General features: G+C 70.2%; 51 protein-coding genes, 3 tRNA genes and 5 pseudogenes. 22 read left to right on the forward strand and 37 right to left on the reverse strand.

Annotated features, from left to right (window positions below; genetic code table 11):
• The 3 genes and pseudogenes from GEV07_16655 to GEV07_16665 form a co-directional block, all read right to left on the reverse strand.
• Positions 1–137 (reverse strand): annotated as a pseudogene (locus GEV07_16655) (IS481 family transposase).
• 642 nt (positions 138–779) lie between these two features.
• Entirely contained in the window at positions 780–1,256 is a 477-nt protein-coding gene (locus GEV07_16660; GenBank protein ID MQA04280.1) for an NUDIX domain-containing protein, read from the reverse strand.
• Positions 1,257–1,259: 3 nt separating this feature from the next.
• Positions 1,260–2,003 carry an XRE family transcriptional regulator gene (locus GEV07_16665; protein MQA04281.1) on the reverse strand — a complete coding sequence of 248 codons (744 nt, stop codon included), beginning with the start codon at positions 2,001–2,003 and terminating at the stop codon, positions 1,260–1,262.
• A 376-nt stretch (positions 2,004–2,379) separates the two neighbouring features.
• On the opposite strand from GEV07_16665, the gene GEV07_16670 reads away from it, so the two are divergent.
• The 5 genes from GEV07_16670 (at position 2,380) to GEV07_16690 (ending at position 6,870) form a co-directional block, all read left to right on the forward strand.
• Positions 2,380–2,574 (forward strand): hypothetical protein, encoded by a 195-nt coding sequence (locus GEV07_16670; GenBank protein ID MQA04282.1) that lies wholly within the window; start codon positions 2,380–2,382, stop codon positions 2,572–2,574.
• On the forward strand, positions 2,571–2,816 hold the full coding sequence (locus tag GEV07_16675; protein ID MQA04283.1) for a hypothetical protein: 246 nt from the start codon (positions 2,571–2,573) through the stop codon (positions 2,814–2,816). The genes GEV07_16670 and GEV07_16675 overlap by 4 nt, the downstream gene beginning before the upstream one ends.
• 1,130 nt (positions 2,817–3,946) lie before the next feature.
• Complete coding sequence (locus GEV07_16680; protein MQA04284.1) at positions 3,947–4,291, forward strand: hypothetical protein; 345 nt, start codon at positions 3,947–3,949, stop codon at positions 4,289–4,291.
• A gap of 85 nt (positions 4,292–4,376) precedes the next feature.
• Complete coding sequence (locus tag GEV07_16685) at positions 4,377–6,374, forward strand: hypothetical protein (GenBank protein ID MQA04285.1); 1,998 nt, start codon at positions 4,377–4,379, stop codon at positions 6,372–6,374.
• A 232-nt stretch (positions 6,375–6,606) separates the two neighbouring features.
• Positions 6,607–6,870, forward strand: coding sequence for an integrase (locus tag GEV07_16690; GenBank protein MQA04286.1), 264 nt, complete (start codon positions 6,607–6,609; stop codon positions 6,868–6,870).
• Between the two features lie 8 nt (positions 6,871–6,878).
• On the opposite strand, the gene GEV07_16695 is transcribed toward GEV07_16690, so the two are convergent.
• Positions 6,879–7,208 carry a transcriptional regulator gene (locus GEV07_16695; GenBank protein MQA04287.1) on the reverse strand — a complete coding sequence of 110 codons (330 nt, stop codon included), beginning with the start codon at positions 7,206–7,208 and terminating at the stop codon, positions 6,879–6,881.
• A gap of 89 nt (positions 7,209–7,297) precedes the next feature.
• Here GEV07_16695 and GEV07_16700 point away from each other — a divergent pair.
• A pseudogene (locus GEV07_16700) lies at positions 7,298–8,481 on the forward strand (tyrosine-type recombinase/integrase).
• Between the two features lie 114 nt (positions 8,482–8,595).
• On the opposite strand, the gene GEV07_16705 reads toward GEV07_16700, so the two are convergent.
• Positions 8,596–8,671 (reverse strand) — tRNA-Ala (locus GEV07_16705).
• Positions 8,672–8,762: 91 nt separating this feature from the next.
• On the opposite strand from GEV07_16705, the pseudogene GEV07_16710 reads away from it, so the two are divergent.
• Together GEV07_16710 and GEV07_16715 are read left to right on the forward strand one after the other, a co-directional pair.
• Positions 8,763–9,934, forward strand: a pseudogene (locus tag GEV07_16710) (class I SAM-dependent methyltransferase).
• A gap of 56 nt (positions 9,935–9,990) precedes the next feature.
• Positions 9,991–11,127 carry a cytochrome P450 gene (locus GEV07_16715; protein ID MQA04288.1) on the forward strand — a complete coding sequence of 379 codons (1,137 nt, stop codon included), beginning with the start codon at positions 9,991–9,993 and terminating at the stop codon, positions 11,125–11,127.
• 3 nt (positions 11,128–11,130) lie between these two features.
• Here GEV07_16715 and GEV07_16720 read toward each other — a convergent pair whose 3' ends face one another.
• Genes GEV07_16720 through GEV07_16730 form a run of 3 tightly spaced genes read right to left on the reverse strand, consistent with a single transcriptional unit; the run spans position 11,131 to position 12,800 of the window.
• Entirely contained in the window at positions 11,131–11,751 is a 621-nt protein-coding gene (locus GEV07_16720) for a histidine phosphatase family protein (GenBank protein MQA04289.1), read from the reverse strand.
• A gap of 1 nt (position 11,752) precedes the next feature.
• Positions 11,753–12,148, reverse strand: coding sequence for a ribosome silencing factor (gene rsfS, locus GEV07_16725; protein ID MQA04290.1), 396 nt, complete (start codon positions 12,146–12,148; stop codon positions 11,753–11,755).
• 25 nt (positions 12,149–12,173) lie between these two features.
• On the reverse strand, positions 12,174–12,800 hold the full coding sequence (locus tag GEV07_16730) for a nicotinate-nucleotide adenylyltransferase (protein ID MQA04291.1): 627 nt from the start codon (positions 12,798–12,800) through the stop codon (positions 12,174–12,176).
• Between the two features lie 315 nt (positions 12,801–13,115).
• Here GEV07_16730 and GEV07_16735 point away from each other — a divergent pair, with 315 nt between their 5' ends.
• Together GEV07_16735 and GEV07_16740 are read left to right on the forward strand one after the other, a co-directional pair.
• Positions 13,116–13,697, forward strand: a complete 582-nt coding sequence (locus tag GEV07_16735) for a septal ring lytic transglycosylase RlpA family protein (GenBank protein ID MQA04292.1) — start codon at positions 13,116–13,118, stop codon at positions 13,695–13,697.
• A 21-nt stretch (positions 13,698–13,718) separates the two neighbouring features.
• The gene (locus GEV07_16740; GenBank protein ID MQA04293.1) at positions 13,719–14,810 is read left to right on the forward strand and encodes an adenosine deaminase; all 1,092 of its coding nucleotides are present in this window, start codon (positions 13,719–13,721) and stop codon (positions 14,808–14,810) included.
• On the opposite strand, the gene GEV07_16745 is transcribed toward GEV07_16740, so the two are convergent.
• From GEV07_16745 to rplU, 6 genes are all read right to left on the reverse strand, one after another.
• Positions 14,773–16,578, reverse strand: a complete 1,806-nt coding sequence (locus tag GEV07_16745) for a TIGR03767 family metallophosphoesterase (GenBank protein ID MQA04294.1) — start codon at positions 16,576–16,578, stop codon at positions 14,773–14,775. The two genes, GEV07_16740 and GEV07_16745, sit on opposite strands and share 38 nt — an antisense overlap.
• A gap of 56 nt (positions 16,579–16,634) precedes the next feature.
• The gene (locus tag GEV07_16750) at positions 16,635–17,891 is read right to left on the reverse strand and encodes a glutamate-5-semialdehyde dehydrogenase (protein MQA04295.1); all 1,257 of its coding nucleotides are present in this window, start codon (positions 17,889–17,891) and stop codon (positions 16,635–16,637) included.
• Between the two features lie 18 nt (positions 17,892–17,909).
• Positions 17,910–19,040: a glutamate 5-kinase gene (locus GEV07_16755; protein ID MQA04296.1), complete on the reverse strand. Its 1,131-nt coding sequence runs from the start codon at positions 19,038–19,040 to the stop codon at positions 17,910–17,912.
• A complete protein-coding gene (obgE, locus tag GEV07_16760) occupies positions 19,037–20,446 on the reverse strand; it encodes a GTPase ObgE (GenBank protein MQA04297.1) in 1,410 nt (469 codons plus the stop codon). Before obgE ends, GEV07_16755 begins: the two co-directional genes overlap by 4 nt.
• A gap of 82 nt (positions 20,447–20,528) precedes the next feature.
• Positions 20,529–20,789 (reverse strand): 50S ribosomal protein L27, encoded by a 261-nt coding sequence (gene rpmA / locus GEV07_16765; protein MQA04298.1) that lies wholly within the window; start codon positions 20,787–20,789, stop codon positions 20,529–20,531.
• Between the two features lies 1 nt (position 20,790).
• The gene (gene rplU / locus GEV07_16770; protein MQA04299.1) at positions 20,791–21,105 is read right to left on the reverse strand and encodes a 50S ribosomal protein L21; all 315 of its coding nucleotides are present in this window, start codon (positions 21,103–21,105) and stop codon (positions 20,791–20,793) included.
• Positions 21,106–21,281: 176 nt separating this feature from the next.
• On the opposite strand from rplU, the gene GEV07_16775 reads away from it, so the two are divergent.
• Positions 21,282–21,839 (forward strand): GNAT family N-acetyltransferase, encoded by a 558-nt coding sequence (locus GEV07_16775; protein MQA04300.1) that lies wholly within the window; start codon positions 21,282–21,284, stop codon positions 21,837–21,839.
• A gap of 148 nt (positions 21,840–21,987) precedes the next feature.
• Here GEV07_16775 and GEV07_16780 read toward each other — a convergent pair whose 3' ends face one another.
• Positions 21,988–24,756 carry an Rne/Rng family ribonuclease gene (locus GEV07_16780; protein MQA04301.1) on the reverse strand — a complete coding sequence of 923 codons (2,769 nt, stop codon included), beginning with the start codon at positions 24,754–24,756 and terminating at the stop codon, positions 21,988–21,990.
• A gap of 122 nt (positions 24,757–24,878) precedes the next feature.
• Complete coding sequence (locus tag GEV07_16785) at positions 24,879–25,655, reverse strand: DUF2344 domain-containing protein (GenBank protein ID MQA04302.1); 777 nt, start codon at positions 25,653–25,655, stop codon at positions 24,879–24,881.
• 165 nt (positions 25,656–25,820) lie between these two features.
• Between GEV07_16785 and GEV07_16790 the strand changes: the two genes are divergently transcribed.
• Entirely contained in the window at positions 25,821–26,246 is a 426-nt protein-coding gene (locus tag GEV07_16790; GenBank protein MQA04303.1) for a hypothetical protein, read from the forward strand.
• 14 nt (positions 26,247–26,260) lie between these two features.
• On the opposite strand, the gene GEV07_16795 is transcribed toward GEV07_16790, so the two are convergent.
• The 5 genes and pseudogenes from GEV07_16795 to GEV07_16815 form a co-directional block, all read right to left on the reverse strand.
• The gene (locus tag GEV07_16795) at positions 26,261–28,183 is read right to left on the reverse strand and encodes a TIGR03960 family B12-binding radical SAM protein (protein ID MQA04304.1); all 1,923 of its coding nucleotides are present in this window, start codon (positions 28,181–28,183) and stop codon (positions 26,261–26,263) included.
• A gap of 63 nt (positions 28,184–28,246) precedes the next feature.
• Entirely contained in the window at positions 28,247–28,663 is a 417-nt protein-coding gene (locus GEV07_16800) for a DUF4233 domain-containing protein (protein ID MQA04305.1), read from the reverse strand.
• 225 nt (positions 28,664–28,888) lie between these two features.
• Positions 28,889–30,217 carry a dihydrofolate synthase gene (locus GEV07_16805; GenBank protein MQA04306.1) on the reverse strand — a complete coding sequence of 443 codons (1,329 nt, stop codon included), beginning with the start codon at positions 30,215–30,217 and terminating at the stop codon, positions 28,889–28,891.
• Positions 30,214–32,841, reverse strand: a complete 2,628-nt coding sequence (locus GEV07_16810; GenBank protein MQA04307.1) for a valine--tRNA ligase — start codon at positions 32,839–32,841, stop codon at positions 30,214–30,216. The genes GEV07_16805 and GEV07_16810 overlap by 4 nt, the downstream gene beginning before the upstream one ends.
• Before the next feature lie 70 nt (positions 32,842–32,911).
• Positions 32,912–33,973 (reverse strand): annotated as a pseudogene (locus GEV07_16815) (methyltransferase domain-containing protein).
• 181 nt (positions 33,974–34,154) lie between these two features.
• On the opposite strand from GEV07_16815, the gene GEV07_16820 reads away from it, so the two are divergent.
• Positions 34,155–36,548, forward strand: coding sequence for a tetratricopeptide repeat protein (locus tag GEV07_16820; GenBank protein ID MQA04308.1), 2,394 nt, complete (start codon positions 34,155–34,157; stop codon positions 36,546–36,548).
• 309 nt (positions 36,549–36,857) lie between these two features.
• Here GEV07_16820 and clpX read toward each other — a convergent pair whose 3' ends face one another.
• The 5 genes from clpX to GEV07_16845 form a co-directional block, all read right to left on the reverse strand.
• Positions 36,858–38,147: an ATP-dependent Clp protease ATP-binding subunit ClpX gene (clpX, locus tag GEV07_16825; protein MQA04309.1), complete on the reverse strand. Its 1,290-nt coding sequence runs from the start codon at positions 38,145–38,147 to the stop codon at positions 36,858–36,860.
• Between the two features lie 130 nt (positions 38,148–38,277).
• On the reverse strand, positions 38,278–38,904 hold the full coding sequence (locus tag GEV07_16830) for an ATP-dependent Clp protease proteolytic subunit (protein MQA04310.1): 627 nt from the start codon (positions 38,902–38,904) through the stop codon (positions 38,278–38,280).
• A gap of 68 nt (positions 38,905–38,972) precedes the next feature.
• Positions 38,973–39,626 carry an ATP-dependent Clp protease proteolytic subunit gene (locus GEV07_16835; protein ID MQA04311.1) on the reverse strand — a complete coding sequence of 218 codons (654 nt, stop codon included), beginning with the start codon at positions 39,624–39,626 and terminating at the stop codon, positions 38,973–38,975.
• A 116-nt stretch (positions 39,627–39,742) separates the two neighbouring features.
• Positions 39,743–41,113 carry a trigger factor gene (locus GEV07_16840; GenBank protein MQA04312.1) on the reverse strand — a complete coding sequence of 457 codons (1,371 nt, stop codon included), beginning with the start codon at positions 41,111–41,113 and terminating at the stop codon, positions 39,743–39,745.
• A 146-nt stretch (positions 41,114–41,259) separates the two neighbouring features.
• Complete coding sequence (locus GEV07_16845; protein ID MQA04313.1) at positions 41,260–42,186, reverse strand: LysR family transcriptional regulator; 927 nt, start codon at positions 42,184–42,186, stop codon at positions 41,260–41,262.
• A gap of 96 nt (positions 42,187–42,282) precedes the next feature.
• Here GEV07_16845 and GEV07_16850 point away from each other — a divergent pair, with 96 nt between their 5' ends.
• From GEV07_16850 to GEV07_16870, 5 genes are read left to right on the forward strand one after another with little or no spacing between them, the layout of a single operon-like run.
• Complete coding sequence (locus GEV07_16850) at positions 42,283–43,473, forward strand: amidohydrolase family protein (GenBank protein ID MQA04314.1); 1,191 nt, start codon at positions 42,283–42,285, stop codon at positions 43,471–43,473.
• Between the two features lie 17 nt (positions 43,474–43,490).
• Positions 43,491–44,459 (forward strand): branched-chain amino acid transaminase, encoded by a 969-nt coding sequence (locus GEV07_16855; protein MQA04315.1) that lies wholly within the window; start codon positions 43,491–43,493, stop codon positions 44,457–44,459.
• 14 nt (positions 44,460–44,473) lie between these two features.
• Positions 44,474–44,851, forward strand: coding sequence for a cupin domain-containing protein (locus tag GEV07_16860; protein ID MQA04316.1), 378 nt, complete (start codon positions 44,474–44,476; stop codon positions 44,849–44,851).
• Positions 44,848–45,705: a zinc-binding dehydrogenase gene (locus GEV07_16865; protein ID MQA04317.1), complete on the forward strand. Its 858-nt coding sequence runs from the start codon at positions 44,848–44,850 to the stop codon at positions 45,703–45,705. The genes GEV07_16860 and GEV07_16865 overlap by 4 nt, the downstream gene beginning before the upstream one ends.
• On the forward strand, positions 45,705–46,853 hold the full coding sequence (locus tag GEV07_16870) for an acyl-CoA dehydrogenase (protein MQA04318.1): 1,149 nt from the start codon (positions 45,705–45,707) through the stop codon (positions 46,851–46,853). The genes GEV07_16865 and GEV07_16870 overlap by 1 nt, the downstream gene beginning before the upstream one ends.
• Positions 46,854–46,919: 66 nt before the next feature.
• On the opposite strand, the gene GEV07_16875 is transcribed toward GEV07_16870, so the two are convergent.
• Positions 46,920–46,994 (reverse strand) — tRNA-Pro (locus GEV07_16875).
• Between the two features lie 76 nt (positions 46,995–47,070).
• Between GEV07_16875 and GEV07_16880 the strand changes: the two genes are divergently transcribed.
• Positions 47,071–47,145, forward strand: a tRNA-Gly gene (locus GEV07_16880).
• 100 nt (positions 47,146–47,245) lie between these two features.
• Here the strand turns inward: GEV07_16880 and GEV07_16885 are convergent.
• The 10 genes and pseudogenes from GEV07_16885 to GEV07_16930 all read right to left on the reverse strand — a co-directional run bounded on the left by GEV07_16885 (position 47,246) and on the right by GEV07_16930 (position 53,547).
• Positions 47,246–48,403, reverse strand: a complete 1,158-nt coding sequence (locus GEV07_16885) for a tyrosine-type recombinase/integrase (GenBank protein ID MQA04319.1) — start codon at positions 48,401–48,403, stop codon at positions 47,246–47,248.
• Entirely contained in the window at positions 48,403–48,615 is a 213-nt protein-coding gene (locus GEV07_16890; protein MQA04320.1) for a helix-turn-helix domain-containing protein, read from the reverse strand. Before GEV07_16890 ends, GEV07_16885 begins: the two co-directional genes overlap by 1 nt.
• Positions 48,616–48,704: 89 nt before the next feature.
• Positions 48,705–50,144, reverse strand: a pseudogene (locus tag GEV07_16895) (replication initiation protein).
• Complete coding sequence (locus tag GEV07_16900; protein ID MQA04321.1) at positions 50,141–50,383, reverse strand: hypothetical protein; 243 nt, start codon at positions 50,381–50,383, stop codon at positions 50,141–50,143. Before GEV07_16900 ends, GEV07_16895 begins: the two are co-directional and overlap by 4 nt.
• Positions 50,370–50,723, reverse strand: coding sequence for a hypothetical protein (locus GEV07_16905; protein MQA04322.1), 354 nt, complete (start codon positions 50,721–50,723; stop codon positions 50,370–50,372). Before GEV07_16905 ends, GEV07_16900 begins: the two co-directional genes overlap by 14 nt.
• Positions 50,720–51,889: a hypothetical protein gene (locus GEV07_16910; protein ID MQA04323.1), complete on the reverse strand. Its 1,170-nt coding sequence runs from the start codon at positions 51,887–51,889 to the stop codon at positions 50,720–50,722. Before GEV07_16910 ends, GEV07_16905 begins: the two co-directional genes overlap by 4 nt.
• Positions 51,890–52,237: 348 nt before the next feature.
• The gene (locus GEV07_16915) at positions 52,238–52,519 is read right to left on the reverse strand and encodes a hypothetical protein (protein ID MQA04324.1); all 282 of its coding nucleotides are present in this window, start codon (positions 52,517–52,519) and stop codon (positions 52,238–52,240) included.
• Positions 52,516–52,776: a hypothetical protein gene (locus GEV07_16920; GenBank protein ID MQA04325.1), complete on the reverse strand. Its 261-nt coding sequence runs from the start codon at positions 52,774–52,776 to the stop codon at positions 52,516–52,518. The genes GEV07_16915 and GEV07_16920 overlap by 4 nt, the downstream gene beginning before the upstream one ends.
• Positions 52,777–52,861: 85 nt before the next feature.
• Positions 52,862–53,116: a hypothetical protein gene (locus tag GEV07_16925; GenBank protein MQA04326.1), complete on the reverse strand. Its 255-nt coding sequence runs from the start codon at positions 53,114–53,116 to the stop codon at positions 52,862–52,864.
• Complete coding sequence (locus GEV07_16930; protein ID MQA04327.1) at positions 53,113–53,547, reverse strand: plasmid replication, integration and excision activator; 435 nt, start codon at positions 53,545–53,547, stop codon at positions 53,113–53,115. The genes GEV07_16925 and GEV07_16930 overlap by 4 nt, the downstream gene beginning before the upstream one ends.
• Positions 53,548–53,667: 120 nt before the next feature.
• On the opposite strand from GEV07_16930, the gene GEV07_16935 reads away from it, so the two are divergent.
• The 3 genes from GEV07_16935 (at position 53,668) to GEV07_16945 (ending at position 55,922) form a co-directional block, all read left to right on the forward strand.
• Positions 53,668–54,036, forward strand: coding sequence for a GntR family transcriptional regulator (locus GEV07_16935; protein ID MQA04328.1), 369 nt, complete (start codon positions 53,668–53,670; stop codon positions 54,034–54,036).
• A 153-nt stretch (positions 54,037–54,189) separates the two neighbouring features.
• Positions 54,190–55,380 carry a helix-turn-helix domain-containing protein gene (locus GEV07_16940; GenBank protein MQA04329.1) on the forward strand — a complete coding sequence of 397 codons (1,191 nt, stop codon included), beginning with the start codon at positions 54,190–54,192 and terminating at the stop codon, positions 55,378–55,380.
• A complete protein-coding gene (locus tag GEV07_16945) occupies positions 55,377–55,922 on the forward strand; it encodes a flavoprotein (protein ID MQA04330.1) in 546 nt (181 codons plus the stop codon). Before GEV07_16940 ends, GEV07_16945 begins: the two co-directional genes overlap by 4 nt.
• Positions 55,923–56,094: the final 172 nt, after the last annotated feature.

Consider the following 56,094-nt stretch of genomic DNA (forward strand, 5'->3'; position numbering starts at 1 on the left):
TAGGCGATCCGCTGCGCACCCCAGCGTGGATGCTGACGCCGCAGCTCGCAGATCGTCGCCTCGATCCCAGCCTCCAGACGCGTCGGCGAGTTCCGTGGCCGCCGGGAACGATCAGCCAACCCCTCCAGCCCGGACTCTCGAAGTTGCGTCCAGCAGAGGTGAGACGGGTGATCTACACGACGAATCTGATCGAGTCGTTGAACTCCCGGCTACGCAAGGTAATCCGCACCCGGGGTCAGTTCCTATCCGAGCAGGCCGCGCTGAAGGTCCTCTATCTCGCGGTCCGCAACCTCGAGGACTACCGCCGGCCGAACGTCGGAATCCGCAGCTCGGGTTGGAAGAAAGCGTTGCAAGCCTTCACCATGTACTTCGAGGGGCCGGATCCCGACCCCATGAAACGGACGATCGGGTGGATCGAGCGCTCATCTCAAGTCGAAATGCCCCTCGACAACCAGACGTCCCGCGAGAACGCCCAGGTCAGACGCGGGACCGTCTGTGTGGGCTCCTGCCAAGGGCACGAACCTGCGCGGCACGTGACATGAGCGCCGGGCCTAAGGCATCTGGTGCACCCGTCGGGTGCACGCCACCCGGCACAACAGCATCAAACCGCCCTCAAGCCGAGCGTCCGTCGGGACGCCGACCTGCGGATCAGGCGAACCTGCAGGTCACAGCACGACCACCAAGCTGGTTCGATTCCCGTCACCCGTTCTACGGCATACGACTACGACGGGATCTGAGAACATGCAGAAAAGTCATCTACTGCATGCCCTACCGATCGCCTACATGATGTGTGGGTCCTGTGATGGTTTCAAGAAGTCATCCACTCGGCGGCGCATTGATCGGTCCATCTGGACGGCGTCGAGAGCATCACGTTCGAACCACCGGACGTCGGCGCTCTCGTCACTGGGGGTTGGTTCGCCGGCTACTGCGCGGGCGGTCAGGACGATGGAGAACTCTTGGCGGACCTCGCCCTCGCTCGTATAGAGGATGACGTGCTTGGGATCGGTGTAGATTCCGACGAACCCGGTTATCTCGCAGTCGATACCGCTCTCTTCCTTGGTCTCCCGGACAGCGGCTTGCGTGAGTGACTCGCCGAGATCGATCGCACCGCCGGGCAGAGCCCAGTTGTCGTTGTCAGAGCGGCGGATCAGGAGAACGCGATCTTGGTCGTCGGTAACGACGACATTCACGGACGGGACGATGCTGTTCGCTGGTGGGGCTTCCGGGTCGTCGTAGTAGTCGATGCGGCGTCCCACGGTTCACTCCTCGGGTAGAGGTGTTGCGGTGTCCCAGACGCGTTCGAAGCTGTTGAGGTACGCGCTCGCGACCTCGCCGCCGGCTATCCTCCGCAGGTGCCAGACCGGGGCTTGCGCCGCCGGTACACCGTAGATGTGCGTGTTGACGAGGAGTTGGTCATCGGCGCGATAAATCGAGTTGTACAGAGTCGTCTGGTGGACGCGTAGCTCAACGCCGGTCACCATGCTGAGGGGACGGCAGAGGACCAGCGTGTTTCTGATCTTCGCCGCCATGATCCCCTCGACACCCTCCTCGGCGCCACGGTCGGCGACATGCGGACTGTCCGGATCACCAACGAGCAGCCGGACGCGGACGCCAGCCTTGGCCTTCTCTTCGAACAGGCGCTGTACGCCGGCATCTTCGGCCAGGAACAGTCCGGCGTACACGAGGACGCCGATCTCCTCCTCGGCTTCGGCGAAAAGTCGGTGCCACACGTCCCAGCGAATCTCGGACCGGTGGGGATACACCGTGACGATCTCGCTGTCAGATGCCGCGGCGACCTGATCCCGTGAGAGGGCATCGGGCCAGAGATAGCCCTCGTCGACCCCGAGCCGCGTTGCCACGGCGTACCGATGCCGGCGGTACGGGGTACGCCCGTGGAGCACCCAACGCTCGACGGTCTTCGGGTCGACGCCTAGCTCGTTGGCGAGCGATTCAGGAGTCAGGTTGCGCTCAAGTAGTACGGCCCGCAACCGTTCGTTCGCCATGGCCCCCACCGGTAGGACGTCCTGGGACGAGTTCACCTTAGTAAAGACGTCCTTGGGAAGTCCAGCAGCGCTGTGATCGCGTCCTCGCCTTTCGGCGGAAGCTCGTCGGCATGCGAAACCACACAGCACGCACCACGGATACGGCGCCCGCACTCGCCGGCGCCAGCACGAGAGACCGCTGGCACTGCTTCTGCGGTGCGCAGGCAGACAAGCCGCACGGGCTGTGCCAGAAGTGCCGGGCACGTGCTCGCTGGCGGCGCCACAAGTCAGCCGAGCGGACCGAGGGACGACTTGTCCCCCATGCGCACGCACGTGACGGGACACGCCGTCGCTCTCGAACCCGCACTGACCAGACGAACCGGAGGAGGTGGACCGCATGACCGTGTCGCTGTCATTGGTCGTGATCCTGCTGGCCGCCACGTACGTCTTGCACAGGTTCTTCGGACTCAAGATCTGGCACGCGGTGGTCTGCACCGTGCTCGGTCTCTACCTCGGCATGTCGAAAGCCGGACCTATGGTCCGCGAACTGGTCGCAACCGTCATCGGCTTCTTGGTCGCCCTTATCCCATGACCAACGCGACCCGGAAGGAGGTGGTCCCGGTGCCCAAGCCACATGATCCCGCGCTCCTCGTGCTCGTGCGGTCCTTGTGCCACGAGGTCGACCGGCTTCGGGCACGACTCAAGGTCAACCGAACCGAGTACGCCAACCTCCTTGCAGCCGCGCGTGCCAGCCTCGGTGCCCAGGAGGACAACGAACCCGATCCGCTGTTCTACCTGCGCGACGAGCTTGCAAACCTCCGGGACATGCCGTGAGCGAGCAGACGCCCGCGACGGCAGCCGCCGGTCAAACCGCGCCCAACGAAAGCGAAGCCAGGCAGGAGGAACACACGGCACCCGCTCGACCCGCCGTCGGGACAACGATCCTCGCTGGTGGCCTGGTCGGGACGGCCTTGCTCGGTGTCTGGTTGGCTCACCAAGGATGGCTTGTCCGCGTTGCCATCGCACTCGGAGTTGTCGCGACTGTCGTTGGCGTCGGCGTTCTCGTCGGGCGACTTGGACGGGGACTGAGGAAGTGGTCGCTGCCAGGGCCCACGCGACGCGGTTTGGCGGGCCCCCGCCGTCGGCACGGTGGCATGTCGGCTCACCACACCGGTGTCAGCCGGGCGAACGGTGCCCGGAGCGGTCGACCGGTGGCGGGACGGCTCGGGCAGCTCCGGTCTGGTGTAACCCGCAGGCTCGCTCCGGTCTCTCGCACCCGTCGAGTGGCTACTGGAAGGGAACCCAGGCGCCAGGCCCGGCGTGGAGGTCGGTTGTCCGGTCGTGGCCGCAATGAGCGGCATCCGGGTCGCCACGACGGCCGCCGCCCAACGTCTCGGTGCCGAGCAGATCGACGTTCTCCGAACAACCGACGTCGTGGTGTTCACTCACTTGGCCCGCGCCAAGCCGCCGGCACTGGACCAGCCGGTGCCCGGACGCTAGGTCAGCGCGCGAGCCGGCGGAGGACCGGCGGTCATCCCCTGATCGGCACCCACAAGGCGGCCGGTCGACCGGCGTGGTCCTCAGCCCGACGGTCTCCAGGGTCATCGCGGGCCGGGGGAGGTCGCGTTCCGGTGCATCCGCGGTTGCGGCGGTCGGCGAGAGCCCGAGGAGGAAGTCGACGGTCTCGCAGGCTCCGAGCTGGCGGCGCACTGAGCGGCCAACCGAAACTGCGCAGCCGCGTCGGGCGGCGAGTGATTGGTGCCGCTCGGAGGAAGCTCGCGAGGGTCCGTCAGTTCGTCAGGAAGGTTCTTCGCCGGCCGCCGGCCGAGAACACGAGCGGGCGCACCGAGCGCCAACAGCAAGACGTCGAGGGCAGCAAGCCCGAGGACCAGAAACCCGAGATGCGGCCGGGCACCGAGAAGCGGCGCCCGAGCGATCCGCCCGAGAGCAAAGGAGGTCGTGACATGTCCACAGCACCCATCGAGCAGGCAGCAGAGGCCATCGGCGCCATCGGCGCGTGGGAGCCGGAGTCGATCACGGAGGTCGACCAGTTCCTCGACGACCTGGGCAGCCTCTACGAAGCACTGGCCACGACGCAGGCCAACCTCGCGGAACGGTTCGCCTCGGATCTCCCGATCGGTAGGCCGATCGTCGACCATCTCAGCGAGCTCGCCAGCGGCACCGCCGCACTGACCGACCACGCCAGCCAGGGCCGCGCCATCTTCCGGCGGCACCACGAGGCGGAGTTCGAGCGGCTGGAGAACCCGCGTCCCCAGGAGGAGATGTGGGACGTCACCGCCAACCAGTAGACGTTCGCCCACGACCGAAGGGAGGTATGCAATGGCGCGCGAGAGCGGTGGGCAGGGCGTAGGTGCTCCGTGGCGGTGGTCGGTGGTGAGCACTCCGGTCATCGCTGCGGGCGCCCTCTACGCGGTTGGTGCGTTGCTTGACGAGCTCGGCGTGCACGCCGTCTACGTCGGATTGGTCGTCACCTTCGCAGTGGTCGGGGCCGCCGTCGCCTGCCGCAAGGCTCAGCCGGGACGTTTCGCCACCATGTACGCAGTCACTGTCTCCGTCCTCTCTGGTGCGTGGCTGACCTGGGTGACCGCGACGACCGCATGGTCCGCACGGGCGCTCACGGTGTTGTTCTGCGGGCTCGGCTTCTTCGGGCCACTGTGGTTCCTAGCCCGGCATACGCACCATCGCAAGCGGTTGAAGGAGGAAGAAGAGGAACATCGACGGATCGCCGCAGCGGAAGCGCGGCGCTGGCCAGAGCTGCTCGCCGGGCTCGGTCTGGTCGGCGTGACCCAACTCGAACGGGTCAACCACAGCGACGGGTGCTACACACTGCGCCTCCAGCTACCTGCCGACGGCAAGGTCAAGTACGGCAGCATCAACAACAAGACCGAGGAGATCGAGATCGCCGCCGGGCTGCGCTACGGCGCGATCCACGTTGAACGGGGCAAGTCCGCCGCCGAGGTGCTGCTGCACGTCAACGAGGTCGACATCCTCGCCAAGACCGTACCCATCCCCCGCGACCACACGCCGCTGAGCATCAACAACCCGCTCCCGCTCGGGCTGTACGAGGACAGCACGGTCGTCGACGTCAGGATGCAAGGTCGGGCCAGCAAGACCGTCGGCCTGCGCGGCAAGGGCAAGTCGAACCTGATCAACGTCAAACTCGCCGCTCTCACCCGCTGCGTCGACGTCGTGGTGTGGATGATCGACAACAAAGGCGGCCGCACCGCACGGCCTTGGCTGCTGCCGTGGCTAGAAGATCGCACCCACCGTCCGGTCATCGACTGGGTGGCGACCACCGATGCCGAGGTCGGCCGCATGCTGCGCGCTGCAAAGGCAGTCATCGACTACCGCGCCAACAGCGGCGAGGGCGGCGACAAGATCGTGCCGACCGCACGACTACCCGAGGTCATGATCGTCTGCGAAGAGGTCGCACTGATCTTCGGACAGCACGACATGGCCAACCTGCCCAACGCACGGCTCGGACTACAGATCGTCCAGCTCGGTCGGTCCGAGGCGGTGGACGTCGACCTGGTGGCGCAGCGCGGCACGGTCACGATGCTCGGCTCGGGCGACCTCAAGTCGCAGCTGGAGAACACATTCGGGCTCGGTGTCGCCGACCCGAACGACGCGCGCTACATCTTCGGCAACACCAAGGTCGCCGCCGACCTGGCGAAGTTGGAACACCCCGGCAGCATGCTCGTCCAGGCAGGCAGAGACACCCGCATCGTGCCGGCCAAGGCGTGGTGGGTCGAGCACAGCGAGATCGGCTCGCCCGGTGGGATAGCCGAAGGCAACACCTACGTCGGCCCAGATCTCGACGCCGGCTCGGCCGCCGCCGCGAACGCCGCTGGCGACTACTACGACCGGTGGAGCTACGAGCGCGCCGGACACCTGATCCCCAATGCCAGACCGAACGTGGCTGTTCCGACGCCGACTGCGAGGCACGCCGATATGCCGAAGTCGTCCAGTACGGCCGAGCGGTTGGGGCTTGCCCCATCGAAGCTGGTCCAGTCGCCGTTCGACAAGCCGAGCGAAGATAGCCACTCGTCGTTCATGGTCATCGAGGGCGGTAAGCAGAGCGGACATGCGGCACCCAGCGGGATGAACGATGTCCCGTCGCTCCTCGCCACCGTCTACAACGCGTTCGTTTCGGCCAGAGCTGACCGGTTGCATACGACCCGGCTGCTCGAGGAACCGGACCTGACCGGTTTCACGGCGAAGCGGCTCGGGATGCTCCTCGCCCGGTACGGCGTCGAGCCGTGCGAGCACCCGTTCGTCGCCGGGAGCGAGCGCGGGCGCGGATACGCCTACACCGATGTTGCCGCCGCCGTGCAGCGATACACCGGCGGGGGAGGTGAATCCGGTGACTGACTCACCCGTGCGCTGCACAGACCGACCTGTGCGACGCACAGGTCGACGCGGCCGGGCAATCAGCGCACTGACCAGCACGAACGCGATCCGTGCGCACGGATCCAAGGTGCCCAGATCCCGCCGGGAACACCTGCTTCAGAGGTTCAAGAGTGCCGTCGATCTGTGCGCACGGATCAACGCAGACAGGTTCGAAAGGTGGTCCTTCGGGAGCGAGAGGACGGTGATCACGACCATGACGAGTGATGCCATCGGTCACCACGAAGATCAGGGACTCACGCGCGCTGAGTTGCTCGCGCTGCCAGTGACGGTCGACATCGGAACAGCCGCGCGAGCGCTCGGCCTCGGGCGCTCCACGGGCTACGAGCTTGCCCGGTGCGGCGAGTTCCCCTGCCGGGTACTACGTATCCGCAGCTCGTACCGGGTACCTACAGCTGATCTGCTTCGGGTACTCGGCGTGGACCCTGGTGACGCGCCGGACGCACGGGAGATCGCGTGACCAGCTCGTCAGGATCGGCGTCTCGGTGCGGTGAAGTTGGCTTGTCGCGCCCACTCAGCAAGTGCCGTGAGTTGGTTCAGCAGGCTCCGACCGTCAGGGCTGAGCCGGTAGCCGGATCGCGCCTCGTGCTCGACCAAAGAGGCGGCGCGCAGCTCCCGCAACCGGGTCGTCAGAACGCTGGTGGACAAGCCAGGTATCCGGTTGGCAATAGCGCGGTAGGTCAGCGGATCGTCACGCAGCTCCCAGAGCACCCGAAGAGCCCACCGTTGGCCGAGCACGTCGAACAGGGCAAGCGCGGGATCGCCAGGCTCGCCCTGCTGGCGTCTGGCCCGCGGCATCCCTTACCTCCCTTGACGCTCCCATCTGATCGTCGCAGACTAGTTGTGCATCGAAAATCGATGCACACCGCTTAGAGAGGAGAACGCCTATGCACGAACCGATACGCAAGATCAAGCTGAACAACGGCAAGGTCCGATACCGACTCGTTGTGGACATCGGAGTCGACGAGAACGGCAACCGCCAGCAGCTGACCCGTACCTTCGACAAGCAGAAGGAGGCCCGAGACGAGCTGTCGCGTATCCGCCACGAACTCGGGAAGGGTACGTTCGTCAAGGCGTCCGAGCAGACCGTGAACGAGTACCTGGACGAGTACCTCAAGGGAGCTACTCGTGGACGCCGCGAGTCCACCAAGGTCTCCTACCGCGACTCGTTCCGGTGCCCGCGGGAGCTGTTCGGTGACCGGCCGTTGCAGTCGATCACCAAGGCCGACATCGAGAAGCTCGTCGACTACATGTTCACCAAGGGCCGCAAACGCGGCGGCAAGGCCGGCACCGGGCTCGGCCCGCGCAGCGTACGGCTGACGCTCAGTCAGCTATCCGCCGCGTTCGAACAGGCCGTACTCGAAGGCAAGCTGGTGCGCAACCCGGCCAAGCTCGTCGACCCACCCGAGTACACGCCCAACGAGCGGGCTACCTGGAGAAGGAGGAGGTCCGCAGGTTCCTCACCTGGGCAGCGATGGACCGGCTGCACGCTGGCTGGCGGCTGAGCCTGTACGGGTTGCGCCGCGGCGAGGTACTCGGGCTGCGCTGGTCAGATATCGACCTGGAGAACGGGAAACTCACCGTGAACCAGGCGCGGATACTCGTCGAGTACCGGGTACGGGTCGAGGAACCCAAGAGCAGACACGGCAAGCGCACACTGCCGCTCGATGACGAGCTCGTCCAGGCGCTCACCAAGCTGCGCAAGCAACAGGCACTCGACCGGCTCCAAGCGGGTACGGCGTACCAACAAGGGCTCGACACGCTGGACTGGTACACCCCAGGCGACGCCTACGTGGTCACCGACGAGCTGGGCATTCCGGTGCACCCCGAGTGGTACACAGACGAGTTCACGCGGCTGCTCCGGCAGGCACAGCTGACCAGGATCAGGCTGCACGACTCCCGCCACACCACGCTCAGCCTGATGGAGAAGGCCGGCGTGCCGATCTCCGTGATCAGCAGGTGGGCCGGGCACCACGACTCGGCGTTTACCATGAGGATGTACGTCCACGCCAACGACGAGGACCTGGAGCTGGGAGCCGAGCAACTCGCCCAGCTCTACAAGCTCGATTAGAACTGTGAGAAATTGTGAGAGACCCGCGCGCCAGCGGCTCACTTGCTAGCTATTCGCGAACAACTGCAAACTACCCTGACCTGCGGAGATAGTGACCTTCCGGCAGGCCCTCGCTGGTGGAGCTAAGGGGATTCGAACCCCTGACCTTCTGCATGCCATGCAGACGCGCTACCAACTGCGCCATAGCCCCAGGATGCGAGTGGCAGTCTAGCCGACGGTCGGCGGGAGCTGCGCGGGCCCCGGTGTTGTGGCGGTCGTGCCGGTTGGCAAACTCTTCCGCGATGCCAGCGCTATCGCATCCGTCGCTTGCGGGCTTCGAGACGTTGCTGTCGACGCGGGGGCGTGAGGTGTTGGCGCTGCTGGCGGACGAGCGGGTGGACGCGGCGAACGCGTTGCGCGTGGGTGAGCGGCTGCGGGCCAGGTATCCGACGGATGTGGTGGTGGCCGCGTTCGCGCAGCACGAGCTGCGGCAGCGCGCGAAGTTCGGTCGGGCGGCGGAGATGTTCTTCACCCAGGCCGGGCTGGAGCAGGCGAGCACGGAGCAGGTGGCGCGGTACCGCGCACGGCGGTACCGCGGGCTCGACCGGGTCGCCACCTCTGTACGGGGATCGACGGCGACCTGCTGCCGCTGGCCGGGACGCACCCCACCCTGGCCGTCGACCACGACCCGCTGCACCTGCGGATGGCGGAGGTCAACGCGCAGGTGTACGGCGTCGCCGACCGGGTCACGCCGGCGCTCGGGGACGTCAGGGACGCCGACCTCGACGGGGTGGACGGGGTGTTCGTGGACCCGGCGCGCCGCGGCGACGGCCGGCGGCTTGCGGTCGGCGAGAGCGAGCCGCCGCTGGCGTGGTGCACCGAACTGGCCGACCGGGTCGCCGCGGTCGGCGTCAAGGCCGCGCCCGCGCTCCCCCGCAGCGAGGTGCCGGACGGCTGGGAGCTCGAGCTGATCGCCGTCGGCAGGGAGCTGAAAGAGGCCACCCTGTGGTCCCCCGCGCTGCGCGGCGCCACCCGGCGGGCGACGATCCTGCCGGAGGAGCACACGCTGGAGCCGACGCCTTGCGCCGCCGTACCGAGCCGCGCGCCCGGCGACTACCTGCTCGACCCGAACCCGGCGGTGACGCGGGCGGGGCTGGTCGCCGACCTCGCCCGCCGGCTGGACGCCTGGCAGCTCGACCCGCAGATCGCGTTCCTCTCCGCCGACCGGCCGCTGCGCTCGCCGTTCGGCCGCACGCTGCGGGTGGTCGAGTCGCTGCCGTGGCAGCTGAAGCGGCTGCGCAGCGGCCTGCGCGCACTGGACGTCGGCGCCGTCGACGTCAGGCGGCGCGGCCTGGCCGGCGACGTCGACCAGCTGCGCAGGCAGCTGAAGCTCACCGGCACCAGGCAGGCGACCGTCGCCATGACCCGGGTGGACGGCCGGCCGTGGGCGCTGGTCTGCGTCGACCCCGAGTGACACCGCACGCAGGTACCTTGGGTGGCGTGCCGTTTCCGTTGGGCGCAGCGGTGTCGCTGGCCACTCTCGAACATGACCCGTATCCCGCACTCGACGAGCTGCGCGCGGCGGAGCCCGTGTCGTGGCTGCCCGCGCTCGGCGGCTGGCTGGTGACCAGGCACGACCTGGCACTGCAGGTGATGCGGGACGCCCGCACGTTCACCGTCGACGACCCGCGGTTCTCCACCGCGCAGGTGGTCGGCCCGAGCATGCTCTCGCTGGACGGCAGGGAGCACACCAGGCACCGCAAGCCGTTCGCCCAAGCCTTCAAGCCCGCCGAGGTACGTACGAGGTTCACCGAGTTCATCGAGGACGAGACGCGGCGGCTGGTGGCCGAGCTGACCCCGGCCGGCGGCGCCGAGCTGCGCCGCGGCCTCGCCGGGCCGCTGTCGGTGGCCGTGGTCGCCGAGGCGCTCGGCCTCGACGACGTGGCCGCGAAGACCGTGCTGTCGTGGTACGACGCGATCGTCGCGGCGGTCTCCGAGATCACCGCGGGGCGCACGCCGGACGCCGGTGGCGCGGCGGCGGTGGAGAGCCTGCGCGCGAGCGTCGAGGCCACCGTCGCCGGGCGCCGGGAGTCTTCGCTGCTCGTCGCGGCCGCCAGCGAGGACGCCGGGCTGCGCGTGCCCGAGGTCGTGTCGAACGCGGCCGTGCTGATGTTCGGCGGCATCGAGACCACCGAGGGGATGATCGCCAACGCGGCGCGGCACCTGCTCTCGCACCCCCACCAGGTCGCCGCCGTACGCGGCGACCCTGCGCTGCTTGCGCCGGCCGTGGAGGAGTCGCTGCGCCTCGACCCGGCCGCCGCGATGGTCGACAGGTACGCCACCAGGGACGTGGAGCTGGGTGGCGCGTCGATCGGCGCCGGCGACCTGGTGACCGTCTCGATCACCGGCGCCAACCGCGACCCCGCGGTCTTCGCTGACCCGGACGCGTTCGTCGTCGGCCGGGAGAACCTGCGGCAGCACCTGGCGTTCGCGCACGGCCCGCACTTCTGCCTCGGCATGGACCTGGCCAGGCTGGAGACGCAGATCGCGCTGCGTACCCTGCTCGACCGGTTCCCGCACCTGCGGCTGGCACCGGACTCCCCCGCCGCGTCGTACGGGCTGGTGTTCCGCAAGCCGGTCGCCGTGCACGTCCGCTGGGACGGCTAGACCCTACCGGTCGTCGGACAGCGCCGGCTCGGGGAGGGTGCCGGCGTTGTGCTCGAGCAGCCGCCAGCCGGCGGCCGACTCGCCGAGCACCGACCAGGCGCAGTTCGACAGCGGGCCGAAGCACCGCCACAACGGTTGCTGCAGCCCGAGCACCCGGCCGATCCCCGCGCGGATGGCGCCACCGTGGCTCACCACGACCGCGAGCTCACCGGCCGGCAGGTCGGCCACCACGTCGCCGATGGCCGCGGCGACCCGCTCACCGACCTCGGCCTCGTGCTCACCGTCGGCCGGCTGCCACTGCTCCCAGGCCGCCGGGTACGCGTCCCTGATCTCCGCCTGGGTGAGGCCCTCCCACGAGCCGCCGAACCGCTCCCGCAGCCGCGGGTCGTACGCACAGGACCGGCCGGTCGCCTCCACGAGCGCGTCCGCGGTGGCCGTGGCACGCACCAGGTCGGACGCGACGATCACCGCGGGCTGCAGCGTCGCGAGCCGCGCGGCGGCCGCCTTCGCCTCGGCCATGCCGGTCTCGGTCAACGGGATGTCGGTGCCGCCCTGGAAGCGCTTCTCCAGGTTCCACTGCGTCTGGCCGTGCCGCCACAGCACGACCCGGCGGGCCCCGGACACCTCAGCGTCCGCCGGCGGCGTGCCGGTGCCGGCCCTGCGCCTCCTCGGGCAACGGCACGACGGGGCAGTCCGCCCACAGCCGTTCCAGGTCGTAGTAGTCGCGTTCCTCGTCCATCTGGACGTGCACCACCAGGTCACCGAAGTCGAGCAGCACCCAGCGCCGCTCCGGCTCGCCCTCGCGGCGCTGCGGCTTCACGCCGTCCAGGCGCAACCGCTCCTCGACGGCGTCGACGATCGCCCGGACCTGCCGGTCGTTGCTGGCGGAACACAGCAAGAAGATGTCCGCGATATAGAGCTGATCGCTGACGTCGAACGCCACCACCTGCTCGGCGAGCTTGTCGGAAGCCGCGGCGGCCGCGGCGGTGGCCAGTTCGATGGCCTGTGTGGTTGCTGTCAACTCGTCCTGTCTCCATCGATCTGTGTCACGGGTGCACCGCCGTGCCGTCGCGGTACAGCCGGCGCTTGGCGATGTACTGCACCACGCCGTCGGGTACGAGGTACCAGGCCGGCTGCCCACTGCCGACCCGGACACGCACCTCGCTGGACGAGATGGCCAACGCCGGTACCTCTACCAGGGTGACCGATCCCTGCGGCAAGTGGGATGCGTCCAGCCGGTGGCCCGGCCGGGTGCAGCCGACGAAGTGCGCCAGTTCGAACATCTCCTCTACCGAATGCCAGGAGAGTATCTGGCCGAGCGCGTCCGCGCCGGTGATGAAGTACAGGCTGGCATCCGGCGATGCAGCATGGATGTCACGCAGCGTATCAATCGTGTACGTCGGACCGGGCCGGTCGATGTCCACCCGGCTCACCCAGAAACGCGGGTTGGACGCCGTGGCGATCACCGCCATCAGGTACCTGTCCTCGGCCGGCGACACCTTGACGTGGCTCTTCTGCCACGGCTGGCCGGTGGGCACGAACACGACTTCGTCCAGGTCGAACTGGTGCGCGACCTCACTCGCCGCGACCAGGTGGCCGTGGTGGATGGGGTCGAAGGTGCCGCCCATGACGCCCAACCTGCGCGCGCCCGTCTTTGCCGTCGCTGCCTCCATGACCTGTGATTCTCGCCGGTGCCACGGACAGCGACGAATTCGGTCCCCAGACGACCCGATTTGTCCCCGCCGTAATCGGTTCGTTATCTTGACAGTCGTGTGCTGGGCCGGAGGTTCGCCACGGTCGTGGCGGCTGCCGGCGCAGGACATGGTGCTCGCCGCCCCGAGACCTCGCCTCTCACTGCGAGCATCACGCCCCGACCCCGAGGAGAGGCACCAGCAGTGGGACGACACAGCGCGCCCGCGAGACATGCGGCGCCAGCGAAGCAACCTGCCCAGGAGGAACCGCGCCGGCGCACCGCCCCGGCACCGGCGCTGCCGTTCCTCGCCCTCGCCCTGACCGGCCTCGCGACCTTCGGCGCCGCGGCGGTCGGCACCGCCCAGGCGGCGACCGCGGACCACTCGGTCAGCACGCACGCCGCCGCCCCGGCGAAGGTGCTCAGCGACCCCAGCGCGGCACCGGAGATCGAGGCGCGCGCACACGGCCCGTCCACCAGGGACCTGGCCAGGTCGGAGCTCGAACGCCGCAAGGCGGACGCACCGAAGCGGGCCGGCCTCGCGTCGCTGCCTTCGCAGCACGACGACGAGTACGGCAGCCGGCCGGTGGTCGACAGCGGTGAGTGCGAGGCGTCGTACTACAACACCGGCAGTGTGACGGCGAACGGCGAGTCGTTCGACCCGAGCGAGCTGACCGCGGCGCACAAGACGCTGCCGTTCAACACCATGGTGCGGGTGATCAACAAGGCGAACAACGAGTCGGTCGTGGTGCGGATCAACGACCGCGGCCCGTACATCGCCGGCCGCTGCCTGGACCTCACCCCGCCGGGCATGGAGGAGATCGCCGGTCCCGGCGTGGGCACCGCCGACGTGCGCTACGAGGTGCTCGGCAAGGAGTAGGCACCGGCCTAGACTCGGTGGATGACAGCAACACCGACGCCGGCAACGATCGCCAGCGCACCCAAGGCGCTGCTGCACGACCACCTGGACGGCGGCCTGCGGCCGGTGACCATCGTCGAGCTCGCCCGCGACGTCCGGCACCCACTGCCCGCGTACGACGCGAACGCGCTGCGCGACTGGTTCACCGAGGCGGCGAACGCGCGCACGCTGGAACGGTACCTGGAGACGTTCGACCACACGGTCGCCTGCATGCAGACGGCGGAGAGCCTGCAGCGGGTCGCGGCGGAGTGCGCCGAGGACCTCGCCGCCGACGGCGTGGTCTACGCCGAGGTGCGGTTCGCGCCCGAGCAACACCTGCAAACCGGGCTGACCCTGGACGGCGTCGTCGCCGCCGTGCTCAGGGGGTTCGACGAGGGTCGGGCGCGCGCCCGCGCCGCCGGCAGGGAGATCACCATCGGCACGCTGCTGACCGCCATGCGGCACACGGCCCGGTCGCTGGAGATCGCCGAGCTCGCCGTGCGGTGGCGCGAGGAGGGCGTCGTCGGCTTCGACATCGCGGGCGCGGAACGCGGTTACCCGCCGAGCCGGCACCTGGACGCGTTCGACCACGTGCGGGAGGCGAACGGCAACGTCACCATCCACGCCGGCGAGGGCTTCGGCGTGCGGTCGATCTGGGAGGCGCTGCAGATCTGCGGCGCGCACCGGCTCGGCCACGGCGTCCGCATCGTCGACGACATCGCCGAGGAGCCGGACGGCGAGCCGATGCTCGGGCGCCTCGCCTCGTACGTGCGCGACAAGCGGGTGCCGCTCGAGATGTGCCCGGCCTCGAACGTGCAGACGGGCGCGGCCAAGTCGATCGAGGACCACCCGATCGGCCTGCTGCGGCAGCTGCACTTCCGGGTCACGGTGAACACCGACAACCGGCTGATGAGCGGCACCAGCATGACCGACGAGCTGGCCTCGCTCGTACGCGCGTTCGGCTACGACTGGGACGACCTGCGCTGGCTGACGGTGAACGCGCTGAAGAGTGCCTTCATCCCGTTCGACGAACGGCTCGCGCTGATCAACGACGTCGTCAAGCCGGCCTACGCAGAGCTCGGCGCCCGGTCCTGACCCTGGGTACGAGCAGCTCGACGTTGCGGTCCTCGGCGTGGCCGAGCCGGCCGGCGAGACCGGGTTCCGTGGTGCGCTCCTGCCAGTCGTTGCCGGCCAGCTCGCGCGCCAGGGCAGCCAGCCGGCGCGGCGAGTCCAGCCGGCCGCCGTACGAGGCGGGCGCGTCCGCGTCGAGCATGGTGCACACCACGGAGACGGTCCCGTCGCGGTTGTCGAGCAGCTCGACCACCCGGCTCTGCTGCGGCCAGTCGACGTGCGACGCAGTGGTGATCTCCCAGAACCCGCCGGTGAGCGGGCTGTCCGCCGGCCGCGCGTAGCCGGTCACCAGGTTCGCGTGCGTGTGCCCGTTCACCCAGGCGACCACGTTCGGGAACCGCAGCAGCAGGTCGCGTACGGCCGGTCCGAGCACCCGTGGGCGCTCCGCGTCTCGCGGCAGCGGGTTCGTCATGGTCGCGACGCTGTGGTGGCTGAACACCACGAACACCCGGTCGGTCACCTGGTGCGTGACCAGGTTTCCGTCCGCATCCAGGTACCTGCTGTTGCCGGCGGCAAGCACGCGCTCCAGCCAGTCGAACTGGTCGGCGTCCAGCGAGCCGTCCGGGCCGACGTCGTTGGTGGTGTCGAGGCTGACGCAGCGCACCTGCCCGGCGTCGAACGTGTAGTACGCCGTGCCTGCCCTGAGGTTCGTCCGGGTGAAGCCGTGCCCGCCGGGTCGGCCGGTGGTGCGGAAGTGCTCCTCGACGATCTGGCCGCGGGTCAACAACCGGCGCCGCGGGTCCGGCGTGACCGGCCGCGCCGGCCCCTGCGACAGCAGCTTGCCGGCCCGCTCGTCGCCGCGCTCGAGCAGCCGCGCCAGCTCCACCGGGTCGGTGCGCTCGCTCAGGCCGGTCACCTTCGCCGACCCGATCGCCACCGCGCCGAACACGGCGTTCGGCGCGACGTTGCCCTGCACGAGCGCGTCGTGGTTGCCGAACACCGAGTACCAGGGGCACGGTAGGCCGTGCGCGCGGAACGGCCGGCGCGCGGCGTCGAGCAGGCCGGGCGCCACCGGGTAGCCGTACGTGCGCCGCGGCAGGTCGTCGCGGCGCGACGGCGGCGTGCCGTGCGGGTGCCAGTAGCGCTCGTCGTAGCCGACCTCGTCCATCACGCCCTCGTAGCGTGAGGTGTCGCCGGAGTCCGGCCGCACCGGCTCCCCGTCGAACAGGTCGATCAGCCAGCGCAGCTCGTTGTACTGGGCGTTGTCGACGCCGTCGCCGGTGGTGACGGCGAACGCGAGCGGCGCACCGCCGGCCGGGCCGGCCCCCAGGTTGCGCACGGCACGGACCATCGACTCCGCCGCCTGCGCCGCGAGCAGCTCCTGCGGGCGGTACGCGGCCGCGAACGGCACCAGCGCGGCGGTCGCCAGGTCGGTGTCGTTGTAGCGGTCGAGGAACTCCACCCGCGCCGGCGACTGCACGTCCGTCAGGTGGACGTCGGTGAACTGCGCGAACGCGACCAACGTACGCCGGTTCGCGAACCTCGCCTCCACCGCGCGGCCACCCGGGTCGGCGCGCAGCAGGTGCGGCTCACCGAGCGCGGCGACGATCGAGCGGTAGCCACCCGCGCCGGGGCCGCCGAGCCTGAACGTACGGTCCAGCGTGCTGCCAGCTGCCCGCTGCACCGGCGCGGCCCGTACCGTACGGGCCGGGAACGCGGTGATCCCGGCACCCGCGACCGCCGCGGCGAGTGCCGCCCTGCCCAACTCCCGCCGACTGAGCCGCACACCCACCTCCGCCCGCTACGGCCGGGTCAACGATAGAGCGCGGCGCGCGGCGTGGGCCAGGGCTACTCGCGGATGTGACCGTCGCCGACGACCACCCACTTGGTGGACGTCAGCTCGGACAGGCCCATCGGTCCCCTGGCGTGCAGCTTCTGCGTGGAGATGCCGATCTCCGCGCCGAAGCCGAACTCCTCACCGTCGGTGAAGCGGGTGGACGCGTTCACCATCACAGCCGCCGAGTCCACGGCGGCGACGAACCGCCTGGCCGCCGGCTGCGAGCCGGTGACGATCGCCTCCGTGTGGCCGCTGCCGTGCCTGCGGATGTGCGCCACCGCCTGGTCGAGCGACGGCACGATCCCCACCGCGAGGTCGTAGGAGAGGTACTCGGTGTCCCAGTCCGTGTCGGTGGCTGGCACGACCGGTACGCCGGCCGTTGCCGCGTACGGGGCGACCGCGTCGTCCGCGTGCAGCGTCACGCCCGCGTCGTGCAGTGCCGGCAGCGCGGCCGGCAGGAACTCCGCCGCGACGTCCTCGTGCACGAGCAGCGTCTCCGCGGCGTTGCAGACGCTCGGCCGCTGCGCCTTCGCGTTGACGGCCAGCCGCACGGCCATCTCGACGTCGGCGGTGGCGTCCACGTACACGTGGCAGTTGCCCACGCCGGTCTCGATCACCGGCACCGTCGACTCGGTCACCACGGTGTCGATCAGCTCGGCGCCGCCGCGCGGGATCAGCACGTCGACGAGGCCGCGGGCGCGCATCAGGTCGTGCACGGCCGAGCGCTCCGCCGGCAGCAGCTGGACCGCGTCCGCGGGCAGGTTGGCCTTCTCCAGCGCCGCGCGCAGCGCCTCGACGAGCGCGCGGTTGGTGTCGTACGCCGACGACGAGCCGCGCAACAGCGCCGCGTTGCCGCTCTTCAGGCACAGCGCGGCGGCGTCGACCGTGACGTTCGGCCGGCCCTCGTAGATGATGCCGACCACGCCGAACGGCACCCGCACCTGCCGCAGCTCGAGCCCGTTCGCCAGCACGGAGCCGCGCACCACCTCGCCGACCGGGTCGGGCAGGCCGGCGACCTGCCGTACGGCGTCGGCGATCGCCGCCACCCGCGCGCGGTCGAGGGTGAGCCGGTCGACGACGGTGTCGGTGACGCCGGCCTCCTTGGCCCGCTCGACGTCGGCGGCGTTGGCCGCGAGGATGCCTGGGAGGTGTTCGAGCAGGCTGTCCGCGACGAGGCACATCGCCTCGTCCTTGACCGCTCTGGTCACCGGCGCCAGCTCGACGGCGGCCGCCCGGGACCTCCCGGCAATGGTGGACACGTCAGTCATGGGAACCTCCGAGCACAGTCAGCCATGGTCCGGTGCCTTCCGCAAGATGACGAGGCCGTCGCGGTGCACGACCTCGCGTTCGTACTCCGCGCCGAGCTCCCTGGCCAGCCAGCGGGTGGACCGGCCGAGCAGCGCAGGGAGCTCGTCGGCGGCGTAGTTCACCAGGCCGCGCGCGACCGGCACGCCGTCGCGGGTGCAGAGGTCCACCGGGTCGCCGGCGACGAAACCGCCCTCCACCGCCACCACGCCGGCCGGCAGCAGCGACGTACGCCGCTCCACGACCGCCGCGACCGCGCCGTCGTCGAGCAGCAGCTTGCCGCGGGGCTCGGTGGCGTGCCGCAGCCACAGCAGCCGGGTGGGCTGCCGGCGCCCGGTCACCGTGAAGTACGTGCCCACCCGCTCGCCGTCGAGGGCTGCACCGGCCCGTTCCGACGAGGTCAGCACGACGGGGATCCCTGCGGACGTGGCGATCGCGGCGGCCTCCACCTTGGTGGCCATCCCGCCGCTGCCCAGCCCGGAGGCGCTGCCGCGACCGGCCCGTACGTTGCGCAGCTCCGTCACCGACTTGACCGTCTCGATCGGCTTCGTGCCAGGGCGCCGCGGGTCGCCGTCGTAGAGGCTGTCCACGTCGGAGAGCAGGACGAGGGCGTCCGCGTGCACCAGGTGAGCGACGAGCGCCGCGAGCCGGTCGTTGTCGCCGAACTTGATCTCCTGCGTGGCGACCGTGTCGTTCTCGTTCACCACCGGCACCGTGCCGAGGTCGAGCAGCCGGGCGAACGCGCGGTGCGCGTTGCGGTAGTGCTGCCTGCGGGTGACGTCGTCGACGGTCAGCAGCACCTGGCCGACGCGCAGGCCGAACCGCTCGAACTCGGCGGTGTAGCGCGCCAGCAGCAGCCCCTGCCCGACGCTCGCCGCCGCCTGCTGGGTCGCGAGGTCCCGTGGGCGCCTGGTCAGGCGCAGCGGGGCAAGGCCCGCGGCGATCGCGCCCGACGAGACCAGCACCACCTCCGTCCCGGCCATCCGGTGCTTCGCGAGCACCTCCACGAGCCCGGCCAACCTGGCCTGGTCGAGACCGCCGTCCTTGGTGGTCAGCGACGACGAGCCGACCTTCACCACCAGGCGGTTCGCCTGGGCGACGTCGTCCCTCATCCGTCGTCCGCCCCGTCGTCGCGGGTACGCCGCCTGCGGCCGGGGTCGTCCAGCCGGACGTCGCTGCCGCGCGGCCCGCGGGCCTCCTCCAGCTCGGCGCCGAGCGTCGGCTCCCAGCCGAAGATCACCGCGTCGTCGCCGTCGCCGATGCGTACGTCGCAGCCGGGCGTGGCGCCGGCCTCCATCAGCGCGGTCTCTACGCCGAGCCTGGCCAGCCGGTCGGCGAGGTAGCCGACCGCCTCGTCGTTGCCGAAGTCGGTCTGCCGCACCCACCGCTCCGGCTGCACACCGCGAACGACGAACATGTCCGGTTCCTCGGTGACGGTGAACGGCGCCTCGCCGATCGCGCGCGGCCGCAGCACCGTCCTGGTCGGCTGCGGGGCCGGCAGGCTGGCGCGCGCCTCCTTCACCAGCTCGGCCATCGCGAAGGACAGCTCACGCAGCTGCTCGTGGCTCGCCGCCGACACCACGAACACCCGGTAGCCCCTGGCCTCCAGGTCCGGCCGGACGAACTCGGCCAGCTCCTTCGCCTCCGGCACGTCCGCCTTGTTCAGCGCGACCAGCTTCGGCCGGTCGTTCAGCGCGATGCCGTCGGCGGCGTACGCGGCCAGCTCGGCCTCGATGACGTCCAGGTCGCTGAGCGGGTCGCGGCCCTGCTCGAGCGTGCCGCAGTCGATCACGTGCACCAGCGCGTGGCAGCGTTCCACGTGCCTGAGGAACTCCAGACCGAGCCCCTTGCCGCCGCTCGCGCCGGGGATCAGGCCTGGCACGTCCGCGACGGTGTAGCGGAAGCCGTCCGCGTCGACCACGCCGAGGTTCGGCACCAGGGTGGTGAACGGGTAGTCGGCGATCTTCGGCCGGGCCGCGGAAAGCGCGGCGACGAGCGACGACTTGCCGGCGTTCGGGAACCCGACAAGCGCGACGTCCGCGACGGTCTTCAGCTCGAGCACTACGTCCAGGCTCTCCCCCGGCTCGCCGAGCAGCGCGAACCCGGGCGCCTTGCGGCGCGGCGAGGCGAGCGCCGCGTTGCCGAGGCCGCCGCGGCCGCCCTTCGCCACCACGAACCGGGTGCCGGCTCCGACCAGGTCGGCGAGCTGCTCGCCGTCCGCCGTGCTGACCACGGTGCCGTCGGGCACGGCGAGCACCACGTCGGTGCCGTCCGCGCCGAACCGGTTCGAGCCCTGGCCCGGCTTGCCGTTGGTCGCCTTGCGGTGCGGCCGGTGGTGGTAGTCGAGCAGCGTTGTGATGCCCGGGTCGACGACCAGCACGACGTCGCCGCCGCGGCCGCCGTTACCGCCGTCCGGCCCGCCGAACGGCTTGAACTTCTCCCGGTGGATGGAGGCACAGCCATGCCCGCCGTTGCCGGCGGTGACGTGCGCCACCACCCGGTCGACGAAGCTGCTCACATGGATCCTTTCGAACATGCGACGAGGCGGGCCGGAATGCTTCCGACCCGCCTCGTGGGAGCTGCCTGTGCGCGCGGCGGATCTACTCCGCCGGTGGCGCGACGATGTTGACGGTGCGGCGACCCCGCCGGGTGCCGAACTCGACGCTGCCCGCGACCAGCGCGAACAACGTGTCGTCGTTGCCCCGGCCGACGCCGTCGCCCGGGTGGAACTTGGTGCCGCGCTGCCGCACGAGGATCTCGCCGGCGTTCACGGCCTGCCCGCCGAACCGCTTCACGCCGAGCCGCTTCGCGTTGGAGTCGCGACCGTTGCGGCTGGAGCTTGCGCCCTTCTTGTGTGCCATGTCACTTCCCCGTCTCGATGCCGGTGACCTTGACCTTGGTCAGCGACTGCCGGTGGCCCTGCCTGCGCTTGTAGCCGGTCTTGTTGCGGTAGTGCATGATGCGGATCTTCGGGCCCCGCTCGTGCTCCACCACTTCACCGGTCACCTGCCACGAGGCGAGCTTGCTCTGCTCGGAGGTGACCTTGTCACCGTCGACGACGAGCACTGCGGGCAGGCTGACCTGCTCTCCCGGCTCCGCAGGTACGCGGTCGAGGGTGATCACGTCACCGACCGCCACCTTCTCCTGACGGCCGCCAGCACGGACGATCGCGTACACCGCGAACTCTCTTCCTTGGTCGATCGAAAGATCATCGCCGACGTCGAGCACGTCGACGGTGGCCCGCAGCAGGCGGGCCGGTGATCCATAGTAGCGGGCCACCCCCACCACGGCGAATCGAGGGTCGTCGGCGGCGATCGCCGCTACCTGTCACAGGATACTGTTACCTTCGGCGCATGGCTGCCACCGGGGCCCCGCGGTTCACCTGGCGCCGCGTGGTGCCCGCCGACTTCCCACTGCTGGCGAAGTGGCTCGCCGAGCCGCACATCGCACGGTGGTGGAACCACGAGACCGCACCGGACGCCGTCGAGCGCGACTTCGGCCCGACGGCGAGGGGTGAGGAGGCGTCCGAGGACCTGCTCGCCGTGGTCGACGGCCAGCCCGTCGGGCTCGTGCAGCGGTCCCGGCTGATCGACTACCCGCAGTACCTCGCCGACTTCGCCGGCATCGTCGAGGTGCCAGAAGGCACCGTGACCATCGACTACCTGCTCGCCGGCCCGGACCGCGTCGGCAAGGGACTGGGCAGCGCGATGATCGCCGCGATCGTCGCCCGCACCTGGCACGACTTCCCGACCGCCCCCGCGGTCCTGGTCGCGGTAGTCGCCGCCAACCGCGCGTCCTGGCGCGCCCTGGAGAAGGCCGGCGCCACCCGGGCAGGCACCGGCGACCTGGAGCCGGACAACCCCATAGACGACCGCAAGCACTACGTCTACCGCTTCGACCGCCCGGCCTAGCCGGTGACCGCCGCGATGGCGGTCCCGGTCGCCCGCGGGCTAGCCGCTGGCCGCCGGGACCAGCCGACCGCGACCCAACCGCCGGCCAGCACAACCGGGCAACCCGGCTCGCCGCGGCTGCCGGCCGTCGCGGCCGGGTGACCGCAGGTTAGCCGCTGGCCGCCGCGATGGCGGCGATCTTCTCCGCGCTGTCGCGGTTCTTCTGCTGGTTCTGGTTCTGCTTCTTGCCCTTGCCGGACGAGCCGCCGCCCTGCTTGCCCTTGCCACGGCCGCCGCCACCACCGCCGCCGCTGCCGCTGCCGCTGCTGCGCTCGGGTTCCACCGGCTCCAGCGAGACGTGCAGGCCGCGGCCGTCACAGCAGTCACACGGCTTGCTGAACGCCTCCAGCAGGCCCTGGCCGATCCGCTTCCTGGTCATCTGCACCAGGCCGAGCGAGGTCACCTCGGCGACCTGGTGCCTGGTGCGGTCGCGGGCCAGGCACTCCACCAGCCGGCGCAGCACCAGGTCGCGGTTGCTCTCCAGCACCATGTCGATGAAGTCCACGACCACGATGCCGCCGATGTCGCGCAGCCGCAGCTGCCGGACGATCTCCTCGGCCGCTTCCAGGTTGTTGCGGGTGACGGTCTCCTCGAGGTTGCCGCCCTGGCCGGTGAACTTCCCGGTGTTGACGTCGATGACGGTCATCGCCTCGGTGCGGTCGACCACCAGCGAGCCGCCGCTGGGCAGGAACACCTTCCGGTCGAGCGCCTTGGCCAGCTGCTCGTCGATGCGGTAGGCCGCGAACACGTCCTTGCTGTCCGTCCACCGCTCGACCCGGTCGGCGAGGTGTGGCGCGACGTGCTGGACGTACGGCTCGATCATCTCCCAGGACTCTTCCCCGGCGACGACCAGCTTGCTGAAGTCCTCGTTGAACGCGTCCCTGATCACCCGGACGGTGAGGTCGGGCTCCTCGTACAGCAGGGCGGGCGCGTTGGCGCTCTTCGCCTTCTGCTGGATGGTCTCCCACTGGGCGACCAACCGGCTCACGTCGCGGCCGAGCTCTTCCTCGCTCGCGCCCTCGGCCGCGGTACGGACGATGACGCCGCCTTCGTCCGGCAGCGCCTGCTTGAGCACCTGCTTCAGCCGGTCGCGCTCCTTGTCCGGCAGCTTCCGGCTGATCCCCGCGGTGCTGCCTTCTGGCGAGTAGACCAAGTAGCGGCCCGGCAGCCCGATCTGCGAGGTGAGCCGGGCGCCCTTCTGCCCGACCGGCCCCTTCGTGACCTGGACGAGCACGGACTGCCCGGACTTGAGCACCGACTCGATGCGCTTGGGCTGGTTGCCCAGCTCGACCCCGGCGAAGTTGACCTCACCGGCGTAGAGCACCGCGTTGCGGCCGCGGCCGATGTCGATGAACGCGGCCTCCATGCTGGGCAGCACGTTCTGCACCCGGCCGAGGTACACGTTGCCGACGTACGACTGCGCCGCGCCGCGCTCCACGTAGTGCTCGACGAGCACGCCGTCCTCGCAGATGGCGATCTGCGTACGGTCCTCGACCTGCCGCACGACCATCACCCGGTCGACGGCCTCGCGCCTGGCCAGGAACTCGGACTCGCTGAGCACCGGCGCGCGGCGACGCCCCGGGTCGCGGCCGTCGCGCCTGCGCTGCCGCTTCGCCTCCAGCCTGGTCGAACCCTTGAGGGCGGTGACCTCGTCGCCGGGGTTCTGCTCGCGGGGTTGTCTGACCTTGACCACGGTGTTCGGCGGGTCGTCCGGGCTCGGGGCGGCTTCGCCGCCGCCGCCGCTTGACCGCCTGCGCCGACGCCTGCGACGGCGGCTGGAACGGCTCTCGTCCTGGTCGCCGCCACCGTCCTCGGCGGCGGTCTCGGACTCGCCGTCGGTGCCGTCGGCCTCGTCGTCGGTGTCGTCGTCGCTGTCGTCGTCGCTGTCGTCGTCCTGGCCGGCAGTCTCCCGCTGGCCGGTGCGGCGCCGACGGCCACGGCCGCCGCGGCGGCGCCGGCGGCGTGGCCGGTCCTCGTCGTCGTCGGCCTCGCCATCGGCGTCGTCGGCGTCGTCGGCCTCGGTTGCCTCGGTTACCGACGCGGTGTCGGGCTCGGCCTCGTCGGCCTCGTCACCTGCATCGGGGACGTCGTCCTCGCGCGCTGCCGGCGGGTCCACCGGCCGCGGCGGCAGGAACACCGCCGTACGCGGGTCCTCCGCGGGCTCCGGAGGTCCCGGCGGGCGGCTGGCACTCCCCCGCCGAACGCGACTACCGGCCGCCGGCTCCGCTTCCGCGGCCGCCGCCTCGTCGGCCGCGTCCGTCTTGGCACCGCTGCGGCCCGCCTGGGCACCGCGGCGACGCGACCTGGTTGCCGGCTCGCCCGAGTCCGACGCCTTCGCCTGAGCACCACGGCGGCCCGATCGGGCCCCCGCCGACTCATCCGAGGCCGAGCTGGTCACGGCCGGCTCGTCCGCGGCTGACGTGCTCGGTTGAGCACCGTTGCCGCCCGAGGTGGCCGCCGCCAACTCGTCCACGTCTGCTGCCTTCGCCCGAGCACCACGGCGGCCCGATCGGGCCCCCGCCGACTCGTCCGCGGCTGACGTGCTCGGTTGAGCACCGTTGCCGCCCGCCGCCGGCGTACCTGCTTCGGCGTGGCTGGGGTCCGAGCTCGCCGTCGGCGCCTCCGGCTGGTCGCCGGTCTGGTCCGACATGGCTGCCGCCGCGGGGTCACCGTCCGGTGGGGCGGCGGCTGCCTTCTTCGTCGCCCGCTTCCTGGCGGTCTTCTTGGCCGTCTTCTTCGCCACGGCCCGCTCGGCGGTCTTCTTCGCAGCGGGCGCCTGCTCGGCGGTGTCCTGCTCGGTTACCCCGTCTGCGCTGTTGACCTCCGCCGGTTGACCAACGACATCGTTGTCTCCACCCGGCGCATCGTCTTCGAGCATGCTGTTGTCTCCCTGTGGCCCCCTCGTCGCGTCTTCCGCGCCGGATCGGGGACCGCCTCGTAGTTCTCATCACGAGCAGTCGCCCGCGATGAAGCGTTTCCCGGCTCGTCCCACAGCCGCGATCATTCCTCGCGGAGCGCCCCAAGCGCTGGGGCGAACGGGTCGAGCACCTCACCGGTCTCCGAGACCAGTGGCCCCTGCCTGAGTCGCGTCACCGCTGCGGGTGACGGCGACTGCAGACCGGCCACGGTACGGATACCGGTAAGCATGTCGTCAGGGCGGACGGCAGGTGTGCCGTGCCTGACCACTGCGTGCAGTATCGCACAAGGAAGGGGGTTGTCGTCGCCGGTACGCGCCGATCGGGTCGAGACCGTACAGCTGACGACCGCCCCACGCGCGTCGAACGTACGGATGCCCTTCTTCGTCCTGCGCTCGACTTCCACCTCGTCGCAGGCCAGGAAGGTCGCCACCGCGCGGCCCGCTTCCTCGGCCGTGACCTGCGAAAGTGTGATCTCCCACAACGACGCCTCGAGCAGCTCGGGCAGGCTCGGCTGCCCCGGCTCGACGGTCACCACGGTGACCACGTCCAAGCCGGCGGGTAGTGACTCGTCGAGTGCGCTGCGCAGGTTCGCCGGCTCCTGCCAGGCCGTCACCGCGAGCTCGAAGTACTCCGCCTCGCTGGCGGCTCCCGTCGGCGCCGCCCCCGCGTACGAGATCCGCGGGTGCGGGCTGAAGCCGGCGGAGAACGCCACCGGCACCGCGGCGCGGCGCAGTGCCCGCTCCAGGGCGCGCTGGAAGTCACGGTGACTGACGAACCGCAGCCGGTCGCGCTTGGCGTACTGCACGCGCAGCCGCTGGACCGGTACGTCCGCATCTCGATCGGGTTGTGGCCTGGCCATCGCACTGTCGACCTTACGCCACGGTCAGCGCGCCTCCTCAGCTACCGGACCCGCGCGACTTATGGTGCTGGTGTGACTGTTGGGGTAGATGTTGTCGCACCTTCCTGTACGTGGCGCGCGTCGCTCGTACCTGCGCATCTGCCCGTCGCGAGTGTCTACGGGTTCTTGCTGGACACCACGGGACGGTGCCTGATCCAGGTGTACGCGGACGGGTCGACGGGGCTGCCGGGCGGCGTGCCGAACCCGGGTGACGTCGACCAGTTCGCCACCCTGCGCCGCGAGGCGTGGGAGGAGAACCAGGTCGTCGTCACCGAGGTGGGGCACCTCGGCTACCAGGAGATCTGTCCGGCCGGCGCCCCTGCGTACGCGCTGGTGGCGCTGGTGGGACGGATCTGCCGGTTCGAGGCGCGCCGCCCGGACCCGAACGGCGGTGAGACGTATCACAGGTACCTGGCGCCGCTCGCCGACGTCCGGACGCTGCTGGGCGCCGGCATGCCACCGGACGCGCCCACGGCCGCGGCCAAGACCGCGGACCGGCTGTGGCGGCTACCGGTGCACAAGACCACCACCCCTGCGGACTACGCCGACTGACGCCGCGCCGCAGGTCAGACGGGGGTCAGCGGCAGCAGCTTCTTGCCGGTGGGGCCGATCTGGATCTCGGTGTCCATGCCGGGGCAGACGCCGCAGTCGTAGCAGGGGGTCCAGCGGCAGTCGTCCACCTCGACCTCGTTCACGGCGTCCTGCCAGTCCTCCCAGAGCCAGTCCCTGTCCAGGCCGGCGTCCAGGTGGTCCCAGGGCAGCACCTCGATCGAGTCGCGCTCGCGGACCGTGAACCAGGCCAGGCTCACCGGGCCGTCGCCGAACACCTCGGCGCACGCGTCCGCCCACCGGTCGTACGAGAAGTGCTCGCTCCAGCCGTCGAACCGGCCGCCGTCCTCCCACACCCGCCGGATCACGGCGCCGACCCTGCGGTCACCGCGCGACAGCAGGCCTTCGATGACGCTCGGCTGGCCGTCGTGGTACCTGAAGCCGACCGCCTTGCCGTACGAGCGGTCCTTGCGGACGGTGTCGCGCAGCAGCTTCAGCCGGTCGTCCACGGTCTGCGCGTCCTGCTGCGCCGCCCACTGGAACGGGGTGTGCGGCTTCGGCACGAACGCGCCGATCGACACGGTGCAGCGGATGTCGCGCCGCCCGCTCGCCTCGCGGCCGGCGTCGATGACCCGCTTCGCCAGGTCGGCGATGGCCAGCACGTCCTCGTCGGTCTCGGTGGGCAGACCGCACATGAAGTACAGCTTCACCTGCCGCCAGCCGTTGGCGTACGCGGTGGTCACCGTGCGGATCAGGTCGTCCTCGCTGACCATCTTGTTGATGATCTTGCGCATCCGCTCGGAGCCGCCCTCGGGCGCGAACGTCAGCCCGGACCGCCGCCCGTTGCGGGACAGCTCGTTGGCCAGTGTGACGTTGAACGCGTCCACCCGGGTGGACGGCAGCGACAGCGAGACGTTGCTGCCCTCGTACTGGTCGGCGAGACCCTTGGCGATGTCGCCGATCTCGGAGTGGTCGGCGCTGGACAGCGACAGCAGCCCGACCTCCTCGAAGCCGCTCGCCTTGATGCCGCCCTCCACCATCTCGCCGACGGTGGTGATCGAGCGTTCCCGCACCGGCCGGGTGATCATCCCCGCCTGGCAGAACCGGCAGCCGCGGGTGCAGCCGCGGAAGATCTCCACGCTGTACCGCTCGTGCACGGTCTCCGCCAGCGGCACGAGCGGCGCTTTCGGGTACGGCCAGTCGTCCAGGTCGGAGACGGTGTACTTGCGCACCTGGAACGGCACGCCTGGCCGGTTCGGCGCCACCCGCCTGATCCGGCCGTCGGGCAGGTAGTCGACGTCGTAGAACTTCGGCACGTACACGCCACCGCTGGCGGCCAGCCGCTGCAGCACCTCGTCGCGACCGCCCGGCCGGCCCTCGACCTTCCACTCCCTGACCACCTCGGTGATCGCCTGCACGACCTCCTCGCCGTCGCCGAGCACGGCGGCGTCGAGGAAGTCCGCGATCGGCTCCGGGTTGAACGCCGCGTGCCCACCGCCGAGTACGAGCGGGTCGTCATCGCCGCGCTCGTCAGCGCGCAGTGGGATGCCGGCGAGGTCGAGTGCGGTGAGCAGGTTCGTGTACCCCAGCTCGGTGGCGAACGAGATGCCGAACAGGTCGAACGCCCGCACCGGCCGGTGCGCGTCGACGGTGAACTGCGGCACGCCGTGCTCGCGCATCAGGCGCTCGAGATCCGGCCACACCGCGTAGGTGCGCTCGGCGAGGACGCCTGGCTTCTCGTTCAGCACCTCGTACAGGATCTGCACGCCCTGGTTGGGCAGCCCCACCTCGTACGCGTCGGGGTACATCAGGCACCACCGCACGTCCGCGGCGTCCCAGTCGGCGACCACCGAGTTGAGCTCGCCGCCGACGTACTGGATCGGCTTGCTCACCAGCGGGAGCAGCGGCTCCAGCCGCGAGAACACCGACTCGACGGGCATGACGGTACGTCCTCCACGAGTTCGGCTGGCTACGGGCGAGCTACCAGCGTAACCGCTGCGACGTCAGCGTTCGTGCGGGTGGGCGATGCGGCCGCACCAGAGGGCGGCGACCCACAGAGCGGCGAAGAGGACGCCGAGGAAGAACATCGCGGGGACGACGAAGCCGGTGCCGATCGCGACCAGCTGCAGGGCCGAGCCCGCGTAGTACGCCCAGCGGAAGCGCAGCAGCGCGCACAGCACGACGGCGACGAGAGCGAGGCCGCCGCCGATCAGCCACGCGGTACCCAGGTCGACGCCGCTGATCGAGTTCGCGACCGGCGCCGCGCAGACGAAGACGATCGCCTGGAAGATCAGCATGGTCGCGCAGAAGCGCCGGGTCACCCGGTTCACGTCGATCCACGGGCGCCGCTGCGCCGCCGCCTCGGTCATACCGCGACCGCCTCCTCCCGAGCCTCCGGCAGGTGCCGCGACAAGGTCCATCGACGCGTGGCGCACATCGCGACCCCCACCTCCACCTCGCTCACCGTCCAATCTCTCACGTGGCTAGGGCGCGTCTGACAACAGCTGTCCGGGCTGCGCGACGCCCATGACGGCCATTAGCGGTGTTGTCCTCAAGGCAAGTATGGCCAATACGAGCCATTCGTCCGCCACCGCTACTGACCGCCCTGGCCGCCGCTCGCCTCGAACGCCATTGTCAGACACGCCCTAGCGCACCTGACCGCCGAGCAGCAGCCGCGCGTCGCCCGCGGTCACCACGGAACCGGTCACGAGCACGCCGAGGCCGGAGGCGACGAGGTCCGTCCCCTCCTCCGCCTGCGCGATGGCGGTGTCGAGGGCCTCGTCCAGCCGCTCCACCACGGTGACCCGGTCGTCGCCGAAGATGCCGGCGGCGATCTCGCCGAGCTCGGCCGGCGGCATCGAGCGGTCGGAGTGGTTGCGGGTCACCACGACCCGGTCGAGCACCGGCTCGAGCGCCTCGAGCAGGCCGGGCACGTCCTTGTCGCTCATCACGCCGACGACGCCGATCAGCCGCTGGAAGGAGAACGCCTCCCCCAACGACGCCACCGTCGCCTGCATGCCGGCCGGGTTGTGCGACGAGTCGACGAGCACCGTCGGGCTGCGGCGTACAACCTCGAGCCGGCCGGGCGCGTTCACCTCGGCGAACGCGTCGCGCACCACCTCGATGTCGAGCTCCTTCGCAGCGGTGAACGCCTCGACCGCAGCGAGGGCGACCGCGGCGTTGCTCGCCTGGTAGCTGCCGTGCAGCGGCAGGAAGATGTCCTCGTACGTGGTCTCCAGCCCGCGCAGCGACACCAGCTGCCCGCCGACGGCGGTGTCCTGGCTGAGCACGCCGAACTCCAGGCCCTCCCTGGCGACGGTCGCCTCCAGCTCGACGGCCTGGCGCATCAGCACCTCGGCGGCCGCCACCGGCTGCTGGGCCAGCACCACGAAGCCGCCCGGCTTGATGATGCCGGCCTTCTCCGTCGCGATGTCCACGACGTCGTCGCCGAGCAGGTGCGCGTGGTCGATCGAGATCGGGGTGCAGACCGACACCTGGCCGTCGACCACGTTGGTCGCGTCCCACGCGCCGCCGAGCCCGACCTCCACCACGGCGGCGTCGACCGGCGCGTCCGCGAACGCCGCGAACGCCATGCCGGTGACGACCTCGAAGAAGCTCATCGGCAGCCCGAGCTGCTGCTCCACCAGCTCGACGTACGGCAGCACCTCGTCGTACGTGGCGACGAACAGCTCCTCGTCGATCGGCTCGCCGAGCACCGAGATCCGCTCCCTGACGGTCTGCAGGTGCGGGCTCGAGTACCGGCCCACCCGCAGCCCCAGCCCGCGCAACAGCGCGTCGATCATCCGCGCGGTGCTGGTCTTGCCGTTGGTCCCGGTCAGGTGAATGGCGGGGTACGTACGCTGCGGGTCGCCCATCAGGTCCATCAGCAGCCTGATGCGGTCGAGGCTCGGCTCCATCCGGGTCTCCGGCCACCGCTGCAGCAGCGCCCGGTCGACCTCTTCGAACCTGCTCATTGGATATCGGCCAACGCTTCGAGGCGCGCGGTCAGCCTGGCGATGTCCTCGTCGGCCTCGGTCACGCGGTTCCTGGTCTCCGCCACCACCTCGGCGGGTGCGCGCTCGACGAAGTTGGCGTTGGCCAGCTTGTCCTCCGACTGCGCCTTCGTACGTTCAGCGGCGGCCAGGTCCTTGGTCAGCCTGGCGCGCTCCGACTCCACGTCGATCGCGCCGCGCAGGTCCAGCTCGACCGTCGCGGTCGCCACCTGCAGGGTGGCGCTCGCGGTGAAGTCGTCCGCCGGTTCGTCCAGCCGGGCGAGCGCGCGCAGCGCGTCCACGCCGTCGTGCAACGGCAGGTCGCCGAGGTCGAGCCTGGCGGGCACCCGCTGGCTCGGCCGCAGCCGCTGTTCCGCCCGGAACCGACGGATCTCCGTGACGACCTCGATCAGCGTGGCCGTCCGCCGTTCCGCGTCGGCGTCCGCGAAGGTCGCGTCACCGGTCGGCCAGTCGGCCGTCACCACGGTCTCGCGCCCGGTCAGCGCGCACCACAGCTCCTCCGTGACGTACGGCACGACCGGGTGCAGTGCCCGCAGCAGCCGGTCGAGCACGTGCCCGAGCACCGCCTGGGTGCCGGCCGCGACCGGGCCGCCGCGGTCGATCTGCACCTTCGCGATCTCCAGGTACCAGTCGCAGAACTCGTCCCAGGTGAAGTGGAACAGCGTGTCGACGACCTTCGCGAACTGCAGGTCCTCGAACAGCTCGTCCACGTGCGCCAGGGTGCTGTGCAGCCGGGAGAGTATCCACCGGTCGGCAGCCGTACGTTGGTCCGCCGGGGGCAGCGGCGCGGCGGCGTCCGCGCCGTTGAGCAACGCGAACCGCGCGGCGTTCCACAGCTTGTTGCAGAAGTTCCGCGACCCCTGCACCCACTCCTCGCCTATCGGCACGTCCTGCCCGGGGTTGGCGCCGCGCGCGAGCGTGAACCGCAGCGCGTCCGAGCCGTAGGAGTCCATCCACTCCAGCGGGTCCACGGTGTTGCCGCGCGACTTGCTCATCTTCTTGCCGAACTTATCCCTGATCAACCCGGTGAGCGCGATCGTACGGAACGGGACGGCGTCGGCCGGGTCCTCGGCGTCCGACATCGCGTAGATGCCGAGCATCATCATCCTGGCCACCCAGAAGAACAAGATGTCGTAGCCGGTGAGCAGTACGTCGGTCGGGTAGAACTTCCGCAGGTCCGCCGTGTCGTCCGGCCAACCGAGCGTGGAGAACGGCCACAGCCCGGACGAGAACCAGGTGTCGAGCACGTCCTGGTCCTGTGTCCAGCCGTCGCCCGTGGGCGGCTCGTCGTCCGGGCCGACGCAGACCACCTCGCCGCCCGGCCCGTACCAGACGGGGATCCGGTGCCCCCACCACAGCTGCCGGGAGATGCACCAGTCGTGCATGTTGTCGACCCACTCGAAGTAGCGGTACTCCAGCTCCTTCGGGTGGATCTGCACCCGGCCGTCGCGGACGGCGTCGCCCGCGGCCTTCGCCAGCGGGCCGACCCGGACGAACCACTGCAGCGACAGCCGCGGCTCGACGACCGTCTCGCACCGCGAGCAGTGCCCGACGGCGTGCGTGTGCGAGCGCTGCTCGACCAGCCGGCCCTCTTCGCGCAGCGCCGCGATCACCGCCGGCCGCGCCTCGAACCGGTCCAGGCCCTCGAACGGACCAGGCAGGGTGATCTGGCCGCGCTCGTCCATGATGGTGACCGACTCCAGGTCGTGCCTGCGACCGATCTCGAAGTCGTTCGGGTCGTGTGCCGGCGTGACCTTCACCGCGCCGCTGCCGAACTCCGGGTCCACGTGCGGGTCGGCGACCACCGGGATGGTGCGCCCGGTCAGCGGCAGCGTGACCCGCTTGCCGACCAGATGCCGGTAGCGCTCGTCGTCGGGGTGCACGGCGACGGCCGTGTCGCCGAGCATCGTCTCCGCACGCGTGGTGGCGACGGTCACCGAGTCGTCGCCGTCGCCGTAGCGCAGCGACACCAGCTCGCCGTCGACGTCCTTGTGGTCCACCTCGATGTCGGACAGCGCCGTACGGCAGCGCGGGCACCAGTTGATGATCCGCTCGGCCTGGTAGATCAGGTCGTCCTCGTACAGCCGCTTGAACATGGTGAGGACGGCGCTGGACAGGCCCTCGTCCATGGTGAACCGTTCCCTGGACCAGTCCACGCCGTCGCCGAGGCGACGCATCTGGCCGAGGATCTGGCCGCCGTACTGCTCCTTCCAGGCCCAGACCCGCTTGACGAAGGCCTCCCGACCCAGGTCGTAGCGGCTCTTGCCCTCCTCGGCCAGCTGCCGCTCCACCAGGGTCTGGGTGGCGATGCCGGCGTGGTCCATGCCGGGCAGCCACAGCGCCTCGTAGCTCTGCATCCGGCGGCGGCGGGTCAGCGCGTCCATCAGCGTGTGCTGGAAGGCGTGCCCCAGGTGCAGTGAGCCGGTGACGTTCGGCGGCGGGATGACGATCGTGTACGGCGGCCGCTCACTGCCCGCGTCCGCAGTGAACGCGCCTACGTCGAGCCAGCGCTGGTAGAGGCGGCTCTCGACGTCGGCCGGCGTGTACTGGGACGGCAGTTCTGCGGGGTCTGGGGTTTGGTTCACGGCGGGCAGTCTACGGACCCCGATGAGACTGCCCGCCGCGAACCTGGTCCCCCGATCCCCCGAGGACCGGTCAGGCGGGGGTGGTCGCCTCGTAGACGAGGTTGAACGGCGTGGTCGCCGCCACCCGGAACCCGGTGAAACCGGCCTGCTCGGTGATCTTCTCGATCGCCGCGGGACCGGCCTGGGCGCCGAGCGCCCAACCACCCTCCTGGCTCTTCGCGTTCGGGATGCAGAGGAAGGTCGAGGCGCTGTAGTAGATCCGCCCGACGGGGTTCAGGTTGCCCGCCACGTCGTCGGCCGCTGCCGGCTCGACGATCATCCACGTACCGCCGGGGCGCAGCGCCTGGCGTACCTGATGCGCCGCCGCGAGCGGGTCACCCATGTCGTGCAGTGCGTCGAACGTCGTCACGAGCGCGTAGCCCTGGCCGGAGAACGTCTGTGCCGTGGCCACCTCGAACGCCACCCGGTCGGCGACGCCGGCGTCCGCGGCCCGCTTCCGTGCCAGTTCGATCGACTCGTCGTGGTAGTCGGAGCCGACGAAGTGCGAGTTCGGGAACGCCTGCGCCATCAACACCGTCGACGCGCCCAGACCACACCCGAGGTCCGCGACCTTGGCACCCGAGTCCAGCGCCGCCTCGACGCCGTCCATGGCGGGAATCCAGTTCTGCACCAGGTTGGCCAGGTAGCCAGGACGGAAGAACTGCTCGGTGCCGACGAACAGGTCCTTGTCGTGCTCGTGCCAGCCGATGCCCTTCCCGGTGCGGAACGCCTCCGTCACCTCGGGCTCCGTCCGCAGCGTCGCCAGCGCGAGCATGAACGCGGCCGGCGCGTTGACCGCGCCGTCCGGGTCGGCGACGATCGCCGCCTGCTCCTCGGTCAGCGAGTACCGCTCGGTGTCCGCGTCGTACGTCACGTAGCCGCCGGCGGCCTGTCCGCGCAGCCACTCCGTGACCTACCGCTCGTCGGTACGGGTGGCGGCGGCGAGCTCAGCGGGGGTCATCGGGCGTTCCGCCAGCGGCGGGTACAACCCCAGCCGGTAGCCCACGACGGCGTTCCCCGCGCTCACCGTCGCGCCGAGATCGCTAACGACACGGTGGAGCAGGTCCTCGAGCACGGCCTGGTCGATTGCCATCAGTTGCCTCCTGTCTCCGCCGTTCACGCAACGGCTAGGGCCAGCCTGCGCGCAACGCCACAGTGAGGCCATGGACACCACCCGCACAGGAACCTGACAAAGCCCTGACAGCACGGCAAAACGGTCGTACGTTCCTGCCACAGTCTGGCCCCGGCTGCCGCTGAGGGGAGGTACGCACAACGTGAGGGACCAACCGGGCGGCCACTTCGGGGCGCTGCTGCGGCGCCACCGGTTGGTGGCCGGACTCTCCCAGCAGGCACTCGCCGACCGCTCCGGGCTGAGCGTGGACGCGATCGCGGCGTTGGAACGGGGCCGCAGGCGCCGGCCACGCGCCTTCACCGTGCGGCTGCTCGCGGACACGCTCGACCTCGACGACGGCGCCCGTCAGGTGCTGGCCAGCGCGAGCGAACCGGCCGGCACCTCCACGGCGCCGACCCGGGTGCCGCCGCCGTTCACCGAGCTGGTCGGGCGGATCGAGGAACGCGACGCCGTCGCAAGCCTGCTGCGCCAGGACGGGGTGCGGCTGGTCACGCTGACCGGGCCGGGCGGGGTCGGCAAGACGCAGCTGGCCCTCGACGTCGTCCGGCAGGTGGCCGGCGACTTCCCCGGCGGCGTCGGCTGGGTGGCGCTGTCGCAGCTCGGCGACGCAGCGGCGATCACCCAGGCGGTCGCCACCTCGTTCGGGGTGCGGGACGCACCGGGCCGCCCGCTGCTCGACCCGTTGACCGCCACGCTCGCCACCCCGGACGCACTGCTGCTGCTGGACAACTGCGAGCACCTGGTGGGCCCGGTGACGCCGTTCGTCGAGCACCTGCTCATGTCCTGCAGCGGGCTGCGCGTCCTCGCGACGAGCCGGGAACGGCTGCGGCTGCCGGCGGAGATCGTGCGGCCGGTCGCGCCGCTGGCCGTCCCAGGCGACGACGACGAGGTGGACGACTCCCCCGCCGTCGCCTTGTTCGTCCGCCGGGCGCGGCAGCTGCTGCCCGACTTCCGGCTCACCGCCGCGGACCGACCGGCCGTCGCGCGGATCTGCCGCGAGCTGGACGGGCTGCCGCTGGCGCTCGAGCTGGCCGCGGCACGGGTGAACGTGCTGAGCATCCGCCAGCTCGCGGCGAGCATCGACGAGGCCGGCTGCCTCACCGGCAGCAGGGACGGCACGCCGCGCCACCGCACACTGCGTGCCGCGATCGACTGGAGCTACGAGCTGCTCGGCGCCGACGAGCGGCGGGCGCTGCGGCAGCTCGCCGTGTTCGCCGGCGGCTGGAGCCTGCAGGCGGCCGCGGCGACCTGCCCGGTGCTCGCCGACGAGGAGCAGGCGCTCACCGTGACCGCGTCGCTGGTGGACAAGTCGTTGGCGATAGCCGTCCCGGCGAACGGTCAGGCCCGCTACTTCCTGCTCTTCACCGTGCGCCGTTACGCGCTGGAGAAGCTGCGGGCGAGCGGCGACCTCGACGCCGTGGCGACCACGTACGCCAGGTACGTCACCGAGCTGGCCGAGCGAGCCGCGCCTGAGCTGCACGGCCCGCGCCAGGTCGACTGGCTGGACCGGCTGGACACGGAGGTGAACAACGTCCGTGCGGTGCTCGCCTGGGCCAGCGGTCGGCGTACCGACATCGGGGTGCGGCTCGCCGGCGCACTGTGGCGCTACTGCTACCTGCGCGGCCGGTACGGCGAGGGCCGGGCGTGGCTGACCACGGCCCTGGCGGGCGACCACACGGCGTCGGCCACGGCGCTGGCCGGGGCACAGCTCGGCACCGGGGTGCTCGCGTTCCTGCAGTGCGAGTACGACCTGGCCGCGGCCCGGATCGAGGCGGCGCTGCGGCTCTACCGCGAGCACGGGGACCGCCGCGGCGTCGCCGAGTCGCTGCAGCGGCTCGGCAGCGTGGCGCGGGAGCGCGGCGACTACGAGCGCGCGCTGCGGCTGCACGAGGAGAGCCGCGACCTGTGGCACGCCGCCGGGGACCAGGCCAGGGTCGCCGAGTCACGGAACTACCTGGGCTTCGTCGCCTGGCTGACCGAGGACCCGGACGCGGTCGACAGCTGCCGGCAGACGCTCGCGGTGTTCCGGCGGCTCGCCGACGCGGAGGGCACGGCCTGGGCGCTGCTCAACCTGGGCGCCGCCGTCGCGTACCTCGGTGAGCCCGACCGGGCGGAGCGGCTGCTGCGGGAGAGCCTCGCGCTGGCCGACCGCACCAGGTTCGCCGAGGGCGTCGCATGGTCACTGAACCTGCTCGGCGTGGTCGCGCGCCGCACCGGCCGTGCGGAACTGGCCGGGGAGCTGCTGGTCGAGAGCCTGCGGCAGCACCTCGCACTCGGCGACCGCTGGCGAGCGGCCAGCGTGTGCGAGGAGCTCGCCGCGGTCACCGTGGCCACCGACCCTGCGCGCGCCGCACGCCTCCTCGGCGCCGCGGACGAGCTGCGCAGCAGCGACGCCCGCCGCCCACCGGTCGAACAGCCCGACTACGAGCAGACCGTCCGCACCTGCCGCGAGGCGCTGGGCGCCGCAACCTTCACCACCGAACACGCCGACGGCCGCACCACACCCCCGGACACCCTCACCAACCATCTCGACTGAGGCTGAACTGCCGCCGACACTAGGCGGACTTCCCCGCCGCTCACCACGGCGCCAGGCGACGACCTCGCACCGCATCGTGGGCGGCCGGACCTCCCCGCCGCCCGCCCGGCACGAGATGACGACCTCGCGCGGCACCGCCGCTAGGCGGAGTTCCCACGGCGCGAGGTAACAACGCCGCGCGGCACCAGCGTCGGGTTTGACACCGGCCAGCACCACGTCGCCGGTGCTGACCTCGCGCGACAGCGCGGGCCAGGCGGACTTCCCCCGCCGCTCACCACTGCAGGCAACGGCGCCGCGGGGCAGCGCGCGCTAGGCGGACTTCTCCCGGCGTTCGCCGCGGCGGGAGGTGACGACCTCGCGCGGTACCAGGGTCGGGTTGACGCCGGCCAGGACCACGTCGCGGGTGATTACCACCCTGGCTACGTCCTTGCGGCTCGGCACCTCGTACATCACCGAGAGCAGGACCTCTTCCAGGATGGCGCGCAGGCCGCGGGCGCCGGTGCCGCGCAGCAGTGCCTGCTCGGCGATCGCCTCCACGGCGTCCGGGGCGAACTCCAGGTCGACGTTGTCGAACTCCATCAGCCGCTGGTACTGCTTGGTCAGCGCGTTGCGCGGCTCGGTGAGGATCTGGCTCAGCGCGTCGCGGTCGAGGCTGTGCACGCTGGTGATCACCGGCAGCCGGCCGACGAACTCGGGGATCATGCCGAACTTCAGCAGGTCCTCCGGCATGACCTGGCCGAACAGCTCGCCGAGGTCGGACTCGTCGGTCTTGGAGTGCAGCACCGCGGAGAAGCCGATGCTGTTGTGCCCCTCGCGCTGTTCGATGATCTGTTCGAGTCCGGCGAACGCACCGCCGCAGATGAACAGCACGTTCGTGGTGTCGATCTGGATGAACTCCTGGTGCGGATGCTTACGCCCGCCCTGCGGCGGCACCGACGCGGTCGTGCCCTCGAGGATCTTCAGCAGCGCCTGCTGGACGCCCTCGCCCGAGACATCCCTGGTGATCGACGGGTTCTCGGACTTCCGGGCGACCTTGTCGATCTCGTCGATGTAGATGATCCCGGTTTCGGCCTTCTTCACGTCATAATCGGCGGCCTGGATCAGCTTCAGCAGGATGTTCTCGACGTCCTCACCGACGTAGCCGGCCTCGGTGAGCGCGGTCGCGTCGGCGATGGCGAACGGGACGTTCAGCATCTTCGCCAGCGTCTGGGCCAGGAACGTCTTGCCGGAACCGGTCGGGCCGAGCATCAGGATGTTCGACTTGGCGATCTCGACGTGCTCGTCCTTGTTCTTGGTCTCGCCGGCGGCCTGGGTGCGCTTGTAGTGGTTGTAGACGGCGACGGAGAGCGCCTTCTTGGCCTCTTCCTGCCCGATGACGTACTGGTTGAGGAAGTCGTAGATCTCCCGCGGCTTGGGCAGGCTCTCCAGCGTGCTCTCCGCGGGTTCCGCGAGCTCTTCCTCGATGATCTCGTTGCAGAGATCGATGCACTCGTCGCAGATGTAGACCCCGGGGCCCGCAATGAGCTTCCTTACCTGCTTCTGGCTCTTACCGCAGAACGAGCACTTAAGCAGGTCGCCGCCGTCACCGATGCGTGCCACCTGATCGCTCTCCTTTACGCCCGGAGTCGCCGTGCAATCGACCGTACCTCGTATCGTCCCATGTTCGGGTCCGCGGCGCGGCGAGTCGCACGTTCCGCGTTTCTCAGCGTACGCGGCCGCAGCCCCGGCGTCACTCGGCGCCGGGGGTGGTCCTGTTGGTCAGGACATGGTCGATCAGGCCGTACTCGAGGGCATCCTCGGCCGTCAAGATCTTGTCCCTGTCGATGTCGCGGTGCACCTGGTCGACGTCCTTGTTGCTGTGCCGGGCGACCAGCTCCTCCAGCAGCGAGCGCATCCGGAGGATCTCCCGCGCCTGGATCTCGATGTCGCTGGCCTGGCCGCCGCCCTCCTGGATCGCCGGCTGGTGCAGCAGGATCCGCGCGTGCGCCAGGGCGGAGCGCTTGCCCTTGGTGCCCGCCGCCAGCAGCACGGCCGCCGCGGACGCCGCCTGGCCGATGCAGATGGTGCGAACATCTGGCCGGACGAACTGGATGGTGTCGTAGATCGCCGTGAGCGCGGTGAACGAGCCGCCGGGCGAGTTGATGTAGATCTGGATCTCCCGGTCGGGGTCCATCGACTCCAGGGTGAGCAGCTGCGCCATCACGTCGTTGGCCGACGTGTCGTCGACCTGCACACCCATGAAGATGATGCGGTCCTCGAAGAGTTTGTTGTACGGGTTCTGCTCCTTCACCCCGTACGACGTACGCTCCACGAACGACGGAATGACGTAGCGGCTCTCCGCCGGCGGCGCGCTCATCCGGTGATCCGGCAGGTGCAGACCACGGCCCTCGGGCTGGAACATCAAAGGTCCTCCTCGTCGACGCGTCAGGAGACGGTGCCGGACGGCATGTCGCCGGCGCTCAGGTACACGTGGTCGATGAACCCGTAGTCCTTCGCCTGGTCGGCGGTGAACCACCGGTCGCGGTCGCCGTCGCGCTCGATCTGCTCGACGGTCTTCCCGGTGCGCTCGGCGGTGATCTCCGCCATCTTGCGCTTCATGTGCAGCATCTGCTCGGCCTGGATGGCGATGTCGGAGGCGGTGCCACCGAAGCCACCGTGCGGCTGGTGCATCAGCACCGACGCGTGCGGCGTGGCGTAGCGCTTGCCCTCGTTGCCCGCGGTCAGCAGGAACTGCCCCATCGAGGCGGCGAGGCCGACCACCACCGTGGCCACGTCGTTCGGCACGAACTGCATGGTGTCGTAGATCGCCATACCGGAGTAGACCGAACCACCAGGGCTGTTGATGTACAGCCAGATGTCCCGCTCCGGGTCCTCCGCGGACAGCAGCAGCAGCTGCGCGCAGACGGCGTTGGCGATCTCGTCGTCGATCGCCTTGCCGAGGAAGATGATGCGCTCACGCAACAACCGCCGGTAGACGTCGTCGTCGAGACCGGCAGGCGCCGCGCCACCGCCGGTGTGCCCTTGCGGCGTGACGACCGTGGGGCGACTGAACGTCGGCGTGTTCTCGAGTGGTTTCACGCGCCTCACCTTCGCTTGCAGTTGGGGTAGATCTCGCCTGTGACACTAACCGACCGTCGGGGCCGGTTGAGGGTGGAACGGTTCGCTGTTCGCTGTCGGCGCACCGGGCGCGCGGGCTACTTGTCCGCGTCCTCGGCAGCGGCGTCCTCGTCCGCACCGTCGGCCGCATCTTCGGCCGGCGCCTCGGGCGCCAGGTCGACGGTGTTGCCGGCGTCGTCGGTGACGGTCGCCTTGGCGACGACCGCCTCGAGCGCCTTGCCGCGCCTGACCTCACCCCACAGCTGGTTGATCTGTCCGGACTGGAGCAGGTGGTCGGCGAACACCTGCGGCTCGACGCCCATCCTGGCGGCCATCTGGGTGATCTGCAGGCTCAGGTCCTGCTCCTCGACGGTGACTTCCTCGGAGTCCGCGATGTCGTCGAGCAGCCAGCCGGCGCGCACCGACTTGAGCGCGTTCTCGCGCAGCTCCTCGAGGTACTCGTCGTAGCCCCTGTCCTGGCTGGCGAGGTACTGCTCGAGGTCGAGCCCGGAGTTGCCGAGCTGCTGCTCGAGGTTGTCCTTGCGGCTGTTCACCTCTTCCTCGACCACGCTGTCGGGTACCGGGAAGTCGACCAGGTCGAGCAACGCGTCGAGCGCCTTCTCCTGTGCCTCGTTCGCCTGCTGGGAGGTGCGGCTGCGCTCCAGCCGCGACCGCAGGTCGTCGCGCAGCTCGGCGAGGGTGTCGTACTCGCTGGCGGTCTGGGCGAACTCGTCGTCCAGGTCGGGCAGCTGCTTCTCCTTCACCTGCTGCACGCTGACGGTCACGTCGGCCTGCTCGCCGGCGCGCTCCCCGAGCAGCGTGGTGTTGAACGTCTTGCTCTCCTCCGCGCTCATGCCGGCGAGCGCGTCGTCCAGGCCCTCCACCAGACCGCCGCGGCCGACCTCGTAGCTCATCCCGTTGACGCTGACGTCCTCGAGCTCCTCGCCGTCGACCTCCGCCTTCAGGTCGATCGACACGTAGTCGCCCTCCGCGACCGCGCGGTCGGCGCCGCGCAGCACGGCGAACCGCTCCCGCAGCCCGTCCAGCTGCTGGTCGACCTCCTCGTCGCCGACCGCACCCGACTCCACCTGGATCTCGACGCCGGCGTAGTCGGGCAGCTCGAACTCAGGCCGGGTGTCGACCTCGGCGGTGAAGCTCAGCGGCGCGTCCTCGGCGAACTCCTTGATGTCCAGCTCCGGCTGACCGAGCGGCCGGACGTTCTCCTCCCGCAGCGCCTCGCCGTAGGCGCGCGGCACCGCGTCCTGGATCGCCTGCTCGAGCACGACCCCGCGGCCGAGCCGCTGGTCGATGATCGCCGGTGGGACCTTGCCGCGGCGGAACCCGGGAATGTTCACTTGCTTGGCGACATCGCGGTACGCCTTGTCGAGGCTGGGCTTCAGCTCCTCGAACGACACCTCGACGGTGAGCTTCACCCGGGTCGGGTTCAGCCTCTCGACCTCGGTCTTCACGACGACATTGCTCCTTGTTGCGTAATGAATTGGTTGCCGCGCACACGCACCGACGCACCACGAGACTCCGCGGCGTAGGCGCAAGTCTAGGCCACCCGCGACGACGAACTCACCGGCCTCGCTGGAGCACCGGGCCGAGCCCGAGGTCAGCCTAGTTTGGGCACCGTCTTGCGGATCTCCGCGGTGACGTCACGGAGGTGCTTGACCATCTGTAGGGCGGCGGGCAGCTGGTGCCTGCCGGTGGCGGTGGCGACGCTGACGGTGCGGACGAGCGCCGGCTCGTTCAGCGGCCGGACGACGAGACCGGGCGGGGTGGCCGGCAGGGTCAGCCACGGGGCGAGCGCCACGCCGAGGCCGGCCGCGACCAGCCCCCGTACGGTCATCTGGTCGTCGGTCCGGAACGCGATGTCCGGTTCGAACCCGGCCTGCCGGCAGGCCCGGGGCAGGACGTCGACGGTGGAGCCGTGGTGGACGCCCTGGATCCAGCGCTCCTCGGCGAGGTCGGTGAGCGCGACCCTGCTCCGGTGGGCGAGCGGGTGGTCGGCGGGCAGGGCGATGCCGAGCGGGTCGACGAGCAGGCGCTGCAGGTGGACGCCGCCAGGCTTCTCCACGGGGACGACGGGGAACTCCGCGACGAGCGCCACGTCCAGCTGGTGCGCGGCGAGCGCGGGCAGCGACTCGTCGATGTCCGCCTCCACCAGGTCCAGCCGTACGTTCGGGTAGCGCGCCTGGAATGCGCGCACGGCCTGCGGCATGAGCGTGGCGTTCGCGGTGACGAACGAGCCCAGGCGCAGCCGGCCACCCTCGCCGCCGGCGATCGCGGCCAGTGACATCTCCGCGGCGCGCAGCTCGGTGAGGATCGTGTCGGTGTGCTCGACCAGCGCGCGGCCGGCCTCGGTGAGCCGCACCCCGCGCGGGTGCCGCTCCAGCAGCTGCGCGCCGGCCTCCCGCTCGAGCGCGCCGATCTGCTGCGAGACCGCGGACGTCGTGTAGGAAAGCGCCGCCGCCGCCTTGGTGAGGGAGCCGTGGCGGGCGATCTCGTGGAGTACGCGGAGGCGGTGCATCTCGAGCATGAAGCCACGTTAAAGCATTGCTTTAGCACTCTTCAATTGTCGTTAAGTCAATGCGGATAGCACGATCCTGCTGTGGAACGGATCGAGGCGGACCTGATGGTCCCGGGTCGCGGCGCCCCCGTACGCGACGCGGTAGTGGTCCTGGACGACGGCCGCATCGCGTACGCGGGCCCGGCCGCCGACGCACCCCGCACCAGCGGCGAGGCGACGCGCGTGGCGACGGTGCTGCCCGGGCTGTGGGACTGCCACACGCACCTGTTCGGCTGCCGCGCCCTCGACCTCACCCAGCTGCCGATGGAACCCGTCGCGATCCGCGCCGCCAGGTGCACGCACGACCTGCGGGCCGCGCTCGATGCCGGCGTGACGTCTGTACGCGAGGTCGGCGGGCTCGGCGTGTACCTCGCGCGGGTGGTCGCGGAGGTGGCCGGACCCACGGTGTACGCGGCGGGCGCGATGCTCGCCACCACAGGCGGCCACGCCGACCTGCACTCGCTACCGCTCCCCTGGGTCGTCGACTACGCGGCGCGCGGCGGCGAGCTACGCGTCTGCGACGGCGTCGACGACTGCATGCGCGCGACCCGCGAGATGCTCAGGCGCGACGCGAAGCTCGTCAAGGTGTGCGCGACCGGCGGTGCACTGTCGGAGGTCGACGACCCGCGGCACCAGCAGTTCGCGCTCGCCGAGCTGCGCGCGATCGTCGAGGTGGCGGCGCTCGCCGACCGCGTCGTCGCCGCGCACTGCCACGGACGCGCCGGGATCATGGTCGCGCTCGAAGCCGGGGTGCGCACCATCGAGCACGGCACCTACCTGGACGACGAGGCGTGCGCCGCGATGCTCGACGCCGGTGCGGTCCTCGTGTCGACGCGGCTGGTGATCGAGGACGTGCTGAGCGCGTCGGCGGCACCGCCGTACGCCGTCGAGAAGCTCGAGGCGATGAGCGACACGCATGCGAAGGCGTTGCTGCTCGCGCACGAACACGGCGTACCGATCGCTCTCGGCACCGACATCGCCGTCACCGGCGACGGGCTGCCAGCGTCCTGGGGCCGCCACGGTCGCGAGCTCCGTCACCTGGTCGCCGCGGGACTGACGCCACTGCAGGCGATAGAGGCGGCGACCGCGAACGGGCCGCTCACGCTCGGCCCGCAGGCGCCGCAGAGCGGGCAGCTCACCGCGGGCCACGACGCCGACGTCATCGCCGTCGACGCCGACCCGCTCGCCGACATCGCCACACTCGGCGACCCGGCACACGTCGTCGGCGTCTGGAAACACGGACGCCGCGTGAAGTAGCGACCAAGGAGGCAGAGATGACCCAGACCGTCGACACCGCGCAAGGTGTCGCGAAGGGCTCACCGTTCGGCGCGCCGTTCGACTGGGTGTACGTCGACGACGACTTCGTCCGGGCGGACGACGCGCGCGTCAGCGTGCACGCGAGCACCCTGTCGTACGGCACCGGCACGCTGGAGGGCATCCGTGCCTGCTGGAACGACGACCATCAACAGCTGTACCTGTTCGAGGCGGAGGCACACTACAGGCGGCTGCACGACTCCGCGCGCATCCTCGGACTTGAGCTGCGACCGTCGGTCGACGAGCTGGTCGAGACCAGCGCAGAGCTGTTGCGCCGCAACGACGCACGCTGCGACACGTACCTGCGGCCGCTGCTGTTCCTCAGCGGCGAGGTGCTGCCCGTACGGATGCACGACATCGCCACCAGGCTGTCCATCGCGGCGACGCCGGTGGCGGGCGACTACGCGAACCCGGCGGGCGTCAGGTGCGCGGTGAGCTCGTGGCGGCGTACGCCAGACGCCGTCATGCCGAACCGCGCGAAGCTCATCGGCGGCTACGTCGGCCCGGCCTTGGCGAAGACCGAGGCGGCCAGAGCCGGTTACGACGAGGCGATCCTGCTCACCGTGGACGGTTACGTCGCCGAGGGGACGACGTCGAACATCTTCGTCCGCCGCGGCGACACCTGGCTGACGCCGCCGGCGACCGACGACATCCTCGAGGGCATCACCCGCAGGCAGGTGCTGCAGCTGCTCGCCGACGCACGCAAACCCGCCACACAGCGGCGGATCCACCGCAGCGAGCTGTACGTCGCCGACGAGATCCTGCTCTGCGGCACCGCGTCGCTCGTCGTACCTGTGGTCGAGGTCGACGGGCGGCAGGTGGGCGACGGCAGGCCTGGCGACGACACGTTGGACCTGCGGAGGCAGCTCGTCGAAGCGGCCAGGCGGGACAGCTTCGGCCACCCCGAGTGGACCACCCCGGTTTACTGAAAGGACACCAGCTCATGAGCGACACGTTCAACCAACTCGACACGATCCGGCCGAAGCAGATCTGGGACGGCGTACTCGCGCGCATGGTGGAGTCCGAGCTCATCACCATGGCGATCGTCGAGCTCGAACCGAACAGCGCCGTGCTCGAACACCAGCACGTGAACGAGCAGCTCGGGTTCGTCATCGAGGGTTCCATCACGTTCACCGTCGACGGCGAGACCAAGGAGATCGGGCCAGGCGGCACCTGGCGCATCCTCGCCGACGTCCCGCACCGCGCAGCCGCGGGCCCCGACGGCGCCACGGTCGCCGAGGTGTACTCGCCGGTCCGTGCCGACTGGTCTGCCCTCGACTCGGTGGACCCGGTGCCTCCGCGCTGGCCGTCGCAGGCATGAAGGCCCTCGTCGCCACCGGCGACGACGACCTCGTCGAGTTCCGCGACGTCGACCCGCCGGCCGCCGGCCCTGGCGAGGTGCTCGTCGACGTGCGCGCCGTATCGCTGAACCGCGGCGAGCTGCACAGGCTGCGGTCAGCCGCGGCCGGCTGGCGTCCCGGCTGGGACTTCGCGGGCACGGTCGCCGCGGACTCCGCGTTCCCCGCCGGCACCCCGGTGTGTGGGCTCGCAACCGGCGGCAGCTGGGCGGAGCGCGTCTGCGTACCGGACGACCGGCTGACGTGCGTACCGCCGGCGGTGCCGCTGTCGCGAGCGGCGGCACTGCCGGTAGCCGGCCTCACCGCCCTGCGGACGCTGCGCCTCGCCGGCGAGCTGACCGGCAGACGCGTCCACGTCACCGGCTCGTCCGGAGGCGTCGGCGGCTACGCCGTCGACCTGGCGCGCCGTGCCGGCGCCCGGGTGGTGGCAGCGGCCGACGAAGGGTGCGACGTCGTACTCGAGTCGGTCGGGGGCGGCTCGCTGGCCGCCGCGCTGGCCGCCGTAGCGCCCGGCGGCCTGGTGGTCTCGTTCGGCAACTCGGCGCGCGAGCAGGCGACGTTCGACCCGAGCGCCTTCTACCCGAGACAGGCCATGCTGCGCGGCTACTACCTGCTGGACGACGTCATCGCCGACCCGCCGGCGGCCGACCTCGCTCACCTCGTCCACCTGGTGGCCAACGGTGAGCTGCGCAACGACGTGACCCACGTCGCCGACTGGCTGCACGCACGGACAGCACTCACCGACATGCGCGAACGCCGGCTGCACGGCAAGGCGGTGCTCGAAGTGACCCGATGCCATTCCGCGAGGAGCCGATGATGACGGTCGACCATTTCCTGCTGCCACCGGAGCATCGGCTGCTCCGCGACACCGTACGTACCGTCGCCGAGGCGGAGATCGCACCGCACGCCGCACGCGCGGACGAGTCCGGTGAGTTCCCCCGCGCGTCGCTCGACGCACTGGTACGCAACCGGCTGCACGCCGTGCACCTGCCCGAGCCGGTCGGCGGGGAGGGCGCGGACGCACTGGCGTCCTGCCTCGTCGTCGAGGAGGTCGCCCGGGCGTGCGCGACCACCTCGCTGGTGCCTGCGGTGAACAAGGTCGCGACGCTGCCGCTGCTCCTCGCCGGGTCGGAGGAACAGCGCAAGCGCTACCTCCCGCCGGTGGCGACCGACGGCGCGCTGTTCTCTTACGCGCTGTCCGAACCAGACGCGGGCAGCGACACCTCCGCACTCCGCACCAGAGCCGTCCGCGACGGGGACCACTACGTGCTCAACGGCGCGAAACGCTGGATCACGCACGCCGGTATCGCCACGTACTACACGGTGCTGGCGGTCACGGACCCCGACCGCGGGATGGACGGCATCTCCGCGTTCGTGGTGGAGGCGAGCGACCCCGGCGTCGTCATCGGCAGGCGGGAACGCAAGATGGGCCTGCGCAGCTCACCGACCTGCGAGGTGCTCTTCGAAGACTGCCGTATCCCCTGTGACCGCTTGATCGGCGCACCTGGCACCGGCATGCGCACGGCGTTGCGGGCACTGGGCCACAGCCGCGTCGCGATCGCCGCCCAGGCCGTCGGCATCGCGCAGGGCGCACTCGACCACGCGCGCAGGTCCGTCACCCAGCGCGTACAGTTCGGCCGCCCGATCGGCGACTTCCAAGGCATCCGCTTCATGCTCGCCGACATGGCGATGCAGCTGGAGGCGGCCCGCCAGCTCACCTACGCGGCGGCGGCCCGTTCCGACCACGACAGCGCCGACCTCGCGTGCTTCTCCTCCGCCGCCAAGTGCTACGCCTCCGACACCGCCATGTCCGTAACCACGGACGCCGTGCAGCTCCTGGGCGGCGACGGCTACACCCGCGACCACCCGGTCGAACGCATGATGCGCGACGCCAAGGTCACCCAGATCTACGAAGGCACCAACCAGATCCAACGCCTGGTGCTGGCCAAGCACGTGCTCAGCTGAAGTCCCTGGCGGCGGCCTGGGCAGGTCTCCTGGTGGACACCCTGCCCCGGTCGCCGCCTCGGTCCGTCGGGGCGCCCGGATTCGAACCGGGGGCCTCTGGCACCCAAAGCCAGCACGCTAACCAAGCTGCGCCACGCCCCGCCGGTCGTCCCTCGGACGCCCGTAAGCGATACGCTACCGCGTGCGGTACCCAGCCCGTGCGACCATGGGTACCTACGCGGGTGTAGCTCAATGGCCAGAGTCCCAGCCTTCCAAGCTGGTTATGCGGGTTCGATTCCCGTCACCCGCTCCACACGCAGAAACCGCCCCTGACCAGCAGCGACACCGGTCCGGGGCGGTTCGTGGTCGGCAGCCATGTTCAGTTAGCCCTACCGCGTGCGATTAACGTGCGATTAGGCCCCGTCGTCGTCGGTGCGATCGGCGTCACGCCCGGCGATCTTCTCCGCCTCGATCAGCGTGTTGAGCGCCTTCGCGATCTCCTGGTCGCGGTCGTCGGTGGCGTGCTGGTAGATCAGCGCGGCCCGTACGGTGCTGTGCCCCATCCGACGCATCAGCTCACGCGTACTCGCCCCCGACCGCGCCGCGAGCTGGTTCCCGGTGTGCCGCAGGTCATGGAAGTGGAACTCCTCAGGCAGACCGACCGCCGCGATCCGCTCGGTCCACCTGACCGTCTTCCGCCAGTTCCCCCGCTTCAACCCGGCACCCTTCGCCCCGGTGAAGACGAGCGCGTCGGCCTCCTCCCCCACGTGCTTCCGCAGATGGACGTCGAGCACATCGACCAACGCCTCGGGCATCGAGACCGGACGAACACCGGCGGCCGACTTCGTACGACCTTCCCGAAGCTGCCCGGAGTCGAGCTGCCTCAACGACCGCCGGACGTAGACCACACCTTCCACCAGGTCGACGTCCCGCCGGCGCAAGCCGACCAGCTCACCCCACCGCAAACCAGTGAACGCCGCCGCCAGGATCAGCGCCTGGAACCGTTCAGACACCAGCGCCGCGAGCGCGAGCACCTGAGGTATCGACGCCACCGGCCGCTCCTCGGTGCGCTCCTTGTCCGCACCTTTGATGCGACACGGGTTCTTCTTCACCCGCTCGTCATCGACGGCAGTGTTGAACACTGCACGTAGCAACCGGTACGCCTTCGCCGCCCGAGTCTCCGACCGACCTTCCGCCAGCAACCGCGCCCGCCAAGACCGCACGACCTCCGGCGTCACCTGCCGCAGCTCCTTCTCCCCCACGAACGGCAGAATGTGTAACCGCAAGAGACTCTCGTACCCTTCGCGCGTCCTCTCACCGAGCGCACGTTCCCGAACCCACCGCTCGGCATAGTCCGCGAGCTTCACCCGTGCCCGGTTCGGGTCGATCCAGTCACCCCGCAGCAGCTCCGCCTCTTTCAGGGTCAGCCAGTCCGCCGCCTCCTTCTCCGACTCGAACGTGTGGTCCGCGTTGCGGCGCAGCCCGTCCGGCCCGAGGTAGTTCGCCTGGTGCCGCCCGGATGGCAGTTGCCGAATGTTGCCGAACTTCCGGTGACCTTCCTTGTTGGCCATCAGGCAGCCACCACCCGTCCGTAACGATCCCGAGCGACCGGCTGCACGGTGTTCGCCTCGATGTACTCCCGAATGGCCGACTCCGGGATCCGCACGTGCCGTCCGTCACGCACAAACCGGATGCGCCGCTCAGCGATGAGCCGGCGAGGGAACCGCTCGTTCTTCGCCCCGAGCAGAGGTGCTGCCTCGCGGACCGTCAGCAGCCTGTCCATCTCGTATGACTCCTTCCCCGTCATGCCGCCGCCGTGGTGGGTTGGCCCGTTGCCGAAAGATGTTCTGCGAGACGTGGTCCAGCGCGTTCCTTGGCCTGCTCGTACTGAGTTCGCCAGCGCTGCCGCTCACGTAGCGCCGCCAGAAGCACGTGCCGGTACTCGGGCAACTCCTCTTCGTCGGCACGGACGGGTGTCCAGACGTAACGAGGTCGGCCGGCCTCAGTGGTGACCCGGGTCGAGTACCGATCGATGTCCGGCGCGTCGATACCCGCTTCCTCGAGCACGGCCCGGACCACGGCGGCACGGTCGGCGCGGTGGTCGGTGAGGGTCTTCCCGGTCCACTGCCGCGACACCAGCACTCGACGGCCACCGCACCCGACCGTCTCCCGCCGGTGCGCCTTCCCCCGGCACAACCCCGGTTGCAGCTCGGGCCGGGCATTCTTCGGCTGCACGCCATAGCGGAGCCAGTTCGCACACGCCGGCGAGCACGGCAGCCACCGCGTCTCCTCCCAGAGCCGGTCGACGTGCAACGCTCGCCGTGCCGTCATCTCCTCCGCGTCGAACGTGTCAGTGATCGACTTCGTGAGGTACTTGCACAGGTAGCCGATCCGCCGATCCGCATCAGCGGTGCCGGCAAGGATCCCCTGCAAGTCGGTCTGCTCCCCGAACCGCACAACATGCGCCGGACGGGCGTCCGGGTCAGCGTCGAGCTGGTCGAGCGCCCGCTCCCAGGTCGGCAGCACCTCCCCGGTGCCGGGGTCGACATACCCGCCTATCTCGGGGTCCCAGGCGGGCAGCTCGTCCACGTACACCGGCTGGTCGAAGGACGGCCACCACACCTGGTGATACGTCCCCGCCACCACCTGCTTCAACAGCGCCCGAGGTATCGCCCCACGGATCGCCGCATGCAGGTGCGGAGCAAGCCGCCGCTGCGGTTCCACGACAGCGAAGTACTGCACCTTCCAGCCCACCGCGCGACGGAGGTTCTGCCAGAACCGATCGACCAGCTTCGGGAAGTGCATCGCATCCAACGCCGCCCGCCGATAGTCATACGACTCCGGGTCCACCGGCGTCCCGTCCGACCGCACCCGGCCATACGAACCGAGAGTGAACGTGCCGAACATCGACGGCCGGTAGGTCCTGTCATCGGTACCGAACGTTGGCCCGATCGTGTGCGGCGCCACATCCTGCCTGGGCAGATCAGGTGCATCCTGCCGCCGCCGAGTAGAACGCACCCGCCGTGAGGTGTCCGCCGGCTCCTCGTCCTCGTCGTCCTCGTCCTGGTCGTCGGTAACGGGTTCGGTGTCGAGGTGCCAGCCCTCCCGGCACTGCTGCATCCGCAGCCGCCGGTTCCGATCCGCACACGATGGACACTGGGCCTCGCGGGTCGATCCGCACGGGATCGGCACCAGCCGCGACGTGCCCTCCTGGGTATCGTGCAACCGGGTGATCACCGGGCGGACGCAGACACCCTCGGCCTCTGCCGTGGATCGGATCACCTCCAGCGGGATATCCGCAGCCGCCGTCATCGGGCACCAACCCCGGCGCTCGGCCACGGGTCTTGGCCACCCAGCCCCGACCGATGCTCCTGAAGGGCGTAGTAGACATGCTCGGCGTACCCATCGGGGTCGCAGTGCGGGCAGGGGCCGAGGCCATCGAGGTGCCCGAAGTCCAGGCAGACCCCGCAGTCGAACTCCCACGCGACGGTTTGGCGCGTCTCGGTGATCCATGTCCCGTCCAGGGCGAACGGTGTCTCAGTGGTCGCCATCGTGGGACTCCTCCCGGTGGGTCGGCACGAGCTGCGTTGGGAGCTGCCTGGCTGCGAGCACGTTCTGCACGTGGGCGATGTCGCCGGGTTGGGCGAAAGTGCGTACCCCGGAGATGGACATCCCGGCCGCCTTGGCCAGCGCAGCCAGCGTGTACGGCCAGGGAGTAACCATCCGGCCCAGCGCGACGATGCGGCGCATTTCCGCGTCCAGGCAGTCCCGCAGGTACCGGTACCGGGCCAACTGGTCCAGCAGGTCCAGCTCGCCGGTTGCCATGTCGACCAACGCGGCAGTTGCGCAGTCGTTGTTCACCGCGCTGTCGGGGTCGGTGTGGGTCGTCATTGGTGTGTCTCCTCGATCGGGTCAGCCGGGTACGGGTCCACCGGCACGGTCTGTGGCCGGTAGGTGTGGGTGAGGCGGGCGATCTCGTCGTCATCGACGTAGGCAAACCGCACCCGGACCGGCTCGCGGGACTCATCGACGGCGACGAACCCGACACCGGGGGTATCCTCGTTGATCTGGTCGCAGCGGGCGCCGTTCTTCCTAGCGGTGGTGCCGAGGATGAGGTCGGTCTCGGCTTCCTCGCCGAGGGCGAGCCCAATCCGGGTGGGGAACAGGCCCCGGTTGTTCGCGACCTCCTTGCGCGCGTCCTGCAATGCGGCCACCACGGAGATCCCGCACGCCCGGCCCTGGGACAGCAGCAGGTTCAACGCGTCCTCGATCCGCGCCTTCACCTTCCGATCACTGACGTAGGAGGTCAGCGCCGCGAGCTCGTCAATGAACACGACGACGTGCGGGTCACCGGGCCGTGCGCGGTGGGTGCGGAAGATGCCCCGCAGGTCCTGCTGCCGTGCCCGCATCCGGTCCACCAAGCTTTCGAGGAACTCGGCGTACTCGGTCTGGAACGCCAGCCGCTGTCCGTCGTCGTCGGTGGTGCGGTCGCCGTAGCAGTAGCAGGCGAACAGCGGTTGTCCGGCGGCGAGTTCCATGCCGCCCTTCGGGTCGATCACCCAGAACTCCACCAACCCGTCGCGCACCGCAGGTCCAAGCGCGCGGATCAGCGACCACAACACCGAGCCCTTGCCCGCACCGGTCTTCCCGGCGATGAGCACGTGCGTGCCCAGCAGCCGCAGCGACCAGGTCAGCCCGTCCTCCCGCAACGCGAGTGGGAGGCGCTTGAGGTTCGGCCTCTCCGGCACGTCGAACAGTGGCACCAGCTCGGCCAGCGAGTCACGGATCAGGACCCACAGGTCCAGCACCCGGGCCCGCAACCGCCGCCGGATGACCTGCCGCCCGGCGACCGTGAGGCCGGGCCAGGACAGGCGACGGACCCGGCAGTCGACCGCACCGGTGCTCTCGGCGAACCGGTCGGTGTTCTCGGCGAAGTCCGCCAACGTCTGCCCGCGCAGGGTCTTCACCCGCACCCGATCCACCGTCGAGGTCGAGCGGGTACGCAGCAGCCGAGGCGCGGTGCTGCGAGCGGACCTTCTTCGACAGCCCACAGACAGCCATCAGCTCGCCCCAGCCCGGCGCATACACGACCAGACCACGCAGCCATCCCCGCAGCGGCCAGTAGACGCATACCGCGAACGACCGGCGGTGCAGCAGCCCCCACGCGACGAGCGCGGCCACCACGCCTGCGCTGATGCCGGACAGTCCGTAGCCGCCGAGCCCGTCATAGACCCGGAACCCGAGCACGGCTAGGCCGCCGGCGAGCCAGAGGGGCCACTGCCGGACCAGAAACCACACAACCCGCCAGCCGAACGCCAGCACCACGAGCGCAACGGCGGTGCTGACCGGCAGCTTGAGTGTTGCCGACGAGATACCCGGCGCGGTCTTCTCTACCCAGCCAGCCATCACGCACCCCCGCCATGGCCGAGCTGTCGGCGAGTCGACTCGGGAAGCACCGCGTCGACCGGGCGGGCCGTCACCCGCTCCCACACCGGTTGCCGTCGCACACACGGACGAGGGCGCGAGGCGAGTACTTCGACCTGGACGGGCTGAGGGTCGGGTTCGTCCTTGACTCGGAAGTACGCCACCACCGGGCCGCGAGTGAAGAACACGACCATCCCGCCGGTGACCACGCCGGCGAGGAACGCCACGATCAACCCGAACAGGTTCACGCCAAGCACGCTCATCGCGGATCACCTCCCTTCGTCGTGGTGGTCTTCTTCGCGGCCTTCTTGGCCGCTGCCTTGCGCCGGGTCCGTGGCGGGGTGGGTGCGCAGGTGGCGCAGAGCTTCCCCGGCTCGCTCACCGGGGCGCCGTTGCACAGCCCGCAGGGGTAGACCCAGCGGGTGGGATCGAGGCCGAGCGCCTTCGCGGTGGCGTCGGCGCGGTAGGTAAACATCGCCATCTGACCGCACGGGATGTCGGGGTCACTACGCTGGGACATGCCAGATCACGCCCTCTCACGGGTGGGTTTGGAAGGCGCGGCAGCGGCAAAGGGCCTGGAAATCCGTCACCGCTGCCGCGCCGGCTCAAGAAGCCGCCAGGTCCGGCAGCTCGGGTTGCTTCGCGCGGTTGAGTGCGCCGGCCAGGCCGGCGCGGGCCTCGGCGACCATCGACGCCAACTCGTTGAGTGCCTGCTCGTCGCGGACCATCAGCGTCACGCCACGGAAGGTCGCGCCGATTTGCAGCGCCACGAACGGGGCACCGTCGAGGGTGGCCTCATACGTGGTCACCTCACGGACCTCGCCGGCGGCCACGTGCACCTTGATGCTCACGTCACTCATGCCGAAGCCTCCTTACCGGCCGCAGACGAGCTGGCCGCCTTCGCGCCGTTGGTCTTGCTCGCGCCGGTCGGGGCCTGCATGCCGGTGGCGTTGAACGAGTACGCCAGCCGCTTCGACCCGTCATCGACGTACGGGGTGACCGTGAGCCCGGTGAACTCGACCGGCCGGAACGGCAGCCCAGGCAGCGCATCCGGCGGCACCGGCTGCACTTTCGACGCGACCTTCACCTTGAACTCACCACGCCGCACGCTCGGGTCGGCGTCCATGCACCGGACCTCCCATAGCGGCAGCCCGGTCACCTTGTCGTCCTTCTGCTTGTCACCCTTCGCGTCGTAGTCCCGGACCGGCATCACCTCACCCACGACGAATGCGCCGTGCGGGAACGCCTGCCCGAACTCGACCGGGAACCGGAACCCTCCATCGATCGCCATGGCGACCATCCTTTCTAGTGTTGACTAATCTGTTCTAGATACTACTGGCTTGCGCTAGCACAATCAATGGTCTGTGCTGAGCTTTTCTAGATATCGCTAGATCGGGTTAGCATTCTTCGCATGACCAAAGTCAGCTCGACCGATCCACGCCCGGCGTACATCCAGATCGCCGACCATCTCCGCGCAGCGATCGCGGACGGATCGCTGAAGCCCGGCGAGCGACTGCCAACCGGCCGGTCCCTCGCTGAGCAGTACGACGTAGCGGCAATGACGATCCAGAGCGCTCTGCGCGTCCTGCGTGAAGAGGGCCGACTGGTCGCCTGGCAGGGGCGCGGCGTATTCGTCGCCGAGCAACAACCCGAACCCACCGACAACGACGGCCAAGGTGGCCAGGCAGACATCGAACGACGGATCGCCGAGCTGACCCAGGAAGTGCACAACCTCCGGGAACGCGTCGCAGCCCTCGAACACCGGTCGGCCCCATCGTGATCCCTCCTTCCCCGATCGACGCCGCCAGCCGTTCTGGTCGGCGTGTTTCGACTCCCAGGAAGTTAGGAGCGCTCAGGACCCGCAACCCGCACTCGACAGCACCCGCACTTTTTTGCGGGTCCTCGCCCCGATGATCTGCTCACAATGGGGACCATGAACGACTCCATCGGCGACCGGATCGCGATCTACCGGAAGCGCAAGGGCATCGGCCAGAAGCAGCTGGCCGAGCTCGTCGGCCGTTCGGAGTCGTGGCTGTCCCAGGTCGAGCGCGGGTTGCGTAGCGTCGACAAGCTCTCCGTGCTGACGCAGATCGCCAAGGTCTTGGACGTCGACGTCCAGGAACTCTCGCCGCACCCGTGGCGCTATTCACCAGAGGGCGGCACCCAGCTCCGCACGTTGGCAGCGATCCGTACCGCGCTCACCGACTACAGCCACCTGCTCGGCACCCGCGAGACCATGTGGCCGCTCGCACAGTTCCGGGCGGCCGTTGTCCAGGCGCACCAGGACTACCAAGCCGCGCAGTACGACAAGGTCTCCGCGGCTCTGCCCGACCTGCTTACGGTTGCGGATGGCTACGGCGATGCGTCGCCAGAGGTGCAGATGGCCAAGTCCTCGGCGTACGTCGTCGCGTCGAAGCTGCTCGCCAAGGTCGGAGAGGCGCACCTCGCATGGGTGACCGCCGACCGCGCCGCCACCGCAGCGTTGACCTCCGAGTCGATGGAGGCCCAAGGCCAGGCTGCCTATCAGGTCGTCTGCGCGCTGCTGCGTGCCGATCGCACCGAGGACGCCGAACGGGTCGCCGTGTCTGGCGCCGAGCGTCTGATGCCGCTCATCAAGTCCGAGGAGCCAGGGCTTACCTCGGTCGCGGGTTCGCTCTGGCTCATCAGCGGTGTGATCGCCGCCCGAAACGTCGACCGGCGGACAAGCCAGGATCGGTTGGACCGAGCCGAAGCACTGGGGCACGAACTGCGCAAGGACGCCAACCTGGCCTGGACCGCGTTCGGCCCGACGAACGTGAACATCCACCGCGTCTCGGCAGCCACCGAGATGGGCGATCCGTACGAGGTTCTTAGCCTCGCCGGCTTCATCGACACCGACGCGCTTCCCGAAGGACTGCGCAGCCGCCGCGCGCAAGTACACCTCGACCTTGCTTGGGCGCAGGCACAGCAGAAACGCGATCCCGAAGCCGTACTTCACCTCGTTGAAGCTGAGCGGGTAGCTCCCGAGCTGCTCCGCTACGGCGTCATCCCGCGCGAGATCATCAGCACCCTCCTCAAGCGCGAACGCCGAGGCCGCACACCAGCACTACGACCAATCGCAAGGCGGGCAGGAATCCTCACGTGACCGAACCCAGCGGCAAGACCCTCTACATCGTCGTCACCGGCGCAGCACTCACCCGACGAGCCGACGCAGCCGTCGCAGCCGCCCGCGACCGCGACTGGCAACCGGCCGTCATCGCGACACCGGCAGCCGAGTCCTGGCTCCCACGAACTGAGCTGGAAGCCGCCAACGTCCCGCTCCTCACCGACCACCGACAGCCGAACGACGCTAAGCGCCTACCGTCCGCTGACGCAGTGCTCCTCGCCCCGGCCACCTTCAACACCATCAACAAGCTGGCCACCGGCATCGCCGACAACTACGCCATGAGTGTCCTCTGCGAAGCCCTCTCCACCCGAGTCCGAACCGTCCTCGTCCCGTTCGTCAGCACCCGCCTCGCCGGCCACCCCGCCTGGCTCGCGTCCCTGGCAGTCCTCCGCTACGCCGGAGTGACCTTGGTCGACCCGCGCACCGGTGCAACCAACATCGAGGAGCCCATCCAATCCGGCACCGGCGACGCGGTGGCCGACCAATTCGACTGGAACTGGCCGCTCAGCCAGCTGGCCTGACGCCTCTCCATTGCCGGATAGACCTCTTTAGGATCAAGAGCGCGCCTGACGGCGCGCTGGCCGCGCCGCCGCTGCGGGCGGCGTGGGCGCCGTCCTCGGACGGCGCGGCCAGCCACTCGGCGCACTACTCGTTTCCGACCATCAGCTCGCCATCCGCCCAGCCATCAACCGA

It is taken from the genome of Streptosporangiales bacterium (assembly GCA_009379825.1).
GTDB lineage: Bacteria > Actinomycetota > Actinomycetes > Streptosporangiales > WHST01 > WHST01.

What these genes read in the sequence shown, in the direction of transcription:
- GEV07_16665 (MQA04281.1), bottom strand. Translation starts at nt 2,003, where the DNA reads ATGGCGAACGAACGGTTGCGGGCCGTACTACTTGAGCGCAACCTGACT.
- GEV07_16670 (MQA04282.1), top strand. Translation starts at nt 2,380, where the DNA reads ATGACCGTGTCGCTGTCATTGGTCGTGATCCTGCTGGCCGCCACGTAC.
- GEV07_16675 (MQA04283.1), top strand. Translation starts at nt 2,571, where the DNA reads ATGACCAACGCGACCCGGAAGGAGGTGGTCCCGGTGCCCAAGCCACAT.
- GEV07_16680 (MQA04284.1), top strand. Translation starts at nt 3,947, where the DNA reads ATGTCCACAGCACCCATCGAGCAGGCAGCAGAGGCCATCGGCGCCATC.
- GEV07_16690 (MQA04286.1), top strand. Translation starts at nt 6,607, where the DNA reads ATGACGAGTGATGCCATCGGTCACCACGAAGATCAGGGACTCACGCGC.
- GEV07_16695 (MQA04287.1), bottom strand. Translation starts at nt 7,208, where the DNA reads ATGCCGCGGGCCAGACGCCAGCAGGGCGAGCCTGGCGATCCCGCGCTT.
- GEV07_16730 (MQA04291.1), bottom strand. Translation starts at nt 12,800, where the DNA reads ATGGAGGCAGCGACGGCAAAGACGGGCGCGCGCAGGTTGGGCGTCATG.
- GEV07_16740 (MQA04293.1), top strand. Translation starts at nt 13,719, where the DNA reads ATGACAGCAACACCGACGCCGGCAACGATCGCCAGCGCACCCAAGGCG.
- GEV07_16750 (MQA04295.1), bottom strand. Translation starts at nt 17,891, where the DNA reads ATGACTGACGTGTCCACCATTGCCGGGAGGTCCCGGGCGGCCGCCGTC.
- GEV07_16755 (MQA04296.1), bottom strand. Translation starts at nt 19,040, where the DNA reads ATGAGGGACGACGTCGCCCAGGCGAACCGCCTGGTGGTGAAGGTCGGC.
- rpmA (MQA04298.1), bottom strand. Translation starts at nt 20,789, where the DNA reads ATGGCACACAAGAAGGGCGCAAGCTCCAGCCGCAACGGTCGCGACTCC.
- GEV07_16775 (MQA04300.1), top strand. Translation starts at nt 21,282, where the DNA reads ATGGCTGCCACCGGGGCCCCGCGGTTCACCTGGCGCCGCGTGGTGCCC.
- GEV07_16780 (MQA04301.1), bottom strand. Translation starts at nt 24,756, where the DNA reads ATGCTCGAAGACGATGCGCCGGGTGGAGACAACGATGTCGTTGGTCAA.
- GEV07_16785 (MQA04302.1), bottom strand. Translation starts at nt 25,655, where the DNA reads ATGGCCAGGCCACAACCCGATCGAGATGCGGACGTACCGGTCCAGCGG.
- GEV07_16795 (MQA04304.1), bottom strand. Translation starts at nt 28,183, where the DNA reads ATGCCCGTCGAGTCGGTGTTCTCGCGGCTGGAGCCGCTGCTCCCGCTG.
- GEV07_16800 (MQA04305.1), bottom strand. Translation starts at nt 28,663, where the DNA reads ATGGACCTTGTCGCGGCACCTGCCGGAGGCTCGGGAGGAGGCGGTCGC.
- GEV07_16805 (MQA04306.1), bottom strand. Translation starts at nt 30,217, where the DNA reads ATGAGCAGGTTCGAAGAGGTCGACCGGGCGCTGCTGCAGCGGTGGCCG.
- GEV07_16830 (MQA04310.1), bottom strand. Translation starts at nt 38,904, where the DNA reads ATGAGCGCGCCGCCGGCGGAGAGCCGCTACGTCATTCCGTCGTTCGTG.
- GEV07_16845 (MQA04313.1), bottom strand. Translation starts at nt 42,186, where the DNA reads ATGCTCGAGATGCACCGCCTCCGCGTACTCCACGAGATCGCCCGCCAC.
- GEV07_16850 (MQA04314.1), top strand. Translation starts at nt 42,283, where the DNA reads ATGGTCCCGGGTCGCGGCGCCCCCGTACGCGACGCGGTAGTGGTCCTG.
- GEV07_16855 (MQA04315.1), top strand. Translation starts at nt 43,491, where the DNA reads ATGACCCAGACCGTCGACACCGCGCAAGGTGTCGCGAAGGGCTCACCG.
- GEV07_16860 (MQA04316.1), top strand. Translation starts at nt 44,474, where the DNA reads ATGAGCGACACGTTCAACCAACTCGACACGATCCGGCCGAAGCAGATC.
- GEV07_16865 (MQA04317.1), top strand. Translation starts at nt 44,848, where the DNA reads ATGAAGGCCCTCGTCGCCACCGGCGACGACGACCTCGTCGAGTTCCGC.
- GEV07_16870 (MQA04318.1), top strand. Translation starts at nt 45,705, where the DNA reads ATGACGGTCGACCATTTCCTGCTGCCACCGGAGCATCGGCTGCTCCGC.
- GEV07_16885 (MQA04319.1), bottom strand. Translation starts at nt 48,403, where the DNA reads ATGGCCAACAAGGAAGGTCACCGGAAGTTCGGCAACATTCGGCAACTG.
- GEV07_16890 (MQA04320.1), bottom strand. Translation starts at nt 48,615, where the DNA reads ATGGACAGGCTGCTGACGGTCCGCGAGGCAGCACCTCTGCTCGGGGCG.
- GEV07_16900 (MQA04321.1), bottom strand. Translation starts at nt 50,383, where the DNA reads ATGGCGACCACTGAGACACCGTTCGCCCTGGACGGGACATGGATCACC.
- GEV07_16905 (MQA04322.1), bottom strand. Translation starts at nt 50,723, where the DNA reads ATGACGACCCACACCGACCCCGACAGCGCGGTGAACAACGACTGCGCA.
- GEV07_16915 (MQA04324.1), bottom strand. Translation starts at nt 52,519, where the DNA reads ATGAGCGTGCTTGGCGTGAACCTGTTCGGGTTGATCGTGGCGTTCCTC.
- GEV07_16920 (MQA04325.1), bottom strand. Translation starts at nt 52,776, where the DNA reads ATGTCCCAGCGTAGTGACCCCGACATCCCGTGCGGTCAGATGGCGATG.
- GEV07_16925 (MQA04326.1), bottom strand. Translation starts at nt 53,116, where the DNA reads ATGAGTGACGTGAGCATCAAGGTGCACGTGGCCGCCGGCGAGGTCCGT.
- GEV07_16930 (MQA04327.1), bottom strand. Translation starts at nt 53,547, where the DNA reads ATGGCGATCGATGGAGGGTTCCGGTTCCCGGTCGAGTTCGGGCAGGCG.
- GEV07_16935 (MQA04328.1), top strand. Translation starts at nt 53,668, where the DNA reads ATGACCAAAGTCAGCTCGACCGATCCACGCCCGGCGTACATCCAGATC.
- GEV07_16940 (MQA04329.1), top strand. Translation starts at nt 54,190, where the DNA reads ATGAACGACTCCATCGGCGACCGGATCGCGATCTACCGGAAGCGCAAG.